The 53,933-nt window shown below is 62.7% G+C and carries 61 protein-coding genes, 1 other RNA gene and 3 pseudogenes (1 of these 65 running past the window's edge); 27 read left to right on the forward strand and 38 right to left on the reverse strand.

The genetic code is table 11. The features are described from left to right. From tolB to ybgC, 5 genes are all read right to left on the reverse strand, one after another. On the reverse strand, nucleotides 1-1,041 hold a 1,041-nt coding region (gene tolB, locus NKI61_RS12400; RefSeq protein ID WP_352839653.1), incomplete at its 3' end, for a Tol-Pal system beta propeller repeat protein TolB. Between the two features lie 40 nt (nucleotides 1,042-1,081). Then, nucleotides 1,082-2,239 (reverse strand): cell envelope integrity protein TolA, encoded by a 1,158-nt coding sequence (gene tolA, locus NKI61_RS12405; protein ID WP_352839655.1) that lies wholly within the window; start codon nucleotides 2,237-2,239, stop codon nucleotides 1,082-1,084. Nucleotides 2,240-2,246: 7 nt separating this feature from the next. Continuing rightward, entirely contained in the window at nucleotides 2,247-2,699 is a 453-nt protein-coding gene (gene tolR, locus NKI61_RS12410; RefSeq protein WP_352747444.1) for a protein TolR, read from the reverse strand. A 9-nt stretch (nucleotides 2,700-2,708) separates the two neighbouring features. Then, on the reverse strand, nucleotides 2,709-3,419 hold the full coding sequence (gene tolQ / locus NKI61_RS12415) for a protein TolQ (protein WP_023673844.1): 711 nt from the start codon (nucleotides 3,417-3,419) through the stop codon (nucleotides 2,709-2,711). Nucleotides 3,420-3,731: 312 nt separating this feature from the next. Next, nucleotides 3,732-4,202: a tol-pal system-associated acyl-CoA thioesterase gene (gene ybgC / locus NKI61_RS12420; protein ID WP_023673845.1), complete on the reverse strand. Its 471-nt coding sequence runs from the start codon at nucleotides 4,200-4,202 to the stop codon at nucleotides 3,732-3,734. A gap of 65 nt (nucleotides 4,203-4,267) precedes the next feature. Between ybgC and NKI61_RS12425 the strand changes: the two genes are divergently transcribed. Continuing rightward, nucleotides 4,268-5,518 carry a glycoside hydrolase family 5 protein gene (locus NKI61_RS12425; protein WP_352747441.1) on the forward strand — a complete coding sequence of 417 codons (1,251 nt, stop codon included), beginning with the start codon at nucleotides 4,268-4,270 and terminating at the stop codon, nucleotides 5,516-5,518. A 143-nt stretch (nucleotides 5,519-5,661) separates the two neighbouring features. Here NKI61_RS12425 and NKI61_RS12430 read toward each other — a convergent pair whose 3' ends face one another. The 8 genes and pseudogenes from NKI61_RS12430 to NKI61_RS12465 form a co-directional block, all read right to left on the reverse strand. After that, on the reverse strand, nucleotides 5,662-6,564 hold the full coding sequence (locus NKI61_RS12430; protein ID WP_352747439.1) for a metallophosphoesterase: 903 nt from the start codon (nucleotides 6,562-6,564) through the stop codon (nucleotides 5,662-5,664). Nucleotides 6,565-6,698: 134 nt separating this feature from the next. Next, nucleotides 6,699-7,736 carry a Holliday junction branch migration DNA helicase RuvB gene (gene ruvB / locus NKI61_RS12435; RefSeq protein WP_023700287.1) on the reverse strand — a complete coding sequence of 346 codons (1,038 nt, stop codon included), beginning with the start codon at nucleotides 7,734-7,736 and terminating at the stop codon, nucleotides 6,699-6,701. A gap of 43 nt (nucleotides 7,737-7,779) precedes the next feature. Beyond that, a complete protein-coding gene (gene ruvA / locus NKI61_RS12440; protein ID WP_023737864.1) occupies nucleotides 7,780-8,400 on the reverse strand; it encodes a Holliday junction branch migration protein RuvA in 621 nt (206 codons plus the stop codon). Between the two features lie 28 nt (nucleotides 8,401-8,428). Further along, entirely contained in the window at nucleotides 8,429-8,848 is a 420-nt protein-coding gene (locus NKI61_RS12445) for a type II toxin-antitoxin system VapC family toxin (RefSeq protein ID WP_023827013.1), read from the reverse strand. Next, nucleotides 8,826-9,095, reverse strand: coding sequence for an AbrB/MazE/SpoVT family DNA-binding domain-containing protein (locus NKI61_RS12450; RefSeq protein WP_023737866.1), 270 nt, complete (start codon nucleotides 9,093-9,095; stop codon nucleotides 8,826-8,828). Before NKI61_RS12450 ends, NKI61_RS12445 begins: the two co-directional genes overlap by 23 nt. Before the next feature lie 56 nt (nucleotides 9,096-9,151). Continuing rightward, nucleotides 9,152-9,661, reverse strand: coding sequence for a crossover junction endodeoxyribonuclease RuvC (gene ruvC / locus NKI61_RS12455; protein ID WP_023834639.1), 510 nt, complete (start codon nucleotides 9,659-9,661; stop codon nucleotides 9,152-9,154). A gap of 67 nt (nucleotides 9,662-9,728) precedes the next feature. Beyond that, nucleotides 9,729-10,259 (reverse strand): protease adaptor protein RcdA, encoded by a 531-nt coding sequence (gene rcdA, locus NKI61_RS12460; RefSeq protein ID WP_023827015.1) that lies wholly within the window; start codon nucleotides 10,257-10,259, stop codon nucleotides 9,729-9,731. A gap of 386 nt (nucleotides 10,260-10,645) precedes the next feature. Continuing rightward, nucleotides 10,646-11,027 (reverse strand): annotated as a pseudogene (locus tag NKI61_RS12465) (hypothetical protein). A gap of 301 nt (nucleotides 11,028-11,328) precedes the next feature. On the opposite strand from NKI61_RS12465, the gene NKI61_RS12470 reads away from it, so the two are divergent. Continuing rightward, entirely contained in the window at nucleotides 11,329-11,880 is a 552-nt protein-coding gene (locus tag NKI61_RS12470; RefSeq protein ID WP_023827016.1) for a DUF2269 family protein, read from the forward strand. A gap of 7 nt (nucleotides 11,881-11,887) precedes the next feature. Here NKI61_RS12470 and NKI61_RS12475 read toward each other — a convergent pair whose 3' ends face one another. Next, nucleotides 11,888-12,658 carry a sulfite exporter TauE/SafE family protein gene (locus tag NKI61_RS12475; RefSeq protein WP_352839658.1) on the reverse strand — a complete coding sequence of 257 codons (771 nt, stop codon included), beginning with the start codon at nucleotides 12,656-12,658 and terminating at the stop codon, nucleotides 11,888-11,890. 205 nt (nucleotides 12,659-12,863) lie between these two features. On the opposite strand from NKI61_RS12475, the gene NKI61_RS12480 reads away from it, so the two are divergent. Continuing rightward, nucleotides 12,864-13,361 carry a GNAT family N-acetyltransferase gene (locus NKI61_RS12480; protein WP_023827019.1) on the forward strand — a complete coding sequence of 166 codons (498 nt, stop codon included), beginning with the start codon at nucleotides 12,864-12,866 and terminating at the stop codon, nucleotides 13,359-13,361. Here NKI61_RS12480 and NKI61_RS12485 read toward each other — a convergent pair. Further along, a complete protein-coding gene (locus NKI61_RS12485) occupies nucleotides 13,318-13,755 on the reverse strand; it encodes an Lrp/AsnC family transcriptional regulator (protein ID WP_023704892.1) in 438 nt (145 codons plus the stop codon). The two genes, NKI61_RS12480 and NKI61_RS12485, sit on opposite strands and share 44 nt — an antisense overlap. Nucleotides 13,756-13,884: 129 nt before the next feature. On the opposite strand from NKI61_RS12485, the gene NKI61_RS12490 reads away from it, so the two are divergent. The 3 genes from NKI61_RS12490 (at nucleotide 13,885) to NKI61_RS12500 (ending at nucleotide 16,704) form a co-directional block, all read left to right on the forward strand. Beyond that, complete coding sequence (locus tag NKI61_RS12490) at nucleotides 13,885-14,802, forward strand: DMT family transporter (protein ID WP_023827020.1); 918 nt, start codon at nucleotides 13,885-13,887, stop codon at nucleotides 14,800-14,802. Nucleotides 14,803-14,945: 143 nt separating this feature from the next. Further along, complete coding sequence (locus NKI61_RS12495; protein ID WP_023716070.1) at nucleotides 14,946-15,593, forward strand: thiamine phosphate synthase; 648 nt, start codon at nucleotides 14,946-14,948, stop codon at nucleotides 15,591-15,593. A 46-nt stretch (nucleotides 15,594-15,639) separates the two neighbouring features. After that, the gene (locus NKI61_RS12500; RefSeq protein WP_352839660.1) at nucleotides 15,640-16,704 is read left to right on the forward strand and encodes a tetratricopeptide repeat protein; all 1,065 of its coding nucleotides are present in this window, start codon (nucleotides 15,640-15,642) and stop codon (nucleotides 16,702-16,704) included. 9 nt (nucleotides 16,705-16,713) lie between these two features. On the opposite strand, the gene NKI61_RS12505 is transcribed toward NKI61_RS12500, so the two are convergent. Next, nucleotides 16,714-17,730 (reverse strand): zinc-dependent alcohol dehydrogenase family protein, encoded by a 1,017-nt coding sequence (locus tag NKI61_RS12505; RefSeq protein ID WP_352839661.1) that lies wholly within the window; start codon nucleotides 17,728-17,730, stop codon nucleotides 16,714-16,716. An 80-nt stretch (nucleotides 17,731-17,810) separates the two neighbouring features. Between NKI61_RS12505 and NKI61_RS12510 the strand changes: the two genes are divergently transcribed. From NKI61_RS12510 to NKI61_RS12540, 7 genes are all read left to right on the forward strand, one after another. Further along, entirely contained in the window at nucleotides 17,811-18,695 is an 885-nt protein-coding gene (locus tag NKI61_RS12510) for a LysR family transcriptional regulator (protein WP_352839663.1), read from the forward strand. Between the two features lie 141 nt (nucleotides 18,696-18,836). Then, on the forward strand, nucleotides 18,837-19,403 hold the full coding sequence (gene efp, locus NKI61_RS12515) for an elongation factor P (protein ID WP_023668757.1): 567 nt from the start codon (nucleotides 18,837-18,839) through the stop codon (nucleotides 19,401-19,403). A 22-nt stretch (nucleotides 19,404-19,425) separates the two neighbouring features. Beyond that, entirely contained in the window at nucleotides 19,426-20,226 is an 801-nt protein-coding gene (locus NKI61_RS12520; RefSeq protein ID WP_023684166.1) for an inositol monophosphatase family protein, read from the forward strand. A gap of 110 nt (nucleotides 20,227-20,336) precedes the next feature. Continuing rightward, the gene (gene trhA, locus NKI61_RS12525) at nucleotides 20,337-21,053 is read left to right on the forward strand and encodes a PAQR family membrane homeostasis protein TrhA (RefSeq protein ID WP_023688947.1); all 717 of its coding nucleotides are present in this window, start codon (nucleotides 20,337-20,339) and stop codon (nucleotides 21,051-21,053) included. A gap of 179 nt (nucleotides 21,054-21,232) precedes the next feature. Next, entirely contained in the window at nucleotides 21,233-22,258 is a 1,026-nt protein-coding gene (locus tag NKI61_RS12530; protein WP_352839665.1) for a MotA/TolQ/ExbB proton channel family protein, read from the forward strand. Nucleotide 22,259: 1 nt separating this feature from the next. Beyond that, nucleotides 22,260-23,291 carry a peptidoglycan -binding protein gene (locus tag NKI61_RS12535; RefSeq protein ID WP_023684164.1) on the forward strand — a complete coding sequence of 344 codons (1,032 nt, stop codon included), beginning with the start codon at nucleotides 22,260-22,262 and terminating at the stop codon, nucleotides 23,289-23,291. Between the two features lie 239 nt (nucleotides 23,292-23,530). Then, entirely contained in the window at nucleotides 23,531-23,956 is a 426-nt protein-coding gene (locus NKI61_RS12540) for a hypothetical protein (RefSeq protein WP_023737876.1), read from the forward strand. 78 nt (nucleotides 23,957-24,034) lie between these two features. Here the strand turns inward: NKI61_RS12540 and NKI61_RS12545 are convergent, their stop codons facing one another. Further along, entirely contained in the window at nucleotides 24,035-24,388 is a 354-nt protein-coding gene (locus NKI61_RS12545) for a DUF1304 domain-containing protein (protein WP_023668751.1), read from the reverse strand. A gap of 146 nt (nucleotides 24,389-24,534) precedes the next feature. Here NKI61_RS12545 and NKI61_RS12550 point away from each other — a divergent pair, with 146 nt between their 5' ends. Beyond that, complete coding sequence (locus NKI61_RS12550) at nucleotides 24,535-26,022, forward strand: carboxypeptidase M32 (protein ID WP_352839667.1); 1,488 nt, start codon at nucleotides 24,535-24,537, stop codon at nucleotides 26,020-26,022. 10 nt (nucleotides 26,023-26,032) lie between these two features. On the opposite strand, the gene NKI61_RS12555 is transcribed toward NKI61_RS12550, so the two are convergent. Next, entirely contained in the window at nucleotides 26,033-27,835 is a 1,803-nt protein-coding gene (locus tag NKI61_RS12555; protein ID WP_023668749.1) for an ABC transporter transmembrane domain-containing protein, read from the reverse strand. 204 nt (nucleotides 27,836-28,039) lie between these two features. Between NKI61_RS12555 and rpmE the strand changes: the two genes are divergently transcribed. Further along, on the forward strand, nucleotides 28,040-28,261 hold the full coding sequence (gene rpmE, locus NKI61_RS12560; RefSeq protein WP_023668748.1) for a 50S ribosomal protein L31: 222 nt from the start codon (nucleotides 28,040-28,042) through the stop codon (nucleotides 28,259-28,261). A 184-nt stretch (nucleotides 28,262-28,445) separates the two neighbouring features. On the opposite strand, the gene NKI61_RS12565 is transcribed toward rpmE, so the two are convergent. Beyond that, a complete protein-coding gene (locus NKI61_RS12565) occupies nucleotides 28,446-29,087 on the reverse strand; it encodes a TetR/AcrR family transcriptional regulator (RefSeq protein ID WP_023700270.1) in 642 nt (213 codons plus the stop codon). 118 nt (nucleotides 29,088-29,205) lie between these two features. On the opposite strand from NKI61_RS12565, the gene NKI61_RS12570 reads away from it, so the two are divergent. Together NKI61_RS12570 and NKI61_RS12575 are read left to right on the forward strand one after the other, a co-directional pair. Further along, entirely contained in the window at nucleotides 29,206-30,033 is an 828-nt protein-coding gene (locus NKI61_RS12570) for an NAD(P)H-binding protein (protein WP_023806576.1), read from the forward strand. 1 nt (nucleotide 30,034) lies between these two features. Further along, on the forward strand, nucleotides 30,035-30,511 hold the full coding sequence (locus NKI61_RS12575; RefSeq protein ID WP_352543841.1) for an anthrone oxygenase family protein: 477 nt from the start codon (nucleotides 30,035-30,037) through the stop codon (nucleotides 30,509-30,511). A gap of 158 nt (nucleotides 30,512-30,669) precedes the next feature. Here NKI61_RS12575 and NKI61_RS12580 read toward each other — a convergent pair whose 3' ends face one another. From NKI61_RS12580 to NKI61_RS12595, 4 genes are all read right to left on the reverse strand, one after another. Beyond that, the gene (locus NKI61_RS12580; RefSeq protein ID WP_352543842.1) at nucleotides 30,670-30,960 is read right to left on the reverse strand and encodes an Rdx family protein; all 291 of its coding nucleotides are present in this window, start codon (nucleotides 30,958-30,960) and stop codon (nucleotides 30,670-30,672) included. Continuing rightward, nucleotides 30,957-31,745: an RDD family protein gene (locus NKI61_RS12585; RefSeq protein ID WP_352839669.1), complete on the reverse strand. Its 789-nt coding sequence runs from the start codon at nucleotides 31,743-31,745 to the stop codon at nucleotides 30,957-30,959. The genes NKI61_RS12580 and NKI61_RS12585 overlap by 4 nt, the downstream gene beginning before the upstream one ends. 81 nt (nucleotides 31,746-31,826) lie before the next feature. After that, the gene (locus NKI61_RS12590; protein ID WP_023668740.1) at nucleotides 31,827-32,576 is read right to left on the reverse strand and encodes a YebC/PmpR family DNA-binding transcriptional regulator; all 750 of its coding nucleotides are present in this window, start codon (nucleotides 32,574-32,576) and stop codon (nucleotides 31,827-31,829) included. Nucleotides 32,577-32,756: 180 nt separating this feature from the next. Then, nucleotides 32,757-33,080 (reverse strand): ArsR/SmtB family transcription factor, encoded by a 324-nt coding sequence (locus NKI61_RS12595; RefSeq protein ID WP_352839671.1) that lies wholly within the window; start codon nucleotides 33,078-33,080, stop codon nucleotides 32,757-32,759. 51 nt (nucleotides 33,081-33,131) lie between these two features. Here NKI61_RS12595 and NKI61_RS12600 point away from each other — a divergent pair, with 51 nt between their 5' ends. The 3 genes and pseudogenes from NKI61_RS12600 to NKI61_RS12610 all read left to right on the forward strand — a co-directional run bounded on the left by NKI61_RS12600 (nucleotide 33,132) and on the right by NKI61_RS12610 (nucleotide 34,507). Continuing rightward, entirely contained in the window at nucleotides 33,132-33,614 is a 483-nt protein-coding gene (locus tag NKI61_RS12600) for an SRPBCC domain-containing protein (RefSeq protein WP_023684154.1), read from the forward strand. 20 nt (nucleotides 33,615-33,634) lie between these two features. Further along, nucleotides 33,635-33,996, forward strand: a pseudogene (locus NKI61_RS12605) (VOC family protein). A gap of 28 nt (nucleotides 33,997-34,024) precedes the next feature. Then, nucleotides 34,025-34,507, forward strand: a complete 483-nt coding sequence (locus NKI61_RS12610; RefSeq protein WP_352839673.1) for an SRPBCC family protein — start codon at nucleotides 34,025-34,027, stop codon at nucleotides 34,505-34,507. A 22-nt stretch (nucleotides 34,508-34,529) separates the two neighbouring features. Here NKI61_RS12610 and NKI61_RS12615 read toward each other — a convergent pair whose 3' ends face one another. The 5 genes from NKI61_RS12615 to ssrS all read right to left on the reverse strand — a co-directional run bounded on the left by NKI61_RS12615 (nucleotide 34,530) and on the right by ssrS (nucleotide 37,688). Then, the gene (locus NKI61_RS12615) at nucleotides 34,530-35,291 is read right to left on the reverse strand and encodes a TerC family protein (RefSeq protein WP_031205303.1); all 762 of its coding nucleotides are present in this window, start codon (nucleotides 35,289-35,291) and stop codon (nucleotides 34,530-34,532) included. A 73-nt stretch (nucleotides 35,292-35,364) separates the two neighbouring features. After that, nucleotides 35,365-36,189 carry a TIGR00282 family metallophosphoesterase gene (locus NKI61_RS12620; protein ID WP_023668734.1) on the reverse strand — a complete coding sequence of 275 codons (825 nt, stop codon included), beginning with the start codon at nucleotides 36,187-36,189 and terminating at the stop codon, nucleotides 35,365-35,367. A 56-nt stretch (nucleotides 36,190-36,245) separates the two neighbouring features. Next, nucleotides 36,246-36,773: a DUF3592 domain-containing protein gene (locus NKI61_RS12625; RefSeq protein WP_196813862.1), complete on the reverse strand. Its 528-nt coding sequence runs from the start codon at nucleotides 36,771-36,773 to the stop codon at nucleotides 36,246-36,248. Between the two features lie 82 nt (nucleotides 36,774-36,855). Next, the gene (locus NKI61_RS12630; RefSeq protein WP_023698428.1) at nucleotides 36,856-37,440 is read right to left on the reverse strand and encodes a 5-formyltetrahydrofolate cyclo-ligase; all 585 of its coding nucleotides are present in this window, start codon (nucleotides 37,438-37,440) and stop codon (nucleotides 36,856-36,858) included. A gap of 92 nt (nucleotides 37,441-37,532) precedes the next feature. After that, a non-coding RNA gene (ssrS, locus tag NKI61_RS12635) (6S RNA) lies at nucleotides 37,533-37,688 on the reverse strand. Nucleotides 37,689-37,837: 149 nt separating this feature from the next. Here ssrS and NKI61_RS12640 point away from each other — a divergent pair. After that, nucleotides 37,838-38,677, forward strand: a complete 840-nt coding sequence (locus NKI61_RS12640; protein WP_023694573.1) for an AAA family ATPase — start codon at nucleotides 37,838-37,840, stop codon at nucleotides 38,675-38,677. A 41-nt stretch (nucleotides 38,678-38,718) separates the two neighbouring features. Here NKI61_RS12640 and NKI61_RS12645 read toward each other — a convergent pair whose 3' ends face one another. Next, the gene (locus tag NKI61_RS12645; protein WP_352839675.1) at nucleotides 38,719-40,257 is read right to left on the reverse strand and encodes an MFS transporter; all 1,539 of its coding nucleotides are present in this window, start codon (nucleotides 40,255-40,257) and stop codon (nucleotides 38,719-38,721) included. 141 nt (nucleotides 40,258-40,398) lie between these two features. Here NKI61_RS12645 and NKI61_RS12650 point away from each other — a divergent pair, with 141 nt between their 5' ends. The 6 genes from NKI61_RS12650 (at nucleotide 40,399) to msrB (ending at nucleotide 44,582) form a co-directional block, all read left to right on the forward strand. Next, on the forward strand, nucleotides 40,399-41,262 hold the full coding sequence (locus NKI61_RS12650) for a LysR family transcriptional regulator (protein ID WP_023698426.1): 864 nt from the start codon (nucleotides 40,399-40,401) through the stop codon (nucleotides 41,260-41,262). Between the two features lie 58 nt (nucleotides 41,263-41,320). Further along, a complete protein-coding gene (locus NKI61_RS12655) occupies nucleotides 41,321-41,767 on the forward strand; it encodes a GNAT family N-acetyltransferase (RefSeq protein WP_023668728.1) in 447 nt (148 codons plus the stop codon). 35 nt (nucleotides 41,768-41,802) lie between these two features. Further along, nucleotides 41,803-42,063, forward strand: a complete 261-nt coding sequence (locus NKI61_RS12660) for a type II toxin-antitoxin system HicB family antitoxin (protein ID WP_023698425.1) — start codon at nucleotides 41,803-41,805, stop codon at nucleotides 42,061-42,063. Between the two features lie 9 nt (nucleotides 42,064-42,072). After that, nucleotides 42,073-43,263, forward strand: coding sequence for a vWA domain-containing protein (locus tag NKI61_RS12665; protein ID WP_352839677.1), 1,191 nt, complete (start codon nucleotides 42,073-42,075; stop codon nucleotides 43,261-43,263). A gap of 16 nt (nucleotides 43,264-43,279) precedes the next feature. After that, on the forward strand, nucleotides 43,280-44,077 hold the full coding sequence (locus NKI61_RS12670; protein ID WP_352839679.1) for an MBL fold metallo-hydrolase: 798 nt from the start codon (nucleotides 43,280-43,282) through the stop codon (nucleotides 44,075-44,077). Between the two features lie 100 nt (nucleotides 44,078-44,177). Continuing rightward, on the forward strand, nucleotides 44,178-44,582 hold the full coding sequence (msrB, locus tag NKI61_RS12675; RefSeq protein WP_013529102.1) for a peptide-methionine (R)-S-oxide reductase MsrB: 405 nt from the start codon (nucleotides 44,178-44,180) through the stop codon (nucleotides 44,580-44,582). 61 nt (nucleotides 44,583-44,643) lie between these two features. Here msrB and NKI61_RS12680 read toward each other — a convergent pair whose 3' ends face one another. The 9 genes and pseudogenes from NKI61_RS12680 to livM all read right to left on the reverse strand — a co-directional run. After that, the gene (locus NKI61_RS12680) at nucleotides 44,644-44,955 is read right to left on the reverse strand and encodes a hypothetical protein (protein WP_031196451.1); all 312 of its coding nucleotides are present in this window, start codon (nucleotides 44,953-44,955) and stop codon (nucleotides 44,644-44,646) included. A gap of 7 nt (nucleotides 44,956-44,962) precedes the next feature. Beyond that, the gene (locus NKI61_RS12685) at nucleotides 44,963-45,403 is read right to left on the reverse strand and encodes a hypothetical protein (protein ID WP_352741522.1); all 441 of its coding nucleotides are present in this window, start codon (nucleotides 45,401-45,403) and stop codon (nucleotides 44,963-44,965) included. Between the two features lie 93 nt (nucleotides 45,404-45,496). Beyond that, nucleotides 45,497-45,757 carry a DUF2312 domain-containing protein gene (locus tag NKI61_RS12690; protein ID WP_023668722.1) on the reverse strand — a complete coding sequence of 87 codons (261 nt, stop codon included), beginning with the start codon at nucleotides 45,755-45,757 and terminating at the stop codon, nucleotides 45,497-45,499. Between the two features lie 150 nt (nucleotides 45,758-45,907). After that, nucleotides 45,908-49,366, reverse strand: a complete 3,459-nt coding sequence (gene pyc / locus NKI61_RS12695) for a pyruvate carboxylase (protein WP_352839681.1) — start codon at nucleotides 49,364-49,366, stop codon at nucleotides 45,908-45,910. Between the two features lie 279 nt (nucleotides 49,367-49,645). Then, nucleotides 49,646-50,767, reverse strand: coding sequence for a branched-chain amino acid ABC transporter substrate-binding protein (locus NKI61_RS12700; RefSeq protein ID WP_023668720.1), 1,122 nt, complete (start codon nucleotides 50,765-50,767; stop codon nucleotides 49,646-49,648). Between the two features lie 137 nt (nucleotides 50,768-50,904). Further along, on the reverse strand, nucleotides 50,905-51,252 hold the full coding sequence (locus NKI61_RS12705) for a DUF6867 family protein (protein ID WP_023668719.1): 348 nt from the start codon (nucleotides 51,250-51,252) through the stop codon (nucleotides 50,905-50,907). Nucleotides 51,253-51,364: 112 nt separating this feature from the next. After that, nucleotides 51,365-52,093, reverse strand: a complete 729-nt coding sequence (locus NKI61_RS12710) for an ABC transporter ATP-binding protein (RefSeq protein ID WP_023668718.1) — start codon at nucleotides 52,091-52,093, stop codon at nucleotides 51,365-51,367. A 20-nt stretch (nucleotides 52,094-52,113) separates the two neighbouring features. Then, nucleotides 52,114-53,220: pseudogene (locus NKI61_RS12715) on the reverse strand (ABC transporter ATP-binding protein); the annotation flags it as partial. After that, on the reverse strand, nucleotides 53,220-53,933 hold the 3' portion of the coding sequence (livM, locus tag NKI61_RS12720; RefSeq protein WP_023668716.1) for a high-affinity branched-chain amino acid ABC transporter permease LivM. Its footprint extends 882 nt past the window's final position; only the last 714 of its 1,596 coding nucleotides appear in the window; its start codon lies beyond the right edge, outside the window — the gene reads right to left on this strand; its stop codon occupies nucleotides 53,220-53,222. The gene livM and the pseudogene NKI61_RS12715, both read right to left, overlap by 1 nt.

Below are 53,933 nucleotides of genomic sequence, written 5' to 3' on the forward strand. Positions count from 1 at the left end.
GCCGCGCGGCGACCACACCGGCGTCGAATAGACGCCGTCGCCGAACGAAATGCGGGTCTGGCCCGAGCCGTCGGCGCCCATCACATAAATCTGCGCACGGCCGCCACGATCGGAAGTGAATACCACCTTGCTGCCGTCGGGCGAATAAGAGGGCGAGGTGTCGATGGCGGTCGAGTTGGTCAGCCGGGTGGTCGAGCGGCTTCGCAGATCCATGGCGAAGATGTTGGAATTGCCGTCATCGCGCAGCAGGCTCATGATCACCTTCTGGCCGTCGGGCGAGAAGCGCGGCGCAAAGGTCATGCCGGGAAAGTTGCCGACCAGTTCGCGCTGTCCGGTCTCGATCTGCAGCAGATAGACCCGCGGCTGGCCGCTTTCGTACGACATGTAAGTGATTTCCTGCCGGTTCGGCGAGAAACGCGGTGTCAGCACGATCGAGCGGCCGTCCGAGAGATAGCGCACATTGGCGCCGTCCTGGTCCATGATGGCGAGCCGCTTCTTGCGCGCATTCTTGGCGCCGGATTCGTCGATGAAGACGACGCGGGTGTCGAAATAGCCCTTCTCGCCGGTGAGCCTCTCGTAGATCGCATCGGCGATGATGTGGGCGACGCGGCGCTGATTGGCATCATTGGCGAAGAACTGTTCGCCCGACATCTGTTGGCCGGCAAAAGTATCCCACAGTCTGTATTGGGCGCGGATACGGCCGTCCGCCTCCTTTGCGACACTGCCGGTAACCAGCGCCTGCGCATTGATCACCTTCCAGTCGTCGAAGCGCGGCTGCGCATCCGGATTGGCGATCTTCTCGATGAAGGCGTTCTTGTCTATCGGTGCGAACAGGCCTGAGCGTTTCAGGTCGGCGCTGACGATATCGGAAATCTGGGCGCCAAGCTCACCTTGAAAATCGGTGATTGCGATCGGCAACGGTTCGACATTGCCCTTGTTGACGTTGATCTCGACGAGTGCTCGCGCCGGCAAGGTGGCAACGGCAGTCATGCCCAGCGCCATGGCTGCAATCGTCAGGAGCGGCTTGAGGATGGATTTCATGTCTTCTCGCTTCTCGTAACTGATTTTGTGGATACCAGGCCTAGAGCCCCAGCATCTCCCTGGGGTCGAAAGTGACTCGAACCTGGGCCCAGATATCATGCTTGCCGGCAGGAACTTGCAGGCCAGCCATGTTTGCCTTCTGGACGGCACGTACCGCACTCTCGTCGAATTGGCGGTTTCCGCTCGATTTTTCGACGGTCGGACGGCCTTCGAGCTTGCCGGAGGCATCGAGATTGAACACGATCACGGCGACGAAGTTTTCCGAGCCCTCAACCCCCACCGGAAGGGTCCAGCTATTGCCCAGCTGATCCGACAAAGTGCCCATTTCGGCCTGCGACAGTTTCTGGCCCTGGGTCTTGTCGGCGCCGAGCGACGCCTGCTGCGTCGAGCGCTTGGCGCCGCCGCCAGAAGGCTTCTGCTTGTCGAGCAGAGCAGTGATCTCACCTTCATTGAACTGCTTTTCCTCGGACTTCGGCTTCGACGAGGCTTCCTTGACCGGCTTGTCGGCGTCCTTGCGGTCCGGAGCCTTCGCGCTTTCAGCCTGCGCCGGTTGCGGCTTCGGCCGTGCTTCCGGAGCAGGAGCGGAAGTCGGAAGCTGCGCTTCTTCCAGAGGCTGCTGATCCGATATGGCTTCGGCGACCGCGTCGGGCTTCACGCGTGGCTTCGGCTCTATGGCGGCGGTCGTGTCCGGCTGCGGTGTTGGTGCAGGCTCCTTCACCGGGGTCGGCTTCGGTTCAACCTGCTTCACCGGCTCGGGCTTGACCTCTTCCTTCGGCTGCGGCTCCGGCGCCACCTCCGTCGCAGGTGTCGGCTTCGGCGCTTCCTTTGGCTTCGGCGTGTCCTCGGTCTTCGGCTTTTCGGTCGGGGTCGGCGCCGGAGCAGCCGTCGCTGTTTTCTCCACCAGCTTCGGCTTGGGCTCGTCCGTCACCGGCTTGTCGGTATCAACGCTGTTCTCGCCGATTTTCTGTGCATCTGGCACGATGTCGGGACGCTTGGTCGGCATCGGCGCCGGCTTTTCGTGCATCACCGCCTTCTTGTCGCCCTGCAGCGTCTGCGCAATGGCTTCCATGGGAACGATGTCGACCGCTATCGACTCGACATCCGTGGACGGCAGCGCGGCCGGCGCCGACAGGGTGAACAGGCCGAAAGCCAGTGCCACCGTATGCAGTATCACCGATGTGGTGAGGCCGGTCTTCATCGTGCGTCTACTGATCCTGTTGCTGCAGTGAAATCAGGCCGATATTCTTGTAGCCGGCGGCCTGGATGAGGGCCATCACCTCCATCGCGGCGCCATAGTTGGTCGCCTTGTCGCCGCGGATGAAGATGCGCTCTTCGTAGCCGGTCTTGGAAATCGCCTGCAGTTTGGCGACCAGCTCTTCCCTTGGGATTTCGGTCTCCTGCAGGAAAATCTTGCCGGCCGCGTCGATCGAAACGGTGATCGGCTGGGTGTCGGCGTTCAGAGCCTTGGCCTTAGTCTCCGGCAGGTCGACCGGCACGCCGACCGTCAACATAGGTGCGGCGACCATGAAGATGATCAAGAGCACCAGCATCACGTCGACCATCGGCGTGACGTTGATTTCCGACATCAATGCATGGTGGCGGCCGCGCCGCCTGTGCCCGCGTCCGCCGCGTCCTGCCATGCCAACCGACATACCCATCTTCTTACCTCAGCCCTTAGGCGCTACTTTTTCATCGATTTGGCGCGAGAGTATGGCGGAGAACTCATCCGAGAACCCTTCCATCCGCACCGCGATCTTGTTCGCGTCGGATGACAGCTTGTTGTAGGCGATAACCGCCGGTATGGCGGCGAGAAGACCGATGGCCGTCGCCAGCAGCGCTTCGGCAATGCCGGGTGCAACAACCGCGAGACTGGTGTTTTTCGAACCGGCAATCGCCTGGAACGAGGTCATGATGCCGATGACGGTGCCGAACAGGCCGATGAAGGGTGCAGCCGAACCGGTGGTGGCGAGAAAGCCGAGACGGCCCTCCAGCTTCTCCATCTCGCGCGTCAACGCCAGGTCCATCGCCTTGTCGATGCGGGTCTGCAGGCCGAGCGGCGATTTGGCCCCCTTCTCGAAGCTCTTCTTCCATTCGCGCATGGCGGCGACGAAGATCGCACCCATGCCCGTGGTCTTCCGGTCGGCAAGCGTGCGATAGAGCTCTTCCAGCGACTGCCCCGACCAGAACACCTGTTCGAAGCGATTGAGCGACAGACGCATGCGGGCATAGCTGACCAGCTTGTCGACGATAATCGCCCAGGTCCAGACCGAGGCGCAGAGCAGACCTATCATGACCAGCTTGACCACCCAGCTGGCCTGTGTGAACAGCGCCCAAATCGACAATTGCGCTGCCGGATCGGCGAGTGCGGTAGTTTCCATGCTTCAGTCCTTAAGATTTTCCGGGCATGGCTGGCGGCTGGCCCATGGGCATCCCTTGTGGTCCGTTCGCGCTTGGCTTCCGGATTAACCCCAAAATGCACCGTTGGCGGCCTTTTCAGGGCAAATATTGGTGAAAGGAAGGCGCGCGGATTCTTCCAATCTTCACCAATCTCTTCATGAACCGTTATGGTTAAGGATGGGTTAGGAAATATGGCGCGGCGCATTGCCGCGCCAAGGCACGACGCGGGCCATCCATCCACAATCGAATGCGCTGCCGATTGGCCGCTCGTTGCCGGCCGGCAGGCCTGGATATCAGCTTGCTCCTGGTAGAAAGGCCGCGATCCATTCTTTCGGAAAGCGCTTCGGCCGGCCGTTCTCGCCGATGATCGCCGCCTCGACCTTTGCTTCGACCAGTACCTCTGTCCCGCGTTTCAATTGCTGCGCCATGACGATGCGAGCGCCGGAAATATCCTGCGTTGATGTGTCGATGGTCAGGATGTCGTCCATGCGGGCAGGCGAGCGGAAATCTATCTCCATCCGCCGTACCACCCAGACGATCCGTTCGCCGTGCTTGCCTTCGTGAAGTTCTGTGTGGTGGACGCCCGCCAGCCTGAGATAGTCCGAGCGGCCGCGCTCGAAGAATTCGAGATAGCGCGCGTGGTAGACGACGCCGGAAAAATCGGTGTCGGCATAATAGACTCGCGCCATCAGCCGATGGCCGAATTCCGTCAAGGCTCCGGAAAGCCCGCCGGCAAGCGCCGCCGATTCACCATGATCGTCCATCGCGCTTTCCTTTTTGCCCCCGGCGGGGCACCTGTCTTGCCAAAATCACCAGCGCAGCAAACCGGATGGCACTGTTGACGGCGATGATCAAGACCGTGATAGCAGCGCTGCTGGTGCTGGCGGCGTCTGCGCTTCCCGGTCAGGCCGCTAGCTTTTCGATGAAGCGCGGCCTCAACCTCGACCAGTGGACGACCTGGGTCGGGGAAGACAAATGGAACGACCGACAAGCCATCCTGCCCTATCCGGAATGGCGCAAGTTCCTCAACGAGAATGACCTCAAGGCGCTGAAGGCCGCCGGTTTCGACTTTCTGCGCATGCCGGTCGATCCCTCGCCGTTTATGTCGGACCAGACACTGGCGCTGCGTGACGACCTTTATGCCAGCGTGCGGGACTCGGCGCGCATGATCAACCGGGCCGGTCTGAAAGTGATCGTCGACATGCATCTGATTCCCGCCGGCGGCGGCCGCGAGATCGGCATGGGCCAGGTGATGGACGATCCCGCAACCTTCGACGCCTATGTCGAGGTCGTCCGCAAAATGGCGCGCACGCTGGCCTCCGAGGACCCGGCGCAGGTCGCCTTCGAGCCGATGAACGAGCCGATCGTCGACTGCGACAGCGATGGCGCCAGCCTGTGGCCGGAGCGTCAGCAAAAGCTGTTGGCGGCCGCGCGCGCCTCGGCCACCAGGCTGACGCTGATCCTGACCGGCGCCTGCTATTCCAATGCGGCTTCGCTGGTCAGGATCGATCCAAAGTCGGTCCCCGACGACAACCTCATCTGGACCTTCCACTCCTACGACCCGTTCCTGCTGACGCATCAGGGCGCGACCTGGGCCGGCGATTTCATTCTTTATGTTACCGGCCTGCCCTATCCGCTGACCGCGGTGCCGCGCGCCGAGCTCGATGCGACGCTGGATGCGATCCGCGCCAAGATAAAAGCCGAGGCGCCACGGACCAGACGGAACGGCCTGCTCGCCTATCTCGATGAACAAGTCGCCAGCATGGACACGGACGAAAAGCTGCTCGGCGTCATGGATGCGCCGTTCGAAAAGGTCGAGGCCTGGGCGAAGGCCAACGCCATCAAGCCGGAAAACATCACGCTGGGCGAGTTCGGCATGATCCGCCAGGAATATGGCAATCCCTATGTGATGCCGCCCAAATACCGCGCGGCCTATGTCAAGGACATGATCGCGCGCGCCGAGGCGCATGGCTTCTCATGGTCGGTGTGGAGTTTTGGCGGCGCCTTCGGCATCGTCGATGCCTTCAACGGCGAAAAGGCCGAACCCGCCGTGATGGATGCAATCCGCTCGCTCCATTAGCCCTAGGCATGTCGAGATCCAGATCAGGCCGAGTCGGAAATGAGGGGTCCGAGAACCGGAACGGAGCGGACTTTGGTCCGTGACTACCGGAAGCGCAGGAACACCTCATTTGCAGGCCGGCATCACCTGAATACCGGCATGCTCTAACCGAGGTCGATCTGTAGGATCTCCGGCCGCATGCCAAAGCGCACCGGCGCGATGCTGAAGCCGAGCCCGCCTGACACGATCAAATTGCGGTCATTCTCGACGACATGGCCATAGGCAAAGCGGTTGCCGAAGCGGGACGGCACCACCGGTGAATAGCCGAACAGCCTGACCTGCCCGCCATGTGTGTGGCCCGACAGCGTCAGCGAAACCCGCCACGGCACTTTCGGGAAAATGTCAGGCTCATGCGCAAGCAGGATGATCGGTGCCTGGTCGGTGATCTTGGCCAGCGTGCCGTCGAGATCGTCGAGGCCTTCAAATTTGTCGCGGCCTGCGGCCTTGTTCGGCAACAGGGCCAGCTGGTCGGCGAGTCCGGCGATCCAGAAGCCGTATCCATTCTTTTCCAGACGCACAGCGTCGTTCTCCAGAACCGAGATGCCGGCTTCCTCCAATGCCTTGCGCGCCACAGTCGGCCCCGCTCCGGCCTGCTGCGCGAAAGGATCGTGCCACCAGTCGTGATTGCCGAGGATCGACAGGACACCAAGCGGCGCCTTCAGTCCTGACAAGGCCGGCGCCCATTCATGGGCCTCCACCCGGTTCGTCACCAGGGACATGCCTGAGATATAGTCGCCGAGCAGTACGATCAGATCGGGCTGCAGCACGTTCGCACCCTCGACGAGCGAAGCGATCCGCTCAGGCGTCATCCAGGGGCGGCAGGCGTGAATATCGGCAAGTGCTACAACGCGCAGCTTCAAGCCCGCCGGCCAATGCGGCGGGGTCAGCCGGTAGCGCTTCAAATGGGTCAACAGCATCGGCTCGATGCCGACCGCATAGGCACTGAGCGACGCCAGCGAGAGGAATGAACCCCCGACGAATTTCAGGAACCCGCGTCTGGTGATCACTTTTCTGGCTCCGACCTTGATCGGAGCAGTTCGCGCCGACACTACGACGCCCGATAGCATCCAAGAATGCGCCTTCACGCTGGCAAGCTTGAGGAAATTCTGCACAGAAATCCGTTCCGAAGAACAAATCTCCGTTACTCTTCCTGGAACAGGTTGATCTGCTGCTGCGCCAGATCCTTCGGCGCGTCGAGGCCGAGATGGCGCCAGGCATTGGCGGTCAGCACGCGGCCGCGTGGCGTGCGCTGGATGAAACCCTGCTGGATCAAATAGGGTTCGATAATGTCCTCGATGGCGTCGCGCGGCTCGGACAGGCCGGCGGCGATCGTTTCGATGCCGACCGGCCCACCACCGAAATTGCGCGCGATCATCGAGAGATAGCGGCGGTCGAGCGCGTCGAGGCCGAGCGCGTCGACCTCGAGCCGGGTGAGAGCTTCGTCGGCAATCTGCTTGTCGACGTGACCGTCGCCGGCAACGGAGGCGAAATCGCGCACCCGGCGCAGCAGCCGGCCGGCAATGCGCGGCGTACCGCGGGCGCGGCGCGCAATCTCCAGCGCGCCGTCGTCGCCGAGCGGCATTTGCAGGATGCGGGCACCGCGCCGCACGATCTGCTCCAGTTCCTCGACCGAATAGAAATTGAGCCGCACCGGAATGCCGAAACGGTCGCGCAGCGGGTTGGTCAAAAGGCCGAGCCTGGTGGTGGCGGCGACCAGGGTGAAGCGGGCAAGATCGATCTTGACCGAGCGTGCTGCCGGACCTTCGCCGATGATCAGGTCGAGCTGGAAATCCTCCATTGCCGGGTAAAGGATTTCCTCGACCGCCGGATTGAGCCGGTGGATCTCGTCGATGAACAGCACATCGCGGTCTTCGAGATTGGTGAGAAGTGCGGCGAGATCGCCGGCCTTGGCGATCACCGGGCCGGAGGTCGAGCGGAAATTGACGCCGAGCTCGCGCGCCATGATCTGCGCCAGCGTTGTCTTGCCAAGCCCCGGCGGCCCGACGAACAGCACATGGTCAAGCGCCTCGCTGCGGCCCTTGGCGGCCTCGATGAAGACCTTGAGATTGGCCCGCACCGCGGCCTGGCCGACGAAATCGGCGAGCGTCTGCGGCCGCAAGGTCTGCTCAGCATCCTCGCCGCGCTTTTCCGGGGCAATGAGGCGGGGTGAAAGGCTCATGCGGCCTTCCTTGCACAGGGCAAAGGACCGGACAAGCAATCACTCACCGCGCCAGTTCCTTCAGCCCGAAACGAATGAGCTTCGAGGCATCGGCGTCCTCGCCGGCCGTCTTCAGCGCCGCCGCGACAGCATTGGCTGCTGTGTCGCGCGAATAGCCGAGATTGACCAGCGCCGAGACGGCGTCGGTAATCGGCGCCGGCGCCACGCCTTCGCCGAGCTCCTGCTTAAGGCCGATGGTGCCGGAGGCGGTTCCGGCATAGGCCGGCGCCTTGTTCTTCAACTCGGTGACGATGCGCTCGGCCACCTTCTTGCCGACGCCGGGCGCGCGGCTGACCATGGCGATGTCGCGCAGCGCGATCGCATTGGCGAGGTCTGCCGGCGCCAGCGTCGACAGGATGGCCAGCGCCACCTTGGCGCCGACGCCTTGCACATTGCTCATCAACAGCCGGAACCACTCGCGCTCAAGCACCGACTGGAAACCGTAAAGCCGGATCATGTCCTCGCGCACATAGGTCTCGATGAACAGCACCACCGCCTCGCCGGGCGAAGGCAGCGCGGCCAGCGTGCGCGCCGAGCAATAGGCGACATAACCGACGCCGTGCACATCGACGAGGCAGAAATCCTCGTCGATCTCGTCCAGCGTGCCTTTCAATTTGCCGATCATGCCAGATCTTTCATGGAAGAAGGGGCTTTCATGGGTGTGTTTCCGGAGAGATGATGTCGAGCTCCGGGAAATAGCTGCGGTAGCGAGCAGCGTCGCGGGTCAAGAGGCGGTGCCCGGCAACGGTCGCATGGGCGCCAATGAAGAAATCGGGCAAGGTACGCTCCCGCACGCCGCCCGCCCGGCGGTAGCGCGAATGCGTAACACCGGCAAGAAAAGCCGCGTCCCAAGGCAGAGGCTCGCGACCGATCTCGAGCGTTTCGACTGCCTTTCGAAGCGCCGTCTCCGTCGCGATCAGCGGTGCCAGTTCGGACCAGACAATCGTGTTGACCACCAATGCGCCGTCGCGGCGGCAGGAAACAATCGCCGACGCCGACCATTTTGTATTGGGTCCGGCCGGGCCCCAGACGTCGATGAGGACATTGGTGTCAATCAACGTCGAGATCTTCACGCGGCCCCCTCAACCATTCCATATATTCGTCGGCAGTCATGCCACCCAGATCCAGGGATCCCTCCATCCGGTCAAGCACCTCGCTGAACCTGCGGGCTGCCTCCTCTTCAGACAGATTTTCGGTGACGGCCACAAGACGGGCGCCATCGTCGGTGGCGACAAATTCCACCTCGGAACCAGGCCCGATGCCCAGATGGTCCCTTATCTGCTTGGGTATCGTGACCTGCCCTTTGGTGGTGACACGCATGGTAATACCTCTCAGGTATTACTTACTGCCTTACCGTGAACAAGTCAAGAACACGCCTAACCGGCCAGCGCCATCCTGTAGGCGACGCTTTGCCGGTGATGCGCGTGGCAGATGGCAATAGCCAACGCGTCTGCGGCATGTTCGGTGTCGAAAACGGCTTTCGGCAACAGCACCTTTACCATCATGTGGATCTGCTTCTTGTCGCCATGGCCAACGCCGATCACCGCCTTCTTGACGGCATTGGGGGCATATTCGGCGACGACAAGGCCGGCGCGCGCCGGCACCAGCATGGCTATGCCGCGCGCCTGGCCGAGCTTCAGTGTCGCCACCGCATCCTTGTTGACGAAGGTTTGCTCGACGGCCGCCTCCTGCGGCATGGCCGCGTGCAGGATCTCGGCCAGCCCGTCATGCAATTGGCAGAGCCGTGTCGCCAGCGCCGCCTTGTCGTCGGAGCGTACAGTGCCGGAGCTGATAAAGCGCAGCGAGTTGCCGAGGCTCTCGACGATGCCCCATCCGGTGCGCCTCAGCCCCGGATCGATACCGATGATGCGAATCGCTTCCCTCATGCGCGAAGTCTACCTCCGGCGCACAGCGATGTCAGGGAAATGTGAACAAACCGGAAACGGGAAGCGTTTAACCTCGAGCGAAAGCCGTATTCAGCAGCGTGATCTGGTCGGAAACCGGATTGGCGCGGCGGCTTGTTACCGGCGTCTCGGCAAACGCGCCGCCATAGATCTCTTCGTCCATGCGGCGCACCAGCGCCTGCAGGCGCAGCGAGCGGGTGACGAGGTCGAGGAAATCCTTCGGCAGTTCGCCCCAGCCGACCGCTTCGTCATGCGCCGAGGCGGTGTCGAGACGCACCTTGGATTTTTCCGAAGCGACCTGGTCGCGGGTCATCTCGCCGGAGTTTGCCGCCCGCTGCAAAAGCAGCCAGGAGGCGACCTGCATCAGCCTTGTGGTCAGCCGCATCGATTCGGCCGCATAGAGCGTCGCCGCCAGTCTGGACAGCTTCTTGGCCTCGGCCCGGCCCTTGCCGTCGAGATATTCCGCTGCTTGCTCAACCAGGCCCATTCCTTCCTGGTAGAGCGGTTTGAAGGATTGGGAGAAAACCCGGCGTTCCGCCAGCTTGATGGTTTTCGCGCTGCCCTTCGAAGGCTCGTTCATCGATACGCCCCTGCACTGCCCCGTCGGCTGATTCGGCTTCATCGCCGTAACGCCGGCACCCTAGATGACTGAAGCTTGAAAATGCGCTTCGCCGCCGGTGAAGGCAAGCACATGTTTAACAAACGGTTAACGCCTGCGCAGGGGCGCCAAGCGGACCAGAAGCAGACAAAAAAAGAGCCGCGGATAAGGCGGCTCTCAGGAGTTTAACAGGGAGGCGTCAAACGAAGTGGCTCCAACCACTCGGTAAGAATCCAGATCACTGGATGGACATAGTAAACACCTGTAAAGCTTAATGAACCCTTAACGGCGCGGACATTTCTTGATCGACCGCTGCCCTTCTGTGCCGTATCAGCACAACGGCCCCCTAAGCCTGATCGTCGGCTTGTTCATGCCTTCTTCCACACAGCCGGCAAGGAAATGAAGGCGAACAGCAGCATTGCCGCATAAAAGCCCATCGAGGAGGAAGCCAGCACCGGCTCGATCTCCGGATGGCCGGCAAGTTCAAGGTAAAGCCCGATCATCAGTGCGATGCCGCAGATTGCCGTCAGCCAGAAATGCACGACCGCAATCGTCTTTTGCCCGACCGCTGGAAACAGGTGGTAGAAGAAAGCAAACACCGCCGACATCAGCCAGCCCGCCACCATGGTGTGCGCGTGGGTCGGCATCTGCCCATGGTCTTTGGAGATCGCCATATGCAGGCCGAGCGCCATGCCGCACAGGGAATAGATGACGGCCAGGGGTGAAGAAATTTCGTGCTACGCCTTGCATGGGATACCCTCGTTGGTTGCTGCAGACTTGGTCCGACCGCGCGCGGCCAAAATGGAGCGTCGGTCTTAGTCCCCGCAGGTTTCAGGATCATGCCGCGAACCAGCCAATGCCGACACGGCGTCTATCCGGCAAATGCCGGGTATTGTGCGGGCTGGCGGTAAAATCCGGCGACGGCGCCACCGCAACAAGCCGGCACCCACGCGGCATCTTCTGGATACATGTACGGAGATAATCCGCCCTCCTTCGGAAGCAGACGCGCGAAAGCAGCGTTTACCCCCGGAACGATGCACAAGGAGCGGCAATGGACTGGTATTCTCTCTTCAAATTCCTGCATGTCATGGCAGCGATCCTCTGGCTCGGCGGCGGTTTCGCCATGCTGCTGGTTTCGATACTCGCCGATCGCGCCGGCGACGACGAGACGCTGATGGTCATGCTGAGAACGACGGACAAACTCGGCTTGCGTCTGTTCGTGCCGGCGTCTATCGCGACCCTGGCTTCTGGTCTGGTGCTGACTTCGCTATGGACCGGCTTCTCCGACCTTTGGGTCGTCATCGGCCTTTGCGGCTACGCCGCCGCGTTTCTGACCGGTATCCTCGTGCTGAAGCCTTCGTTCGAAAAGCTTGCCACAATGCTTGCCGCGGACGGCATGACCCCGGCTGCCATATCGTTTGGGCGCCGCATGATACGGATCGTCAAGTTCGATTTCGTCATCATGATCGTCGTCGTCGCCGACATGGTGCTGAAGCCGACCGCGCACGACATCGCCACTCTCGGCGCAATGGCGGTCGTGGTCATGGGTGGTGCATCGCTGACCTTTGCGAGCGCCCCGCGAACCAAACCGGCAGCGGCCTGAGCGGGATTTAGAGCAGGCCGGCGATCCCGTCCCAAAGCAGCTTGACCGCGACCACGGCCACGGTCGCGTAGGTGAAGGGATAAAAAATCTCCGGCCGCATGCGCCGCACCAGCCAGGCGCCGGCGATGGTGGCCAGCGGCGCCAGCGGCATCAGCACGGCCGACGCCGTCAGGTTGGCGGTGTCGAACTGGCCAAGCGCGAAGTAGGGGATCAGCTTCAGCGCGTTGGTGGCGGCAAAGAAGATCGCCGATGTCCCCGACAGCACCTTCGGATCGAGCCGGATCGGCAGCGCATAGACCTGGAAGGGGGGCCCGCCGACATGGGCGACGAAGCTGGTGAAGCCGGCGACGGTGCCCCAAAAGGCGGCGGCGATGCGGTTGGCCGCCGCCGCATGGTCGGAACCGTGGCGGAACTGGAGATAGAGCCAGCGCAGCACGAAGATCAGCGCGACAGCGCCGACGATCAGCCGCACCATCTCTTCGGTTACGAGCGCTGCCGTCAGCCAGCCGAGCCCAATGCCGATCACCGCGCCCGGCATCATGTCGACCAGCATCTTTCTGTCATACACACCCCACCACGTCCACACCGAAACGATGTCCATCAGGCACAGGATCGGCAGCAGGATAGCCGCCGCCTGCACCGGCGGCATGGCCACCGCCATCAAAGGCACGCCAACGAAGCCGACAGCGCCGCCGAAGCCGCCTTTCGACAGCCCGACAAGTATCACCGCCGGAATGGCGGCGGCATAAAACCACGGATCGGCGAGCAGACCTGACATGAGCTGGAAATGCTGGAGGGAAGACGGTGCCCTGCAATAGCCCAGAAACCCTTGCGCCGCGACCGGGAAAATGCCGGCCGTGTCGATCAACTGTGCGTAAAGCGACGGTTCCGGATTTGCGGCAAGATCATCGCCGATGCATAAGGGCGCCGTCCCCGCTGCATCAGGTTTTGGCCCCAGGTTTTTGACCCCCAGGTTTTTGACAATGAGCGAACCCCACATCCGCCGCGCCGAAGCGGCCGACCTGTCTGCCATCGTAGTCATGCTCGCCGACGATCCGCTTGGCCGCAGCCGCGAGGATGCGACCGAACCACTCGCCAAGGCCTATCGCGACGCCTTTGCCGCCATCGACGCCGACCCCAACCAGTTTCTTGCCGTGATGACGGATAGCGGCCGCGTCATCGGCACGTTGCAGATCAGCTATCTCGCCGGGCTGTCGCTGCAGGGCGCCTTGCGCGGCCAGATCGAGGCTGTGCGCGTCGCCGCGGACCGGCGCGGCGAAAGGCTGGGGCAGCGTTTGCTGGAATGGGCGGTCGAACAGTGCCGCGAACGCGGCTGCAAGATTGTCCAGCTGACCACCAACAAGAGCCGCCAGGACGCGCATCGCTTCTATGACCGGCTCGGCTTCAAGGCCAGCCACATCGGCTACAAGCTGGAGCTTAATTCAGTGGCGGCGGACGGCGCCGGATCGGCTGCGCCTTGATGATGGCGGTGCTGGTCTCCGCCTTGTCGGCGATGCGGTCGAGAAGCTTGTCGAGCTCGCCGATGGAGCGTACGTAGAGCCGGGCCACGAAACAGTCGTCGCCGGTGACCTTGTCGCATTCGCCGAATTCCGGGATCTCCTCGATCAGCTTCTGGACAATATGCAGCTTGCCCGGCAGTGGCCGCACCCGCACGATCGCCTGCAGCGGAAACCCCAGCGCCTCCGGGTCGATCTCGATGGTGAAGGCGCGGATGACGCCGCGTTCCTCGAGCCGCCGCAGCCGTTCCGAGACGCTCGGCGACGACAGCCCGACCTGCTGCGCCAGATCCTTCAACGAAGTCCGCGAATCCAGGATCAGGATGTCGAGAAGCTTTCTGTCCAACTCGTCCAGCATTTTCATCTCCTCGCAAAAGGGCAGCGCGCGCCTTATTAAATAAGGTGTTGTACCCTTATCACCTTTCATAGGGCATATAAACCCTCAAGGCGGCATGAGATTATGGCCTCAACAGATAGAGGTATTGTCATGGACAACACGGTACGCGGCACGATCGAGATGACGGCGGCGATGACGATCGTCGGCACGATCGGCTGGTTTGTCGTCATGTCGGGCCAGCCCGTCATGGACGTGGTGTTCTGGCGCTGCGCCTTCGGCGCGGTGGCGCTGCTGATCACCTGCGCGGCACTCGGGCTGCTGCGCGGCAGGCTGACGCTGCGCATTGTTGCCATCGCCGCTCTTGGCGGCGCGGCCATTGTCATCAACTGGCTGTTGCTGTTCAGCGCCTTCTCCCGCGCCTCGATCTCGATTGCCACGGCGGTCTACAACACGCAGCCCTTCATGCTGGTCGGCTTCGGCGCGCTGTTCTTCGGCGAGCGGCTGACCCTGGCCAAGCTGACCTGGCTCGGCATCGCCTTCGCCGGCATGCTGCTGATCGTGCAGACAGGGCCCGATGCGGGTGTCGGTTCCGGCATAACCGGCACAGATTATGTCGTCGGCATCGTCATGGCGCTCGGAGCGGCCTTCTTCTGGGCTGTCGCGGCAATCGTCGCCAAGAAGCTCAAGGGCACCCCGCCGCATCTGATCGCGCTGATCCAGGTCTGCGTCGGCGTCGTCATGCTGGCGCCCTTCGCCAACCTCTCGCATTTGCCCCCCGATGCCTGGAGCTGGGCCATGCTGGCCACGCTTGGCGTCGTTCACACCGGCCTGGTGTACATATTGATGTACGCCGCCATCCAAAAACTGCCGACGCATCTGCAGGGGTCGCTGTCCTTCATCTATCCTGTCGTTGCGATCCTGGTCGATGTCATGGCCTTCGGCCACCGGCTGCATCCGGCCCAGCTCGTCGGCGCAGCCGCCATCCTGATCGCCGCCGCCGGCATGAATCTCGGCTGGACTTTGTGGAGGGCCAAATCGCCGGCCGAAAGCCCGCAAGCCGTCAAATGAGCCGCAGAGCGTCGGCTCGCCGGCGATCGTAAACCAAAGCCAGCGCATCGATCCCCGCCCGCCTGTTCAAGGCGGGCGCTTTGTTCTATGCCGCAATGCAACCATCTTCGCCCGGCATAGGCGAAACCCGGGATCGAAAGCCAATGAACGACGCAACACCCCCCAACCGCTGCCGCATCGTGCTGATCGCACCCAAGGACGCTCCGGCGCAGCGCATTGCGGCTGCCTTCGACGGCGGTGATATCGCTTCGCTGATCCTGCCTGAGAACGGCATGGACGAGGCTGCCTTCCAGGCCTTTGCAGAACAGATCGTACCGGCGGCGCAAGCGGCCGGCATCGCCGTCATCATCGCCGGCGATACCCGCATTGCCGGCCGTGTCCAGGCCGACGGCATTCATGTCGAGGTTTCCAAGGACGCGCTCGCCGAGACCATCGAACACTTCCAGGGCAAGATGATGGTCGGCGCCGGTGGCGCCAAGACGCGCGACGACGCGCTGGAACTCGGCGAAACCAGGCCCGACTACATCTTCTTCGGCCGCTTCGGCTACGACAACAAGCCGGAACCGCATCCGCGCAACCTGTCGCTTGGGCAATGGTGGGCGGACGTGATTGAGATCCCTTGCGTGGTCATGGCCGGTTCCGCCATCGCCTCGGTAGAAGCGGTGGCCGCCACTGGCGCCGAGTTCGTGGCCGTCTCAAGCGCTGTCTTCGCCGAAGGCGCCGATCCGAAGGCGGCGATTGCTGCCGCCAATGCGCTGCTCGACCAAACCGCGCCGCGCTTCGAGGGCTGACGTGCGCCGACCTGGACTTCCTCTCGCGATTCTCGTCGCAGCCTTGATGAGCGGGGCAGCGATCGCGGCGGAGACCGTTCCGCTGCCGCAGCCGAGGCCGGACACCAGCGCGCCCGCCCTCAGCGTGCCGGATGCGATCGCTCCCGATGCGGGTGCCCCAAAAGCCGGTGCCACGGATTCCGGCGTCCATATCGACAAGCCGATCGACACCCCGCTGCCGCAGCCGGCGACAACCGCGCCGCTGCCGTCGGCCGACGCGATCAACCCCGAACGTTTCGGCGCCAAGCCGGCGGACCCCGCCTATGGCGCTTTCCAGCGCGGCCTTTACAAGACGGCCTACAATCTGGCGTTGGTGCGGGCTCAGAATGGCGACCCGGCGGCGCAAACGCTGGTGGCCGAGATCCTGTCGCGCGGGTTGGGCGTGCCGCTCAACCCAGCGGAAGCCGCCAAATGGTATGCGCAGGCCGCCGAGCAAGGGATTCCTGAATCGCAGTTCCAGTATGCGCTGATGCTGCTCGACGGCCGCTACGTCAAGAAGGACGAGAAGGGAGCTTATGCGCTGATGCAGGCCGCCGCCGAGGCCGGCAACCGGCTGGCGCAGTTCAACTTCGCGCAATTGCTCGTGCAGCAGGATCCGGGCGATGCCGGCATCACCAGGGCTGTGCCTTATTATGAGCGTGCCGCGGCGACAGGGCTTGCCGACGCCCAGTATGCGATGGCGCAGGTCTATGCCAATGGCGTCGGCGGCAAGACCCGCGACGATGCAAAGGCCCGCAGCTTGCTGGCACAGGCTGCCAGGCAGAACTACGACACCGCGCAGATCGATCTTGCCGCCTGGATGATCGAGGGCCGGGGCGGTGTTCGCGACCTGAAATCCGGCTTCAACTGGATGAAGCAGGCAGCTGAAGGCGGCAATGTCGCTGCCCAGAACCGGTTGGCAAAGCTCTATATGGGCGGCATCGGCACCGACCCCGACCTGATCCTGGCTGGGGCCTGGTATGTGGTCGCCCGCCGCGCCGGCCTTATCGATCCGGAGATGGACGATTTCCTGCAAGGGCTGACCGACGACCAGACAAAGCAAGCCTTGCAGAAGGCCAACCGCCTGCCCTGACACGCAACGTCACTGTGTATGATCCAGCACGACCTTGCCGAAGGGAGAGCCGTGTTCGAGATGGCGAAAGGCCTGCGCTGCCTCTGCCCATGGGAAGACCCGGTCGATCACCGGCCGCAGCCGATTGACGGCGAGCGCCCGGTTCATCGCTTCGAAGGACTCGCGCGAGCCGACCGGTATGCCGCGTGCTTTCACCTGGCGGCGGAAGATGTCGAGCGGATTGATCGCCCCTTCGCTGCCGCCGAGATAGCCGATGACGTTGATCTGGGCGCCGCGCGCCGACGCCTTGAGCGACTGCGCGAAACTTTGGGGACCACCGACTTCGATGATGTGGTCGGCGCCGCGGCCATCGGTCAGCGCCAGCACGGCCGACGACCAGTACGGATTGTCGCGGTAGTTGACGCCATCATGCGCGCCAAGCCCCTTCGCCCGGGCAAGCTTCTCATCGCTGCTCGACGTAACAATGACGCGCGCTCCGGCCGCCCTTGCCAACTGCACGGCAAACAGCGACACGCCGCCGGTGCCGAGGCTGAGCACGGTTTCGCCTGGCTTGAGCTTGCCCTCGGTGAACAACGCATGCCAGGCAGTGACGGCGGCGCAAGGCAACGTCGCCGCCTCGACATCGCTGAGATGCGCCGGCGCGATGACAGCCGCCTGTTCGTCCAGCCGGGCGAATTCGCTCAGCAAACCGTCGATGGGGCCACCGCGCTGGTATGAGGGTTCGGCCATGGCGAAGCTGCCGCCGACCCATCGCTGCCAGAACGTGCCGCAGACCCGGTCGCCGACCTTGAAGCGGCTGACCTCGGAGCCAACCGCAACGACCTCGCCGAGGCCGTCGGAAAGCGGCACCAGCGGCAAGGGGAATGTCGTGTGATAGCTGCCGCGCGCGATCTCGACATCGCGGTAGTTGAGCGCCGTCGCCTTGACGCGGACGATCATCTCCTGACGGCCGGGCTCCGGCGTTGGTCGTTCGACCATCTTGAGATTGTCGATGCCGCCCGGCTTCTGCAGTTCGATTGCCTTCATTGGCATTGTCCTTCCGTTTGAATGGAAAATCGCTTGCCAGGCGGTGGATTTCAAATTTATAATGTTCAGAATGATTATGCTTGCAAAACATCGTTCTGGCTATGCTTGAGGAATTGCGCACGCTCGCCCTGTTTGCCGAGGAGGGCTCGATCCAGAAGGTCGCCCGGCGCCTGCCGCTGACGCAGCCGGCTGTGACCCGGCAAATCCAGCGGCTGGAGGACATGCTTGGCACGACGCTGCTCGACCGCCGGCAAAAGCCGCCGCGACTGACGCCGACGGGGCTGGAAGTGCTGGCGCGCGGACGCGATATCATCGCTTCCGTAGAAGCGCTGAAATCCTTCGCCGGAAAGACCGAGCCGGAAGGACTGTTCCGCCTGGGTCTCGCCCATGGCCTCTCGGACCGCGACATCGCCGGGGCCATCGGCAACGCCGCGGCGGCGTTCCCGAAAGTGTCGCTACGGCTCAAGACCGGCTGGAGCGCCGAACTGATCGATCAATTCGAACGCGGCGAGCTCGATGTGACGATTGTTCTGCGATCGTCGGATAAGCCAGGCCCGGAAGCGCTTGGCACTGAACGTCTTGGCGTCATAGCTGCGTCCACCGTCCCCGATCCGGAAGACGGTGGCCGGACACCCATGCCGTGGGTGCTTAGTCCGGCCCCTTGCGACGCGCGCCAGAAACTCATGTCGGTTCTGGTCGGCGGAAGGCGTTGTTTCGAGATCGCGGCGGAGATACAGGATCCGGCCTTGCAGATGGAATGGGTCCGTCGGGGGCACGGCCTTGGGCTAGTGCCGTTGCGTCTTGCAAGGCGCGGACTTCCCGACGGCCTCATGCTGGTCAACACGGAAGATGTCGACCTTTCCTTGCAGGTCGCCGCACTTCGTTCGCCTCATCTCAACCGGCTGACTGAGGCTGCGGATGCCATAGTCGAGGCCGTCGGCAAAGTCATTGCAGCCCAGGTTTGAGGCTACCGGCCCTTGTCGGGCGATCTGGCATCCCTTGCCTCTCCTGCCGATTTGTGGTCTTGGGGGCCTGAAATCGCTTGTCCAGCGACCATCCCCATACCAACGGCCAAGCCGTTGGTAGCATCCCGGATCAATCTCATCATGGCCAAGATCAATGGCAACGAAATCCGTCCCGGCTATGTCATCGAGCACGATGGCGGCCTTTGGGTGGCGGTCAGGACCAACACCGTCAAGCCCGGCAAGGGCGGTGCCTACAACCAGGTCGAACTGAAGAACCTGATCAACGGCACCAAGCTCAACGAGCGCTTCCGCTCGGCCGAGACCGTCGAGCAGATCCGGCTCGACCTGAAGGATTTTTCCTTCCTCTACGCCCAGGACGACGCACTGGTGTTCATGGACACGCAGAGCTACGAGCAGCTCGAGCTGGCGAAGGATTTCGTCGGCGACCGCGCCGCCTTCCTGCAGGACGGCATGATGGTGACGGTCCAGCTCTATGAGGACAGGCCGATCGGCATTTCGCTGCCCGACCAGGTGACGCTGACCATCACCGAGGCCGACCCGGTGGTGAAGGGCCAGACGGCCGCGTCCTCGTACAAGCCGGCGGTCCTGGAAAACGGCATCCGCGTGCTGGTGCCGCCATTCATCGGCGCCGGCGAACGCATCGTCGTCGACACCAACGAACTCACCTACATGCGCCGCGCAGACTGACACGTAGGCAGGAACAGATACGATGGCACGCTCCGCACTTCTCAATGTCATGGTCCAGGCCGCCATGAAGGCCGGCCGCTCGCTGTCGCGCGACTTCGGCGAGGTGCAGAACCTGCAGGTGTCGATGAAGGGACCGGGCGACTATGTCAGCCAAGCCGACCGCAAGGCCGAGGACATCCTGTTTGCCGAACTGTCGAAGGCACGGCCGGGCTATGCCTTCCTGATGGAAGAGCGCGGCATGATCGCAGGGGACGACGACCAGCACCGTTGGATCGTCGACCCGCTCGACGGCACCACCAATTTCCTGCACGGCATTCCGATCTTTTCCATCTCGATCGCGCTGGAGCGACAGGGCCAGTTGGTCGCCGCTGTCATCTACAATCCGGCAATGGATGAGCTCTACACCGCCGAGCGCGGCGGCGGCGCCTTCATGAACGATCGCCGGCTGCGCGTTGCCGGCCGCAGCAAGCTCACCGACTGCGTCATCGGCTGCGGCGTGCCGCATCTCGGCCGCGGCCAGCACGGCAATTTCCTCGTCGAGTTGCGCAATGTGATGGCCGAGGTCTCGGGCGTGCGCCGCCTGGGTTCCGCCGCGCTCGATCTCGCTTATGTCGCCGCCGGCCGCATGGACGGCTTTTGGGAAACCGGCCTTTCGGCCTGGGACATTGCCGCCGGCCTGCTGCTGATCCGCGAGGCCGGTGGCTTCGTCTCCGACATGGATGGAGGCCAGGATATGCTCGAGGCGGGTTCGCTCGTCGCCGGCAACGAGGTCATCCAGCGCGCGCTGCTCAAGGCGGTGAAGAAGCCGCTTTCGGCGCGCTGATCACTTGGCATGCCGGCGCGGCGTGCTGAAGCGCCGCAGTCGCAAAACCGCAATCAAAGCTTGAAATACTGCCCGGCGGCCGCCCAGATAAGGGTGACGCAGGATTTTTTATGACGAGCATACCTTCACTATCCTCGCGAGAAGCGCAGCCAGACCAGCCAGTTGAAATCCCTTATGTCGGGCGTTGGCACTACTCGCGTGCGGAGATGATCGCCGATGGCATCGTCCATGCGGTCGGCATCGTGCTGGCGATAGCCGCCGGCTCGGCGTTGCTGGCGCTGGCCGCCTTCCATGCCGGTCCCGGCGAATACATCGCCGCCGCCTTCTTCGTGGTGTCGCTGCTGACTGTGCTGTCGATTTCGCTGACCTACAATCTGTGGCCGGTGACGTCGCCGGCGAAGTGGATCTTGCGGCGCTTCGATCATGCGGCGATCTATCTCCTGATCGCCGCGACCTACACGCCCTTTCTGGCCCAGCTCGACGGCTCGCCGCTGGCGCTGCCGATGATTGTCCTTGTCTGGACCGCTGCTTTGACCGGCATTGCCATGAAAGTGTTCCTGCCCGGCCGCTTCGATCGTCTGGCCATTGTCTTCTATCTCGCCATCGGCTGGAGCGGCGTCGTCCTGGTCAAGCCGCTGGTGGCGACGTTGCCGACGACCTCGATCGCGCTGATTGTCGCCGGCGGCATCGTGTACTCCTGCGGCGTCATCTTCTTCGCCTGGAAACGCCTGCGCTTTCACAATGCCCTCTGGCACGGCTTTGTCGTCACCGGCGCCGGGCTGCATCTTGCCGCCATGGTCGACTGCCTGGTCGTCAACCGCCTCTGAACGGCGTGGTGCGGCCCGACAGTCGGGCAATATTGCCAAGCGCCATTCAATTTGGTCACAATTCCGTTTAGAGTCGCGAATTACGTGATCGGCGGCACTGGAGCGGTTCCAGGGAAGTATGAGCGGCTTCCCGTTCGGAATTGCGTCAAGGCAAATAGAGCATCGGAAACGGGGCACGGATGGCTTTTCTCAGATTCTTCGGCGTGGGCAGGCGTTCTGATGTCCTGATGTACGATCCGCACAAACTGTCGAGCCCGCAGGTCTTCCTCCTGACCATGGTCATCTTCCTGGTCATCGTCGCCTTCATCGCCGCCATCCTCACCCGCCAGATCTCGACCGCTTTCGGGAGCAATCCCGGCCTCAACGGCCTGATCGTCGGCGTCCTTGTGGTCGGCATCCTGCTTGCCTTCGCCCAGGTCGGACGACTGTTTCGCGAAGTGCGCTGGGTCAATTCCTTCCGCGCCGGTTCCGAAACCACCGAGCCGGTGCTGCTGGCGCCGATGAAGGCGATGATCGGCCGCTCCTCGACGGTCGCCTTCTCGACGTCTTCGATGCGCACCATGCTGGATTCGATCGCCACCCGCCTCGACGAAAGCCGCGACACCTCGCGCTATCTCGTCGGGTTGCTGGTGTTCCTCGGTCTGCTCGGCACCTTCTGGGGCCTGCTCAACACCATCGGCTCGATCCGCGAAACCATCGAATCGCTCGATCCCGGCACCGGCGACGCCGCCGCCGTGCTCGATTCGCTGAAGCAGGGGCTGTCGGCGCCGCTGGCCGGCATGGGTACGGCCTTTTCGTCCTCGCTGTTCGGCCTTTCCGGGTCGCTGGTGCTAGGCTTCCTCGACCTGCAGGCCGGCCGCGCGCAGACCCGCTTCTATACCGAGCTTGAAAACTGGCTGTCCTCGGTCACCGATCTCTCCTCCGACATCGCCGTCGCCGACCCGGCCAAGACTGAATCCTCCGACGAGATCCGGGTCCTGTCGGAACGGCTGCGCAGCATGCAGGAAAGCGGCGGCGGCTCCAATCCGCGCGTCGCCACCGCCATGGCCAATCTCGCCGACGGCATTTCCGGCCTGGTCAAGAACATGCGCTCCGAGCAGCAGATCATGCGCGACTGGGTCGAGGCCCAGTCGGACGAGCAGAAGGCGATGCGCAACACGCTGGAAAAGATCGCCGACGCGCTGAAGAAACCCGGGGTCCACTAGCATGGCTCTCGCCAGGGGCCGGCGCACCGATCGCCGGATCGACTATTGGCCGGGCTTCGTCGACGCGCTGTCGACGCTGCTGCTCGCCATCATGTTCCTGCTCACCGTTTTCGTGCTGGCGCAGTTCCTGCTCGGACGCGAACTCTCCGGCAAGGATACGGCGCTCACGCGCCTCAACTCGCAGATCAACGAACTGACGCAGTTGCTGGCGCTGGAGCGCTCGAGCGCGCAGGACAAGGACGATTCGCTGGCCAATCTGCAGGCGTCGCTGTCGGCCGCCGAAGCTGAGAAGAGCCGGCTCGAGCAGCTGCTGGCGCAAGGTGCCGGCGCCGGCGACGCCGCCACCCAGCGCGCCGCGGAACTCGGCGGCGAACTCGACAGCCAGCGCCAGATCAGCCAGCAGGCGCTGAGCCAGGTCGAGATCCTGAACCAGCAGATCGCAGCACTGCGCAAGCAGATCGGCGCGCTCGAGGACGCCCTCAATGTGTCCGAAACGCGCGACCGCGATTCCAACACCAAGATCGCCGATCTCGGCCGTCGGCTCAACGTCGCGCTGGCGCAGCGCGTGCAGGAGCTGAACCGCTATCGCTCCGACTTCTTCGGCCGCCTGCGCGAAATCCTCGCCGACCGCGAGAACATCCGCATCGTCGGCGACCGCTTCGTCTTCCAGTCGGAAGTTCTGTTCCCGACCGGGTCGGAAGTGATCAACGATGCCGGCAAGGTCGAGATGAAGAAGCTCGCCGATGCCATCATCGAGTTGCAAAAGGAAATCCCGCCCGAGATCAACTGGGTGCTGCGCGTCGACGGCCACACCGACAACAAGCCGCTGTCCGGCGCCGGCCGCTATCGCGACAATTGGGAATTGTCGACGGCGCGTTCGACCTCGGTGGTCAAGTTCCTGATCGAGAACGGCGTGCCCGCCAACCGGCTGGTTGCGGCCGGCTTCGGCGAATTCCAGCCGCTCGACCCCGCTGACACCGAAGACGCCCGCAACAAGAACCGACGCATTGAACTGAAGCTCACCGAACGGTGATTTTCAGTCACGCGAAATTGTTTGCCGGCTCAACTCTAGGGCGCAACGCCAGGTCGGCAAGGCCTGAAAACATTATCTTTCTTTAATTACACTTCGCGTTTCCGGGCTCCTACTTTGACGCGCAGGGCCGAGAACCGCCGGCGATGCCTCCCATCGCGACGCGACGGAACCGGACGGCCCGCTTCCGGAAGGCGGAGCGAAAGCGCTTGCCCCTTCCATAGCAGGAGGAGACGCACATCATGCGCTCTTTGAAGACTCTCAGGACCGCAACCCTCACGACACTTCTGATCACTGTTCCACTCGCCGGCGCCTATGCCGCCGGACATCACAAGGGCGCCCTCGACGCCAGCGACCCGACCGACATGACCGGTCCGCGTGTGACCGGCCTGATCGAGCAGGTGCGGGGCGTCGAACAGGGCATCGCGGATGCGCGCGAAACCAAGGGCATCTCGACCTCGGAAGCGCAGTGGCTGCATCTGCGTGCGGCGCATATCGGCCAGGCCGCCGAACGGGTCGCCGCTTCGGACCATGGCCGGATCCCGGCCGCGCAATATCACGATCTGCTGCGCCGCCTCGACAATGTCGATCAGAGGCTGATGTCCGACACCGGCAGCGGCTTCATGATCGGTGATGGCTCCGACGGCGGGAATTATCCGAACGGCTGAGATCCGCTCTGATATCTCCAGGAATGAGGAAGGGACTGTCTGACGCCCCCGGATCTGGCTCCGAGGGCGTCTTTTTTGTCACCAGCCCAGCCACAGCGCAGCGAGGGCCAGCACCGCCGGCACGGTCTGAATATAGAGGATCTTCCGGCTGGCAGTCGCCGCGCCATAGAGGCCGGCGACGGCGATGCAAAGCAGGAAGAACACCTTGATCTGGAATCCCGCCGCGCCGAGATAGAGGCCCCAGATCAGCCCGGCGGCAAGGAAGCCGTTGTAGAGCCCCTGATTGGCGGCGAGCACCTTCGATGCGCTGGCGAAGTCCGGCTTGAGGTTGAACGCCCTGTGCCCGCGCGGTGTGTCCCACGCCACCATCTCCAGATAGACGATAAAGAGGTGGATCAGGGCCACCAGCCCGACCAGGATATTGCCGATCATCTTAGTCTCCCCTCCATGGCGGTGTTCCACCGTCAGCCAGCATTCCACGCACCAGCTCACCGGCGCAAGCTGCATAGCCACCTTTGAGGGTTGCCAATCCTGGCGCGTTGGTATCTTTTCCCGCGGTCCAAAACGCGGAACCTGTCATGTCTTTTCAGAAGCTCGATGATCTCGGCCACAAGCTCGAAGCGCTGGAACATGCGCTCGCTATCCTCGGCGCCGACGAGGCGACCCACATGGCCGTCGGCGGCGGCGAGAAGCGCGCCGAAGCCATGTCGTCCCTGGCCGGGATGCTGCATATCAGGGCAACGGCGCCGGAGATCGCCGACTGGCTCGCCGCCGCCGAACAGGAGGCGCTGAACGAGGAGCAGCAGGCGGCGGTCCGCGAACTGCGTCGCCAATACACCAACCTGACCTGCCTGCCGGTCGAATTCGTCGAGCGCCAGACGGTGGCGCGTATGCGCTCCGAGCAGCTCTGGCGCGACCTGCGCGGCAAGAATGACTGGGCCGGATTCCTGCCGGCGCTCGAAGGTGTCATCGCGCTGGTGCGCGAGGAAGCCGCCCTGCGCGCCGACGCGCTCGGCCTCGATCCCTACGACGCACTGATGGAGCAATACGATCCTGGCAACCGCGCCGCCGACATCACGCCGGTCTTCACCGAGCTGAAGACATTCCTGAAGGGCTTCGTGCCGGAAGCGCTGGCCGTACAGGAAGCGCGACTGGCCAAGCGCCCGCTGAAGCCGCTCTCCGGCAGCTATGCGATCGACAAACAGCGCGAGCTTGGTCTCGCCATGATGGCTTCGGTCGGCTTCGACCTCACCCATGGTTCTCTGTCAGTATCGCACCATCCCTTCTGCGGCGGCGTGCCGAGCGACGTGCGCATCACCACCCGCTACAAAACGTCCGATTTCCTGTCGGCTTTGATGGGCGTGCTGCACGAGACCGGCCACGCGCTCTACGAGCAGAACCTGCCGAAGGCCTGGGCGCACTGGCCGCTGGGCAAGGCGCGCGGCATGGCGGTGCATGAAAGCCAGAGCCTGTTCGTCGAGAAGCAGATCGGCCGCAACCCCGAATTCTGGCGCTGGGCGCTGCCGGTGGTGGAAAAGCATCTCGGCGAGGCCTGGTCGCTCGACGACATCCTGCCGCATGTGCACCGGGTCGAGCGCGGCCTGATCCGCGTCGACGCCGACGAGGTCACCTACCCGCTGCATGTCATCCTGCGCTACGAGTTGGAGCAGGAGCTGGTCTCGGGGCGGCTGCAGGCGGCCGACCTGCCCGAAGCGTGGGACGCCAAGATGCGGGAGTATCTTGGCCTTTCGACCATCGACAACCCAGCCGACGGACCGATGCAGGACGTGCATTGGCCAGGCGCCGCCTTCGGCTATTTCCCGTCCTATACGCTGGGCGCCATGATGGCGGCGCAGCAATGGGCTGCGCTGACGCGCGACCATCCTTCAGCCGACAGCGATCTCGCCAGGGGCAATTTCGCCGCCATCAATGACTGGCGCCGCGACAATATCTGGTCGCAGGGATCGCGCTGGTCGACGCCCGAACTGCTTGAGCGCGCCACGGGCGAGAAACTGAATGCCGCGCATTTCACCGAGCATCTCCGCAAGCGGTATGGTCCCGCCTGATTGCGGGTTGCTACTCCGCGGCACCCCTGAAGGCGCTTGCTCCGGTTTCGAACTGCAGCTTGGCCAGCCTTGCATAGATTCCGCCCTTGGCGACCAGGCTCTGGTGCGTGCCTTCCTCGACGATGCGGCCGCCATCCATGACCAGGATGCGGTCGGCCTTCAGCACGGTCGCCAGCCGGTGGGCGATGACGATGGTGGTGCGGCCCTGCATCAGCCGTTCCAGCGCCGTCTGCACCAGCGTTTCGCTTTCGGCGTCGAGCGCCGACGTGGCCTCGTCGAGCAGCAGGATCGGCGCGTCGCGCAGGATGGCGCGGGCGATCGCCACGCGCTGGCGCTGGCCGCCGGACAAGGTCACACCGCGCTCGCCGACCTGGCTGTCGTAGCCCTTGTCGAGCCTGAGGATGAACTCGTCGGCCAGCGCGTCCCTGGCGGCGGCCTCGATCTCGGCATTCGTCGCGCCCGGCCGGCCAAAGCCGATATTGTCGCGCGCGCTTGCCGCAAAGATGGTGACATCCTGCGGCACGATCGCAATGCGCTCCCGCACTTCAGCCGGATCGGCTTCGCGCACGTCGACGCCGTCAATGGCGATGCGGCCGGTTTCTGGATCGTAGAAGCGCAGGATCAGCGAAAAGACGGTGCTCTTTCCGGCGCCCGACGGGCCGACGATCGCCACCGTCTCGCCGGGCTTGACCTGAAAACTCAAGCCGTGGACGGCGGCACGGTCCGGCCTTGCCGGGTAGGAGAAGGAGACGTCGTCGAAACTGATCGCGCCTGTCGCCTTGGCGGGCAGCGGCAGCGGATTGGCCGGCGGTTGAATCGCCGGCGTCTCGTCGAGTATCTCGGTCAGCCTTTCGGCCGCACCCGCCGCCTGGGCAAGCTCGCCCCAGACTTCCGACAGTGCGCCCAGCGCGCCTGCGGCAAACACGGAGTAAAGCAGGAACTGGCCGAGCGTACCGGGCGACATCGTGCCGGCAAGCACGTCACGCGAGCCGAACCACAACACCGCCACGACCGAGGAAAAGATCATGAAGATGGCAAAGAAGGTGAGCAGCGATCGGGAGAAGATCGACGAGCGCGCCGCTTGGAAGGCGGCTTCCACCGCGGCCGAGAACCGCCCGGTGACCAGCGTCTCGTTGGTGAACGCCTGCAGCGTGCGCACCGCGCCGATCTGCTCGCTGGCATAGGCGGTCGCTTGCGCCAGCGTATCCTGCGCCTGCCGTGACCGGCGCCTCACCGAACGGCCGAACGCGACCAGCGGCAGCACGATGAGCGGAATGGCCGCGATCACCAGGCCCGACAGTTTCGGGCTGGTGACGACCATCATCGCCACCGCGCCAAGGCCGAGGATGACGTTGCGCAACGCCACGGAGGCGGTGGCGCCGACCGCGGATTTCACCTGCGTGGTGTCGGCGGCAAGCCGCGAGACGATCTCGCCCGATTGCGCGGTGTCGAAGAAGGACGGCGAAAGCGTCGTGACATGCGAAAACACGTCGCTGCGGATGTCGGCAACGACCCGCTCGCCGAGCGTGATGACGAAGTAGTAGCGTCCGGCCGACGCTGCCGCCAGAATGGCTGCCATCGCCACCAAAGCGGCGAAATACTCGGCGATGAAGACGGTGCCGGAAGCACTGAAACCGTGATCGATCATGCGCCGCACGGCCAGCGGCAGCGCCAGCGTCGTCGCCGCGGCGATGGCGAGCGAAATGAGGGCGCCTATGACCAGTTTGCGGTAGCGGAATATGTAGGGATATAGGCGCCTGAGCGGCCCGAGCGAGCGCCTGCGCCCGTCTTGCTCGCCGCTGATGTCCGCCATGACCGTTTCCTCTGGCCGCTCCAGGTGGGCGCGTTCAATATGCGCCTGCCGTGGCCTTGTGATTCAATTCCGGCTGATGTATAGGCTCGCCGACCGTTTTAGAAGCCGTGGCTTTTCAATAGCTGCGGCTTCGAGTTTTAAAAAGGGGCGCATCGACGCAGGCCGCGGGCCCGTCTGTAGCGCCGCAAGCCAGGAAGCACGACAATGAAGGCCGATATCCATCCCGACTACCACACCATCAAGGTCGTCATGACCGATGGCACCGAATACTCGACCCGTTCGACCTGGGGCAAGGAAGGCGATACGATGAACCTCGATATCGACCCGACCACGCACCCGGCCTGGACCGGCGGCCAGCAGACCCTGCTCGACCGCGGCGGCCGCCTGTCGAAGTTCAAGAAGCGCTTCGAAGGCTTCGGCCTCTAAAGTTTACCTGTATCGCTGAATCAAGAACCCGCCTTTGTGGCGGGTTTTTTGTTGCCGCCAAAGTCAGTCGCTTCAAGCTAACGCGCCGATACCTCCCGCTTGTGGGGAGGTCGGCCCAAGGGTCGGGTGGTCCGACGCCTCCACCCTGCTGCTTCGAAGCGACCCTTCCCAGGGTGGTGCGAGCCTACCCGTCCACCAATTCCCGCAGCGCCATGCGCTTGTAGGCGGCGACCAGCCTGTCGCCCTCCTGCCGGTCGACCGAGATCGCCAGCCGCACGGCAGCCTCGCCCATCTGCCAGACGAGGAAGGCCGTCGTCTCCAGCGCCACCGGATCGGCGCCGGGATGCAGCCGCTTCAGCACCGTGGTCAGGAATTCGGCATTCGCCCGGCTGTCGGCAAGTTCGAGCTGGCGCAGCGCCTTGTCGGCCTGCGTGCCCGACCAGATGTCGCGCATCACCGGCTCGGCCAGGAACAGCTGGTAGTAGATATCGACCAGCTCCGAAAACGCCTGCCGCAGGCCCTCGGCGTCGACGACATCCTTGAGCGCCGAGGAGATGCAGGCCTGGCTTTCGGCGGTATAGCGCTCGGCCAGCGCCCAGACGATCGCCCGCTTGTCGGGAAAGAACTGGTAGAGCGAGCCGATCGACACCGCGGCCCGCTCCGCCACCTCGCCCATGCGCATGGCGTCGCTGCCTTGCTCGGCAATCAGCGCCGAGGCTGCGGCCAGCATGCGCTCGACCCGCTCGCGGCTGCGCTGCTGGGTGGGCGCCCGTCGCGGCGATGCGACCTGCTCCTGGGCAGATGCGGGCGTTGCTGTGTCTTCCATGACGGCCTCCGGTCTCGACAAAATCTGCCAACAAACGGCTTGACTCCCAAAATACGAGGGTTTATCACGTTTTGCAAATGTGAGGATTACTCACATTTGCAAACAAAGGAAAACCCCAATGACTAACACCAAACCAGTCCTGATCCTCGGTGGCACTGGCAAGACCGGCCGTCGCCTCGCCGAGCGGCTGACCTCACAGGGCATTCCCGTGCGCATCGGCTCGCGTTCCGGCAGCCCCCGCTTCGACTGGGAGGTTCCGGCGACCTGGGAGCCTGCGATGCAGGGCGTGGGCGCCGTCTACATCAGTTACTATCCCGACATCGCCGTGCCGGGCGCCGCCGAGACCGTCGGCGCCTTCGCCAGGCTTGCGGTAGCAAATGGCGTCACCCGCATGGTGCTGCTCTCCGGCCGCGGCGAGACCGAAGCCCAGCGCGCCGAAGAGATGGTCAAAGCCTCGGGCGCTGACTGGACGATCCTGCGTTGCGCTTGGTTTTCGCAGAATTTCAGCGAAGGTTTTCTCGTCGAGTCCTTGCGGCAAGGCGAAGTGGCTTTGCCTGTCGGCCCTGTTGGCGAGCCCTTCGTCGATGTCGACGACATCGCCGATGCTGCCTTCGTTGCGCTGACCGAACCGGGTCATGTCGGCCAGCTCTATGAGTTGACCGGGCCGCGGCTGCTAAGCTTCGCCGACGCGGTTGCTGAGATCGCCAAGGCGACCGGCCGCGACATCCGCTATATCAAGATCTCGCATGACGAATTCACCGCCGCGACGGCGGCATACGAACTGCCGCCCGAAATCGCCTGGCTGCTCAACGAGCTGTTCACCGAAGTGCTTGACGGCCGCAACGAGACGCTGACCGACGGCGTCCAGCGTGTGCTCGGCCGCGCGCCGAAAGACTTTTCCGCCTACGCAAATGAAACCGCTGCAACCGGCATCTGGAGCAACTGAGATGATCAAGCTTCTTCCCACCCTCACCATCATCGCCGCCATCGGCTCGGGCGTCGTCGGCGGCGTGTTCTTCGCCTTTTCCAACTTTATCATGTCGGCGCTTGCCCGGCTGCCGGTCCCCCAAGGCATCGCAGCGATGAATTCGATCAACATCACGGTGATCACGCCCACCTTCATGACGGCGCTGTTCGGCACCGGCCTGCTCTGTCTGGTGCTTATCGCCGCCGTTCTCATGGGGTGGAGCCAGTCCGGCTTATACTGGCTGCTTGCCGGCGCCGTGATCTATTTGATCGGCAACCCGATCGTGACCATGGTCTTCAATGTGCCGCTCAACGATGCGCTCGCCGCCGTCGACCCGGCCAGCGCCAATGGCGCAGCCGTGTGGGCTAACCATCTGAATCAATGGGTGATGTGGAACCACGTCCGCACCATCACCGCCATCGTGTCGATGGCCTGCTTCATCTTCGCATTGCTCTGAAAGTCGTCAAGCAAGGTAAGCTGTGTTGAGATTCAGGTCAGGTCGAGTCGAAAATGGTGGCTTCCGAGAACCGGAGCGGAGCGTACTCAAGTACGTGTGCACCGGAAGCGCAGGAAGCCGTCATTTGCAGGCCGGCCTCACCTGAATCTCGACGCAGATTAGGTCTTGCGGTCGGAATGGCCTAGATCGCGGTCTGGATCGATGACGTCGCGCACCAGCTGCTTGAGCTTGGCTGCATCTGGAAAGCCGCCGTCGCGCTTGCGGTCCCAGACCAGCACATCGTTGCAGGAAACGGTGAAGATGCCGCCTGTGCCCGGCACCAGCGTCACTTCACCAAGATCCGTGCCGAAGGTGGAGAGCAGTTCCTGCGCCATCCAGCCGGCCCGCAACAGCCACTGGCACTGCGTGCAATAGATGATGACCACGCGTGGCCTCTCCGGCACACTCATGTCTGGGTCTCCTGTATACGCACCGTGGTCTTTGCAAATCGATCGTGTATCGGGTCGTCGCCCAGAGCTATGGATATCGCGATCCAGACCGGCCAGATCAGCACCAAAACGAGAGCGGCGGATGCAACCACTATTTCCAGGCTGGAGTAATCCTGCACGCCACCGGGAGCGGTGCCCCAAGCCTGAAAAGCATACCAGCTTCCCGTCAGGACGATCGGTAATGCGCCGAGAAACTTGAAAAGTTGCCGCCGAACAGCCTTTCTCGCCGGCAGGCCGACCCTATGTCTGTCGTCCTCATCATGCACAATGAGCTCCGTGAGCCGCTTGCCGATTGATTGGCCGGACTTCAACTCCATAATGAGGAGATAAGACGCCAGAGCGATCAGCTCGAGGAAACCCAGGTCCAATGCTGCAGGCCTGAAATTTCCTTGCGAATCCAGATCGATCGAGATTGAGGAGGTTTCTCCAGGCTTTGAGCCCGGCGCCGTACCCACGCTCCATATGGCGACCGGCAAACCGAGTACTGATGTTCTACACACCTGCCAGTCATAACGGGCAAGTGTCGGGGCACCGTGAACCGTACCCTCCTGGCATAGTTTCCAGTTCAGCCAAAAGCTGCCTTTTACGCCACCGTTGGTCAGCAGAAATAGAGCCCCTACGAGCAAATAGAGGGCGATCAGGATTACAAGGTAGTCGATGAGTGCAGCGAGAAACCGTCGCCATATGCCGGGCCGGCGAGGCCAGGCCACCGCATCGGCAAAACTTGCCTCTTTATAGTCGGTCATCGGCCCCCCCTGATAACTGACTAATCTATAGGCAGGCCGCCGTCATACAGCAATATTCGCATCCGACTGTATTGCACGGACCTACGCCGCGCTGAGCTTGGCCATGGTCTCGTCGTCGACCTCGAAATTGGCGTAGACGCTCTGCACGTCGTCATCGTCCTCGAGCGTTGCCACCAGTTTCATCAGCGATTGCGCCCGCTCTTCGTCGACCGGGACATTGTTCTGCGGCTGCCAGATCGGCTTCACCGATTCGGCCTCGCCAAGCGAGGCTTCCAGCGCCTTAGACACTTCGCCCATACTCTCGAACGCACAGTAGATGGTGTGGCCTTCCTCGTCGGACTCGACGTCATCGGCGCCGGCCTCGATCGCCGCGTCCATCACCTTGTCGGCGCTGCCGGCGGAGGCCGGATAGTAAATCTCGCCGGCGCGGTTCCACATGAACGACACCGAGCCGGTTTCACCAAGCGCACCCCCGGCTTTGGTGAAGGCGGCGCGCACGTTCGAGGCCGAGCGGTTGCGGTTGTCGGTCAGCGCCTCGACGATCAGCGCCACGCCGCCTGGCCCATAGCCTTCATAGCGCACCGCTTCGTAATTCTCGGCATCGCCCATCGATGCCTTGTTGATGGCGCGCTGGATGTTGTCCTTCGGCATCGACACCGCCTTGGCGTTCTGAATGGCCAGGCGCAAACGCGGGTTCATCGACGGGTCGGGCGTCCCGCTCTTGGCGGCGACGGTGATTTCGCGCGCCAGCTTGGAAAACATTTTCGACCGCACCGCGTCCTGCCGGCCCTTGCGGTGCATGATGTTCTTGAACTGTGAATGGCCGGCCATGGCACCCCTGTCGTCTTCGGCTAGAGCATCCCGAAGCGAGGTGGTCTCACCTCGTCCTCCCGGGTACTCGAATTCAAATTTTCAGAGCCGTCCAAGGTGCAACGCGATGGATGCACGGCGTTCTCTGTCGGAATGGCCGGCTTATAGATAAATCGGCTCAATTCGTCCAGCCGCGCCGGTTCAGCCCTCCAGATCGGACTTCAGCCGGTCGATAATGCTGAGCGCATGGCCGGCATACTGGCTGATCCAGCGGTCGTGGATGTGCTTGATCGGCAGCGCGTTGAGATGGTTCCAGCGCTCTCGCCCTTGGCGCTTTGCCACCACCAGTTCGGCTTCTTCCAGCACCTTGAGATGCAGCATGACGGTGCAGCGATCGATGTCGGGAAACGCCTCGCACAACATGCCGGTCGTCTGCGGCGCATCCTTCAGCTGATCCAGCAATTCGCGACGGCGCGGATGCGCCAACGCCTTGAAAACGTGATCGTCTGGGGTTTGGCTTGACATGTTATGTTTCTATAACATATCGTCGAGCCAATCAAGGAAGGAGCTGTGGATATGTCTCTTGGATTCAGAGTTTCCGGGCGCATCGGCAAACCGGTCGCAGAAGTCTTCGACGCAGTCGTCAATCCGGAGAAGCTCAGCGGCTATTTCACCACCATTGGCGGCGCCAGCGCCCCGCTGGAAGCCGGCATCGGTGTCGTCTGGTGGGGAAAAGTGCCGGTCGAGGTCGATGAAGTGGTCAAGGACAGCCGCATCGTGTTGCGCTGGGATGCCACAGATGCCGACGACAGGCCGGCCTACAAGACACGCATCGAGATGAACTTCGAGCCGCTGGACGATGGCGGCACCCTTGTGACCATTGCTGAATCCGGCTGGCCGGAAGGCGTGGTCGGCCTGCAGAAATCCTACCTCAATTGCGAGGGCTGGTCGCAGATGCTGGCTTGCATGAAGGCCTATGTCGAATACGGCATCAACCTGCGCGACGGCTACTACCGCGGCGAGATGAGGGGCGAGCCGGCCAACGAGACAAACAGATGAACCGCGCAACGGAGCCCGCAATGACCGCGAAGATCACCGGTGGCATCAACATCGCCATGAAAGTGCCCCCGCATCAATCGAGGCGACGATCGCCTTCTATCGTGATGTCGTCGGCTTGAAGCCATTCACCGCCAAGACGCCGGCCATCGGCTTCGAGCTTGGCCCAAACCGTCTGTGGATCGACGAGGCGCCGATGCTGAGCCAGGCCGAAGTCTGGCTTGAGCTTTTCACCGACAATTCTGCAGCCATTGCGGATCATCTCGCCAAGGCCGGCGTCGTCCATTGCGACGCGGTCGAGCCCCTGGGCAAAGGCTTTCGCGGCTTCTGGATCGCCAACCCGGCCAGCATCGTTCACATGGTGCGCGAGCCTGACGCCTGGTGAGCGCAAACCGGACAAAGAAGGAGCATCGATGGAAATTCACAAAACGCCGACTGCCGAAGCCGGCATGCTGATCAGGCGGCCGGTCGCCGAGGTCTTCGAGGCGATCGTCAACCCGGCCATCACCACGAAATTCTGGTTTACCCACAGCAGCGGCCGGCTGGATGGCGGCAAAGAGGTTCGCTGGGAGTGGCGCATGTACGGCGCCTCGGCGATGGTCAATGTCAGCGAGATCGTCGAGAACAAGAAGATCGTCATGCAATGGAGCGATCCGCCGACCACTGTGGTCTGGACATTCACGGAGATGCCCGGCGCCGAAACGCCTGACGGTGCGACCTTTCTTGAGGTCAGCAATTTCGGCTTCGCCGGCACCGCCTACGAGCAGGTCAAGCAAGCGATCGGCTCGACCGACGGCTTCGCACTAGTTCTTGCCGGCGCAAAGGCATGGCTGGAACAGGGCCTGTCGCTTGGCCTGATCGGCGACCGCTACCCAAACGGCGTGCCGGGGCGCTAGGGCCGCCCCTGCGGCGCCAGCCTCAATGCCCGCCGCCGGATTTCTTGCGCCGCCGCGCCAGCATGTTCAGGCCCTCGACCAGGGCGGAAAAACCCATGGCGGCGTAGATGTAGCCCTTCGGCACATGATAGCCCATTCCGTCGGCGATCAGCGTCATGCCGATCATCAGCAGGAAGCCCAGCGCCAGCATGACGATGCTCGGGTTCTTGGCGATGAAATTGGCCAGCGGCCCGGCCGCCAGCATCATCACGCTCACCGCCACGATCACGGCGATGTACATTATGGCAATCTCGTCGGTCATGCCGACGGCGGTGATGATCGAATCGATCGAAAAGACGAGATCGAGCAGCAGGATCTGGAAGATGGCGCCGGCAAGCGAGATCTGCAGCGTCTCGCCCATCATCGTATCCTTGTGGTCGTCGGGATCGACGGTGTGGTGGATTTCCTTGGTCGCCTTCCAGACCAGGAACAGGCCGCCGGCAATCAGGATCAGGTCGCGCCAGGAAAAGCCATGGCCGAACGCTGTGAACACCGGCGTCGTCAGCTGCACGATGATGGAGATGGTTGCGAGCAGCACCAGCCGCATGATCAGCGCCGCCGAGATGCCGAGACGGCGGGCGCGGGCGCGCTGCGCCTCAGGCAATTTGTTGGTCAGGATCGAGATGAAGATCAGATTGTCGATGCCGAGCACGACCTCGAGGACGATCAGCGTCAGCAACGCGACCCACGCGGTTGGATCGGAAACAAATTGAAAATGCGGCGCAAAGAACTCGATCAGCTGCATGGAGGTCGTCCCCTCTTTAACGATCTAGAGCAGTTTCGTCGCCAGTTAGGTACTTTACTCGACTATATCAATGTCAAGACCAGAAGGATGGCGCGGTTTCTTCGAGCCGCGGCCCGCGACGAAAAGGCGCGATCTTCTCGGTCAGGCCGGTGCGGTCGGAAATAGTGACGCCGACGCCGCACAATGTCGCCGGTCCGGTCGCCGCCTCGAAGCGGCCTTTCGGCACTTTCGACAGGAACCGGTTGAGCGGCTCTTCCTTGTCCATGCCGAGCGAGGAATCATAGTCGCCGCACATGCCGGCATCGGACATGTAGCCGGTGCCGCCATTGAGGATCTGGTGGTCGGCCGTCGGCTGGTGCGTATGGGTGCCGATGACGAGGCTGGCGCGGCCGTCGACGAAATGCGCGAAGCACATTTTCTCCGAGGTCGCTTCGGCATGGAAGTCGATGACCACGGCATCGGCCTGCTCGCCCAGCGGACAGGCGGCCAGCTCGCGCTCGCCGGCCTGGAACGGATCGTCGAGCTCGGGATGCATGAACACCCGGCCCATGATGTTGGCGACCAGCACGCGCGCGCCGTTTTTGGCGATATAGACGCCGGAACCGCGCCCCGGCGTGCCCTTGGGGAAGTTGGACGGGCGCAAGAAGCGCTCCTCGCGCGGCGCGAAGACCAGTGCGTCGCGCTGATCCCAGACATGGTTGCCGGTGGTGACGACATCCGCACCGGCGGCGATGGTGTCGCGAAAAATGTCTTCGGTGATGCCGAAGCCGCCGGCGGCGTTCTCGCCATTGACGATGACGAAGTCGAGTTTGAAATCCGAGATCAGGCCGGGCAGTTGTTCCCACACCGCCGTACGTCCCGATTTGCCCACCATGTCGCCGAGGAAGAGAAGTCTCATGCCCACTTCTATCCAGAGGCACGGACGCTAGGCAAGCGCTACCCGGGCGATTGGCGCTAACGCCGGCCGAAAGTACCACGCTGCTGTTGAGGCGGCTTGGCGCTCGCGCCCGCAACGCGAACTGCCGAAGGCATCATCGGTGACGCCGGCGGTGCGGTGCGTCCGCGCAGCCAGAAGAACCACACGTAAAAAACAGTGAACCCACCAGTAGCGGCCAGGAGCAACAGCCCGCCGCGCCAGCCCTTCATCGCCGCGGTATCGAGGATCGATGGATTGGCAGGGTTGTAATACAACTTCACCGCGTCGCCTTTGGACGCCGTGTAGAGGCCGATGTCCTTTCCCTTGCCGGACCACGTCATCGGTGCATCGTTCGCGACATAGGTGACAGCGACGTTGATGCCTTTCGCGGTGAGGCCATTACCCTGGGCTTCGCTGTAGGAACTGACATCCGTCACTGTGGCAACCGTCTGATGCCAGGCGAACTGGTGGTGCAGGGCCGTTCCGGAAATGTGCAATGCCATCGCGAACAGCGTTACCGCGATGAGGACGAACGGCATCAGCAGGAAGCGTGCGAAGACAAACATGATGGCCGCCATCGGCTCGGACTGTGTTGCCGGAATACTATCCGGCACGTCTTGGAAACGCGTTAAGCGGGATCGCGGTCTTTTAAGCGATGTCGAAGCGGCGCAAACCGCTCTCGGTCAGTATTTCCGGGATGATGACGTCGTGCGCCTCATCCGGCACCAGACCCACCTCCTGGCAATCGAAAGCGATGCCGATCAGTCGTGGCGGCTGGCCCTTGTCGATCAGCCTGGCGATGGCGCGATCGTAATAGCCGGCGCCATACCCGATGCGATGACCGCGGCTGTCGAAGGCCGCGAGCGGCACCAGCATCACCGCGGGATCGAGAACCTCGGCCTCCGCATGCGGACCGACCGTGCCAAAACCCATCTCGACCATCGGCGCGCCGCGCACCAGTTCGCGAAAGACGATGGTGGTCTTGTCGAGGATGGCCGGCAGGCAAAGCCTGGCCCCGTTCTCGCGCAAGGCGAACATCAGCGGCCTGACGTCGACTTCCGATCGCATCGGCCAGAAAGCTGAAACGATCTGACCCGGCTCGATGGCGAGGTGGTCGCGCGCCGTCTCGGCCATTTCAAGCGCGATCTCCACCCGCCACAGCGGATCGAGCGCATCGCGACGGCCGAGTGCCTCGAGGCGCAACTGCTTTTTCAGGTCTTTGGGAGATGTCATGCGCGGACGATAGAAAAGGTCGGATCTGGGTGACGTTTCATGAGCGACGTTTTCTACCACATCATCCGCCAAACTGGGCGGATAGAGGTAAGTGACGATCCACACAACCGGTGGAGAGAGCGATCCCGGGAACCTACAAAGTAGGTGGGCGCCGTATGAGAAAACCCACGGGTCTTCCCAGGGACAGCTCCCTAAGGATCGTTAAGGCCCCGGGGAAAATGTTCTCCTGCCGGGAAGCGCAGACCGCCAAGCCCAATATAGGCGGCTGGTCGGTCAAGCGCTAGTGACATGAGCCGATGTTTCCATTTCGATCTCACACGCTTTGGTTGCAGCCGGCTCGCCCTTGCACAGGTCAAGCAGCGTCCTTACGCTCGCGCTGACCAACCGAGGAGCAAGTATGCGTTTCGAAGGCACGGCGGCCTATGTCGCCGACAAGGATCTGATGGTGGCGGTGAACGCCGCGATCGCGCTGGAGCGGCCGTTGCTGGTCAAGGGCGAGCCGGGCACCGGCAAGACCGAGCTTGCCCGCCAGGTGGCATCGGCGCTCGGCCTCGACCTGATCGAATGGCACGTCAAGTCGACCACCCGTGCGCAGCAGGGACTGTATGAATATGATGCTGTCTCGCGGCTGCGCGACAGCCAGCTCGGCGATGCCAGGTTCAACGACATCAAAAACTACATCAAGCGCGGCAAGCTCTGGCACGCCTTCGCGGCCGGTAAGAAGGTCGTGCTGTTGATCGACGAGATCGACAAGGCCGATATCGAATTCCCCAACGACCTGCTGCAGGAACTCGACCGGATGGAGTTCTTCGTCTACGAAACCGGCGAAACGATCCGCGCCGCTGTGCGCCCCATCGTCATCATCACTTCCAACAATGAGAAGGAACTGCCCGACGCCTTCCTGCGCCGGTGCTTCTTCCACTACATCCGCTTTCCCGATGTCGACACGCTGCACAAAATCGTCGACGTGCACTATCCCGGCATAAAGCAGAATTTGGTGCGTGCTGCCCTGACCCAGTTCTACGAGATCCGCGATGTGCAGGGGTTGAAGAAGAAGCCGTCGACCTCCGAGGCGCTCGACTGGATCCGCCTGCTGGTCGCCGACGACATCGCACCCGAGGATCTGCGCGCCGACCCCAGGAACGCGCTGCCGAAGCTGCACGGCGCACTGCTCAAGAACGAACAGGACGTGCATCTGTTTGAACGCCTGGCCTTCATGGCCAGACGGCAGGGGTGAGGATCGAGGGTTGGCTGACAGCTACGGGCGGCTTTGGCCGCTTACTCCGCGGGAGCAAACCCTCTCTCCTGCGGCGCGACGCGCTTCGGCCCGAAGATGACGAAGCCGATGACCGACAGGGCGAGAACGCCGATCCCGCAATAGAGCATGACCCAGCCGAAACCATTGACCAGCGCGGCATGCACGATGGCGCCGGATGGGTCGAGGGCTGCGAGCTTCGGCGTCCCCTGCGCAAGGCCCTCCAGATTGCCGGTGGCGACCCTTTCCGCCAGTGCCCGCAACTCATCCGGCTCCAAAGCCGCGCCGAGTGTGGCCCGCAGGTGGGAAACGATACCTTGCGTCAGCAGCAGGCCGAGCACCGCGATGTTGATAGCGAGCGTGATCAGGCGTGCGCTGATGTCGATGCCGGACGCCATGCCGGCACGATCCGGCGATACCGCGCCGGTCGTGGTATTGGTGGTCGGCGAATTGGTGAGACCGATGCCGATGCCGGCAATCAGCGTGCCGGGCAGCATGGTCAGCCAGGTGGCGCCCTCGAGCCTGGAGCCGATCCACATGGCGATGAAACCGATCCCTAGCGTCAGCAGACCGAGCGGGATGGCAATTCGTGCCTGATAGCGCGCGCGAATGCGCTCGGCGATCGGCGGCATCACCATGAACGGCAGCGTGTAGACGAGCAATAGCAGGCCGGTCGTCGTGCTGTCGTAGCCGAGAACGCCGGAATAATAGATCGGCAGATAGATGATGAAAGGCCAGTAGCTGAAATTCATGCCGATGGCGCCCATGATCGCGCCGGAAAACTGGCGGATGCGGAACACGGCGAAATCGAACATCGGATAGGGATTGACCCTCTCGGCGACAAGGAAAGCGATGAACGCAGCCACGGAGGCTGATATCACGCCGATGCGGGCGCTGGTCCCGAGATCCGCACCCTGCGTGATCAGATAGGAGAAGCCGAACACAGAAGCCGACAGCGTCAGCATGCCGGCCCAGTCGAGCTTCTGGGCATTGTGATCGCGCGATTGCGTGACACCGGCGCCGATAAAGGCGAGCGCCAGGAGCGCCAGCGGCACGTGGATGAGGAACACCCACTGCCAGTTCGACAGCGCCACGATCAGGCCGCCAATGGCGGGACCGAAACCAAGCCCGATGCCTGAGACGACGCTCCAGGCAACAAAAGCCTTGCCGCGTTCGCGGCCATCCTGGAACTGATGCGACAGCACGGCGACGCTGCAGGTCAGCATCGCGCCGCCGGCGAGACCTTGCAGGAAGCGGGCGGCGATCAGCAGCGCCGCACTCGGCGCCAGGCTGCACAGCAGCGAGGCGAGGCCGAAGGCGACGGTGGTGATCACCATCACGCTCTTGCGGCCGAAACGGTCGGCCAATGTCCCCGTCGCCATAAGCACTGTCGTGCAGGCGATGGTGTAGGCATTCATGATCCACTGCAAATCCCTGAAATTGGCGGCGAGCACGCTTTCCAGTTTCGGCAGGATCACCGGCACGCTGGAGATTTCGAGCCCGAACAAGAGCGACGCCAGGCACACGCCGGTGAGCGCTATGGTGTTTCGTTGAATTGGCATATCGATCTCTTTCCATCCGAGCATGAGGCGCTCTTCAAACCGCGACCAGTTTGAGATAGAGGAGACTTGATCATGAAAAAAGGCTATGCTTGGCTATATCAGAAATGACAAAACAGAATGATTGACCCATGAGTGCTTGCGATGACCAGTCTTGATGTGGACGCCGTACGAACCTTTGTGATGGTGGCCGATCTGCAGAGCTTCACCCAGGCGGCATCGGCGCTGGGCAGCACGCAGGCGACGATCAGCGTCAAGCTGCGCCGCCTCGAGGAGAAGCTCGGCGCGCGATTGATCGAAAGAACGCCGCGCCGCGTCAGCCTGTCGGCACGAGGCGCCGTCTTCCTCCCCGCCGCGCGCGACTTCCTTGCCGCGCACGAGCGCGCCATGGCGGAGTTTGCGTCAGCACCGTGCCGGCTTGCGCTCGGCTTTGTCGATCATGCCGCCGGTCCGGCGCTGTCCATTCTGATTGCCCAGCTCCATGCGCACGATCCATCGCTGACGCTCAGTTTGAGGATCGATACCAGCACGGTGCTCAAGGAAGCTTTCGATCACGGCGAGCTCGACGCGGTTATCGTGCACCGCGAAGGCGACAGCCGTCCTGGCCGGACCTTGTCGCGCAACCACTATGGCTGGTTCGCCGCACCTTCCTTCGAGTGGCAGCGCGGAACGCCGTTGCGCCTCGCGCTCTTAAGCACCGTGTGCAACTGTCCGGATCGTGTGCGGGCGGTCGAGGCGCTGGACAAAGCAGGCATCGCCTGGGAGGAGGCCTTCGTCGGCGGCGGCGGCGCGGCCGTCAACATTGCGATATCGGCGGGCTTTGCCGTTTCGGCGCTGGCTCACTGCGTCGCTCCGCCCGGCCTGATCGAGGTTGGCCGCAAACTTGGTCTTCCATCGCTTGACCCTTCCGAAGTGGTGCTGCATTCGCACAATCTGGCGCCGCGCGCGCGTGACGCGCTGCAGATGCTGGCAACCGCATTTCGCGAGTACAATTCGCCGGTGGATTAGGCGATGGTGTTTCCGATCTGATTCCGCCGGAATCCGATAAGGCTTTGGAGGAACCGAAATGACCGAGATCACCGTCCGCCCGCTGGCGCTGGCCGACCATGCCGACTGGCGGCGGCTGTGGACTGCCTACCTCACCTTCTACGAGACCAAGCTGCCGGACGAGGTCTACGACATCACCTGGAAACGACTGTTCACGGAAGGTGAATTCGAACCGAAGGGGTTTATCGCCACGCTCGACGGCAAGGCGGTCGGCCTGACCCATTATCTCTATCACCGCTCCGGCTGGTCGGAGAAAAACAACTGCTACCTGCAGGACCTGTTCGCCGACCCTGATGTGCGCGGCAAGGGCATCGGTGCGGCCCTCATTGAAGCGGTCAAGCAGGAAGCCGGCAAGATCGGCGTCAAGAACGTCTATTGGATGACCCACGAAACCAACGCCACAGCGCGCAAGCTCTACGACCATGTCGCGCGGCGGACAGGTTTTATCGAGTATGATCTGCTATGATGCGAGCGCGATCGAAATAACGCGGAAGGAGCCGAATGATCCGCTATGTCGGAATCCTGGATGGCAGTGACGGCGTTTGGGGAGTGCGGATGCCCGATCTCGCCGGCTGCCACGGGGCCGGCGCAAACCCGGCTGAAGCGATAGCCGATGCCGTGTCGGCTATGCGCGAATGGGCGGAAGCCCGCATCGCAAAGCACTTGCCCATGCCCAACCCACGTACTGTGGCAAATCTTCTGCAATCCGGCGAAATCGACAGTGCCCGTGGCGACTCCGCCGTGACCGTTCGGCATAGATAACGGCCAACCATGTTCCTCCCCTTCTTTCTCGAACTAAAGGCCGCTCGGGTTCCCGTTTCGCTCAGGGAATATCTGTCGCTGCTGGAAGGGCTGGAGGCCGGGCTGGTCGACTATGACGTCCAGGGTTTTTACTACCTCGCCCGCGCCGCGCTTGTGAAGGACGAACGCCATATCGACCGCTTCGACCAGGTGTTTGCGCATGTCTTCAAGGGGATCGAGGCGCTCACCGGCCCCGATGCCGTCGGTGTCGCCAACATTCCTGAGGAATGGCTGCGCCGGCTCGCCGAAAAGCACCTGACCGAGGAAGAGAAGAAACTGATCGAGGCGCTCGGCGGTTTCGACAAGCTGATGGAGACACTGAAGCAGCGGCTGGAGGAGCAGAAAGGCCGCCACCAGGGCGGCTCGAAATGGATCGGCACCGGCGGCACTTCGCCTTTCGGCGCCTATGGCTACAATCCCGAAGGCGTGCGCATCGGCCAGCATGAAAGCCGCAATCGCCGTGCGGTGAAAGTCTGGGACAAGCGCGAGTTCAAAAATTTCGACGACGCCGTCGAGCTCGGCACCCGCAACATCAAGGTGGCGCTGAAGCGCCTGCGTCGCTGGGTGCGCGAGGGTGCGGAGGAAGAGTTCGACCTGCCCGGCACCATCCATGCCACCGCCGAGCACGGCTATCTCGATGTGCAGACGCGCTCCGAACGGCGCAACGCCGTGAAGCTCTTGATGTTCTTCGATGTCGGCGGCTCGATGGACGACCACATCAAAAGCGTCGAGGAGCTGTTTTCGGCCGCCCGCGCCGAATTCCGCCAGCTCGAATATTTTTACTTCCACAACTGCCTTTACGAGGGCGTCTGGAAGGACAATCGGCGCAGGCATGCCGAGACCATCCCGACCTTCGATCTGCTTCACAAATACGGCCCCGACTACAAGGTGATCGTCGTCGGCGATGCCTCGATGAGCCCTTACGAGATCGCGCATCCCGGCGGTTCGGTCGAGCATTGGAACCCGGAAGCCGGCAGTGTCTGGCTTGGCCGCCTCATCCAGCAATGGCCGAATGCGGTCTGGCTGAACCCCGAAAATCAGAAAAACTGGGGCTTCATCCATTCGATCGCGATGATCCGCGATCTCTTCGGCGGCCGCATGTTCCCACTGACGCTGGCCGGGTTGGAAGCCGCGACGAAGCAGCTCTCACGCAAGCATTGATATGAGAGGAAAACCGATGACCTGCTTTCTTTGCCCGCAATGCGGCGTCCAGTTCGCGGCAACGCAGACCCCTCCAGAAAATTGCCCGATCTGCGAGGACGAGCGACAATATGTGCGCTGGGAAGGCCAGGCCTGGATCACTGGGGAAGAACTCTCTGCCGGGCATAGGCTTGTGATGAAGGACCATGCCGGCGTTCTCGCTTTCGGCATCGAGCCGCGCTTTGCTATCGGCCAGCGGGCGCTGCTGGCGCAGACGCCGCACGGCAATGTGCTGTGGGATTGCATCTCGATGGTGAGCGACGAGGCGGTAGCCGAAATCAACCGTCGCGGCGGCCTGGCCGCGATCGCTATTTCGCACTGCCACTATTATTCGGTGATGGTCGAGTGGAGCGAGGCGTTTGGCGGCGTGCCGATCTATCTCCATGCCGACGACCGCCAGTGGATCATGCGGCCGCACAACGCCATCGTCAGCTGGGCGGGCGAGACGCTGGCCATAAACCCGTCGCTGACACTCGTGCGTTGCGGTGGCCATTTTGCCGGCGGCCAGGTGCTGCATTGGAAACGCGATGACGGTAACGCCCTGCTGTCCGGCGACATATTGCAGGTGACGCCGACGCGTCGCCATGTCAGCTTCATGTACAGCTATCCGAACTACATTCCGCTCAATGCGCCGGCCGTGCGACGCATCGCGGCGGCACTTGAGCCTTTCGAATTCGACGACATCTACGGCGCGTGGTGGCAGCAGAACATCATCGGCGGCGCAAGAACGGCATTTCATGCGTCGATCGCCCGCTATCTTCAGGCGATTGGGTAGGAGCTCGGCTGAAAATGCGAGCAAAACACGTAACAAACGCCTATCTCTAAGCGAATATAGCTTGCAACCAACAACAAGCCGCCAAGGCTGAGGAGATCAAATGGACACCCACACCTACCCTGTCACCCGCACCGACGCTGAATGGCGCGCCCGCCTGACGCCCGAGCAATATGCGGTCATGCGCGGCCATGGCACCGAACGGCCCGGAAGCTGCGCCCTGCTCTACGAAAAGCGCGCCGGCACCTTTTCCTGCGTCGGCTGCGACCAGCCGCTGTTCGAATCCAAGCTCAAGTTCGAGAGCGGCACCGGCTGGCCGAGCTTCAATGATCCGGTGCCCGGTTCGGTCGAAAACACCGTCGACCGCAGCTACGGCATGGTCCGCACCGAATGCCACTGCGCCCGCTGCGGCAGCCATCTCGGCCATGTCTTCGAGGACGGCCCGCCGCCGACCGGCCTGCGCTATTGCATCAACGGCGTGGCGCTGAAATTCGAGCCGGCGGCTTAAGCCGCGGCTTGACCCCCATCTTCAAAGGGCGGCTTCGGCCGCCCTTTTCGTGTCAATCTTCTCAGACAACCACCACCAGGATCAGCCAAAGCGTAGCCCCGAGCGTCATCAACGAAGCCTTGGCGCCACTGGATTTTTCCGTGGTTCGCCAGACGGCAAAGGTCAAAAAGATGTTGTAGGGCACGGGCGCGAAATGCACCGCCAGGACGACGGCGAGCGGCAGCTTCAAGCCGAGCAGAATGAGCGCGGCCACCGACGAGGTGATGTTGATCGCCGTGCCGACAAGGACCAGATCGCGCCAGAACAACCGCTCGACCGGAACCGCGCCTTGCCAGCGCGAGCCGAAGAAGGATCCGATGCTTTGCACCAACACCTGATAGCTATCCCTCTCTCAGCACGTCGGTGACGGCGCGCTCGAAGCGCGAGCATTCCGTCACCAGCCAGTCGGCCATGGCCGGCCAGTTGTCCTCGGCATAGCAGTTCACCCGCCACATCGAATTGATGCCGAGGCCCTCGCAGCTCTGCTCCGGCCTGAGCTTCAGCCTGTCTTCGATTGCCGGTTGGAACGGCTTCAGCCGCGACCAGACCCCGGTCGCGCCGAACTTCTCGTTACGGCCGAAAAAGACGCCAACTTGGCTTTGCGCCGGCGCGACATACATGGACAGGACCAGAGCGAAGTCGGGCAGCCCGCGCTGCCAGAACCAGGGTCCGCGCCGCGCCATGGAAGCGCGTTCCTCCGGATGCCGTTCGGCGAACAGCGCCCAGAAGCTGCGTTGGCGGAATTCAGAGGCGCGGCGGGCGCCGAAGTCGAATTCGCTCATGGTTCGATGCCCGTTCCAGCATCATTCCTTGGCCCGAGACTGTTTCGAAATTCGCTCTGGCGATATCAGCCGGAGTAGAATTTCCAGACAGCCTTACACCATGCCGAGCGCGGCCTTGTAGAGATCGAGGATGGTTTCCTCTTCCTGGCGCTCGGCCTGGTCCTTCTTGCGCAGCCGGATGATCGACCGCATCGCCTTGGTGTCGAAGCCGGTGCCCTTGGCCTCGGCGAACACTTCCTTGATGTCGTCGGCGATGGTCTTCTTTTCTTCCTCGAGCCGCTCGATGCGCTCGATGAAGGCGCGCAACTGGCCGGCGGCAACAGTCTGGCTGGTATCTGTGATGTCGTCGGCCATGTTTTTTCTCCGCTACTTTTTAAGCACCGCGATTCTGGCGCGGTAAATTGGGAGCGGGTTCGATGCCCGAGCAGGCGCGGCGGGTCAAGCCATTATCGATGCTCCATCAACGGCTGCTGCCAGCCGTCCCCAGTGTGATGGATCCGCGCGTCAGCCAAACGCGATCAACAGATCCTTCGCATCGATCTGATCGCCGGCCTTGACCAGCACTTCGGCCACTGTGCCGTCGCGCTCGGCATGCAGGGCCGTCTCCATCTTCATGGCTTCGATCGACAACAGCACGTCGCCGGCCTTGACCGCTTGGCCGGCGGCAACCGAAAGGGCGGAGACCACGCCCGGCATCGGCGCGCCGACATGCGCCTCGTTGCCGGGCTCGGCCTTGCGCCGAGCCTTGGCCGCCGAGGCGCCATGCGCCCTGTCCGGCACCCGGACACGGCGCGGCTGGCCGTTGAGCTCGAAGAACACGGTGACCATGCCCTTCTCATCGACGTCGCCGATCGCAAGGCAGCGCACCACAAGCGTCTTGCCTTTTTCGATGTCCAGGAAGATCTCGTCTTCGGACTTCATGCCGTAGAAATAGGTCGGCGTCGGCAGCACACTGACCGGCCCGTAGGTTTCCTGCGCGGCGGCGAAGTCGGTGAACACCTTCGGATACATCAGCCAGGAGGCGAATTCGTACTCCGAGAGCTTGCGCTCCAGCTTCTGCTCGATCTCCTTGCGGCTGGCCTTGAGGTCGGCTGGCTTGATCAGCGAGCCCGGCCGCACGGAGATCGGCTTGCTTTCCTTCAGTGCCTTCTTCTGCAGCTTCGCAGGCCAGCCGCCGGGCGACTGGCCGAGATCGCCGCGCAGCATCGAGACGACCGAGTCCGGGAAGGCGATGTCCTTGGCCGGGTTTTCAACGTCGGCAACGGTCAGATCCTGGCTCACCATCATCAGCGCCATGTCGCCGACCACCTTGGACGACGGCGTCACCTTGACGATGTCACCGAACATCAAATTGACGTCGTGATAGGCTTGTGCCACCTCGTGCCAACGCGTTTCCAACCCGAGCGAACGCGCCTGTTCCTTGAGGTTGGTGAACTGACCGCCCGGCATCTCGTGCAGGTAGACTTCCGAGGCTGGCCCCTTGAGATCGCTTTCGAAGGCCGCATACTGGTTGCGCACCGCTTCCCAGTAGAAGGAGATGTTGCGGATCCATTGCGGATCGAGGCCGGGATCGCGCTCGGTTCCCTTCAGCGCCTCGACGATCGAGCCCAGGCAAGGCTGCGAGGTGTTGCCGGAGAAGGAATCCATCGCCGCGTCGATGGCGTCGACGCCACTTTCCACGCCCGCCAGCACCGTCGCCGCCGACAGGCCTGACGTGTCGTGGGTGTGGAAATGGATCGGCAGGTCGGTGGCTTCGCGCAGCGCCTTGAACAGCACGCGGGCGGCGGCAGGCTTCAAAAGCCCGGCCATGTCCTTGACGGCGATGATATGGGCGCCGGCTGCCTGCAATTCCTTCGCCAACCCGACATAGTATTTAAGGTCGTGTTTGGCGCGCGTCGGATCGAGGATGTCGCCGGTGTAGCAGATCGCTGCTTCGACCAGCTTGCCCTCGGCGCCCACCGCGTCCATGGCGACGCGCATGTTCTCGACCCAGTTCAGGCAGTCGAAGACGCGGAACAGGTCGACGCCGCCAGCAGCGGCCTGGCTGACGAAATGTTGCACGACATTGTCGGGATAGTTGGTGTAGCCGACGCCGTTAGCGCCGCGTAGAAGCATCTGCAGCAAAAGGTTGGGGGCTGCTTCGCGCACTTTGCTCAGCCGCTCCCACGGATCCTCGGTGAGGAAGCGCATGGCGACGTCGAAAGTGGCGCCGCCCCAGCATTCCAGCGACAGCAGCCGCGGCAGCGCCCGCGCGTAGGTGCCGGCAATGCCGGCAATGTCATGCGTGCGCATGCGGGTGGCGAGCAGCGACTGGTGACCGTCGCGCATCGTCGTGTCGGTGACAAGCACCTCTTTTTGCTCACGCATCCAGGCAGCGAATTTCTCCGGCCCCAACGCGTCGAGCTTCTGCTTGCTGCCATCAGGCACATTGCCGTTGAGATAGGGCACGACAGGCGCTGCCGCATCGGCCTTCGGCATCGGTCGGCCGCGGGTTTCGGGATGGCCGTTGACGCTGACGTCGGCCAGATAGTTGAGCAGCTTGGTGGCGCGGTCCTGCCGCTTCACCTGCGCGAACAGCTCCGGCGTCGTGTCGATGAACCTGGTCGTGTAGGAATTGTCGGCGAAGCGCGGGTGGTTGATGATTGCCTCGAGGAAGGTGAGGTTGGTGGCCACGCCGCGGATGCGGAACTCGCGCAGGGCCCGATTCATGCGGGCGATCGCCTCGGCCGGTGTCGGGGCCCAGGCAGTCACCTTCTCCAGCAGCGGATCGTAGAAGCGGGTGATGACCGCGCCCGAATAGGCGGTGCCGCCGTCGAGGCGGATGCCGAAACCGGCGGCTTCGCGATAAGCGGTGATGCGGCCGTAGTCCGGAATGAAACTGTGCTCCGGATCCTCGGTGGTGATGCGGCACTGCAGCGCGTGACCGTTCAGCCTGATGTCGGCCTGCGCCGGCACGCCCGACTCTTTCGTGCCGATGGCAAAGCCATCCAGTATGTGGATCTGCGCCTTGACGATGTCGATGCCGGTCACCTGCTCGGTGACGGTGTGCTCGACCTGGATGCGCGGATTGACCTCGATGAAGTAGAATTTGCCGGTGTCGGCGTCCTGCAGAAATTCCACCGTACCGGCGCCGATATAGCTGGTCTCGCGCGCGATCTTGAGCGCATAGCCGCAAAGCTCCTGGCGCAATGCCTCGCTGAGATAGGGCGCCGGCGCCCGTTCGACGACCTTCTGGTTGCGGCGCTGGATCGAGCAGTCGCGCTCGAACAGATGTACAGCGTTGCCATGCGTGTCGCCGAGCACCTGGACCTCGACATGGCGAGCGCGCTCGATCAGCTTTTCGAGATAGACCTCGTCCTTGCCGAAGGCGGCCTTGGCCTCGCGCTTGCCTTCCATCACCTCGCGGGCGAGGTCGGCTTCCGCGCGGATGGCGCGCATGCCGCGCCCGCCGCCGCCCCATGATGCCTTGAGCATCACCGGATAGCCGACTGTCTTGGCGAGCTGCTTGACTGCTTCCATGTCGTCCGGCAGCGGTTCGGTTGCCGGCACCACCGGCACGCCGACCTCAATGGCCAGATTGCGCGCGGCGACCTTGTTGCCGAGCCGGCGCATCGTGTCGGGCTTCGGCCCTATGAAAGTGATGCCGGCCTCGGCGCAGGCATCTGCGAATTCAGGGCTTTCCGACAGGAGGCCATAGCCCGGGTGGATGGCGTCGGCGCCGGACAGTCTGGCGACCCGGATCACTTCCTCGATCGACAGATAGCTTTCGATCGGTCCCATGTCCCTGGCCAGATGCGGCCCGCGCCCGACCTGGTAGCTTTCATCGGCCTTGAACCGATGAAGCGAATATTTGTCCTCCTCGGCCCAGATCGCCACGGTTTTGAGGCCGAGCTCGTTGGCCGCGCGAAAGACGCGGATGGCAATTTCGGACCGGTTGGCGACGAGGATCTTCGTGATGGCCAAGGAAGCAGGCTCCGGACAGGAGGGTGGGGCAGAGGCATGATTAACGCGAAAATGCTGCAGTGCAACCAAAATCGGGGAGAGGTTAAACCGATTTAAATGCGATTCTAGCACCACCGATCGAAAAGATGCGTGCGATTGGCGTCGCGAGGTGACGCTAATTGTCGTGCCCGCACAAATTCGACCCGGCTAGCGGCTTGTCCAGCCACCCTCGCTGCGCCCTGTCACCAAAGAAAAATGCCCGGCGCGAGCGCCGGGCATTCCATAGAGCTGTGTCCCGAATTACGACTTCGGGAACCAGGAGATCTTGCCGTCCGGACCCTTCTTCCATTCGTACATGATGTAGCCCGGGAGCTTCGGATCGCCCTTCGCGTCATAGGCGAGATCGCCCAGAACGGTCTTGAACGGACCCTTCTCGTGCAGCGCCTTGGCCACTTCCACGGGGTCGTTCGACTTGGCCACGGCAGCGGCCTCGGCGATCACCTGCATGGCGGCGTAGGAGTAGAGAGTGTAGGCTTCCGGCTCGAAGCCCTGGGCGCGGAACTTCTCGACCAGTGCCTTGTTCTCGGGGATCAGACGCGGATCTGGACCGAAGGTGTTGAGCGTACCGATAACCGCATCGCCGGCGATCGCAGCCAGCTCGTCGGTCACGATGCCGTCGCCCGACATCAAGGTAGCCTTGAGGCCCTGGTCCGCCGACTGGCGGATGATCAGGCCGGCTTCGGTATGCAGGCCGCCCCAATAGATCAGGGTGACGCCGGCGTCCTTCATCTTGGCGATCAGCGCCGAGAAGTCCTTGTCGCCGACATTGACGCCTTCATACATGACTTCGGTCAGACCGGCTGCGTTCATCGCCTTCTTGGTCTCGTCGGCAAGGCCCTGACCATAGGGGGTCTTGTCGTGGATGACGGCAACCTTGGCGTCCTTGAAGTTGGTCGCGATATAGCCGCCGGCGATGCCGCCCTGCTGGTCATCGCGTCCGCAGGTGCGGAACACGTTCCACAGGCCGCGCTCGGTGAATTTCGGGTTGGTCGCCGCAGGCGTCACTTCGACGATGTTGTTGTCGACGTAGACTTCCTGCGAAACCGGGATCGAGACGCCCGAGTTGAAGTGGCCGATCACGAATTTCACGCCGTCGCCGACGAACTTGTTGCCGACCGAAATGCCCTGCTTCGGATCCGAGACGTCGTCGCCGACTTCGAGCTTGATCTGCTCGCCGTTCATGCCGCCTGCTGCGTTGATGTCGGCAACGGCCGCTTCCGCACCCTTCTGCAGCTGCGCACCGAAGGCCGCATTCGGACCGGTGATCGGACCTGCGACGCCGACGATAACGTCAGCCCATGCATTGCCACCGAACGCGACAAGCGCGGTCAGGGCAACGGCGGACAAAAGTGATTTCTTCATTTAAACGCTCCCATTTACGAGGTGGGCGTGGATGAAACTTTCATGCGATGCCCACCCTTATCGCAGAAAGCGTACTTTGCCGATTTTCAGGCCCTTGTCACGCCGATTCATCCCCGGAACGGCGTTAATGATGAACGTCAACCTTTCGGTTTCCAGCTTAAGATCGAAGCCCGTTCGTAAAGCCAATTATACTGCGTCACCATCTGGTTCGTACGCGTGTATTGATAGCCGACAAATCCCAATATCATGAGCACGATTGTGTCCACGACATAATATTGCAGCGAAAACATCGTGCCGCCGAACAAGGCATGATGGATGAACCTGATGCCTATGCCGAGACCCAGCAGATAGGCGAACAGCGCCGGCAGGCTGCGCCATGTCTGGGCGCTGGCCTTGCCGGTCATCCATGCCGCCCAGCCGCCGAGCAGACAGGTGACGAAGAAGAACTGCCAGATGGAAGGTTCCTCGTGAAGAATGCCTTGCATGATGAAGACTCCCTAGCATGATCCCGAAAAGTTGCAGACTTTTCGGACAAAGGTCATGCGACAAACAAACAAGTTGGAGCGGAATACCGTATGCATACATTCCGCTCCAAAATCAGTGATGGCCGCCTTCGAGATAGGCCGCCCGCACTTCCGGATTGGCGAGCAATTCCTTGCCTGTGCCGCTCATGGTCACGTTGCCGTTGACCATGACATAGCCGCGCGTGGCGAGTTTGAGCGCGCCGAAGGCGTTCTGCTCGACCAGGAACACGGTCAGCCCTTGCGTGCGGTTCAGCTCGCGGATGGCATCGAAGATCTGCTTGACGATCAGCGGCGCCAGACCCAGCGACGGCTCGTCGAGCAACAGCAGCTTAGGCCGCGCCATCAGCGCACGTCCGATCGACAGCATCTGCTGCTCACCGCCCGACAGCGTGCCGCCGCGCTGGGCAATGCGCTCCTTGAGGCGCGGGAACAGCGCGAACACCTTCTCAGCATCTTCGTCATAGTGCTTGAGATTGTCGAGACCGGCGCCCATCTGCAGGTTTTCCATCACCGTCATGCGCGGGAAAATGCGCCTGCCTTCCGGCGACTGCGCAATGCGCATGCGGGCGATCTCGTGCGTCGGCATCTGGGTGATGTCGGTGCCGGCGAAAGTGATTGAGCCGGCACGAGCGCGCGGCGCACCGAAGATGGTCATCATCAGCGTCGACTTGCCGGCACCGTTCGCACCGATCAGCGCGACGATCTCGCCCTGGTTGACGTGGACATCGACGCCGTTCAGCGCCTTGATGTTGCCGTAGTAGGTCTCGACGCCCTTGATGTCGAGCAGCGTTGTCTCGGCCATCACTTACGCCCTCCGCGCGGCTTGCCTGTCGGGGATTTGGTGGCCGCCGGCTTGGACTTGGCCGTTAGACGCTCGGACGGTGCTCTTGGCGCGGAGTTGGCTCTTGTATCGTATTGGGTGGCCTTTGAAGCTCCCTTCGACACTGTGACCCGCTCGCCCTGGCTGTGGCCGATCGTGTCGCTTACCGGGCCGGCGAGATAGGAAGACGATGTGCCTGGTCCGTGAGCCGAATCCGGCCCGATGTCCAGCTGCTCGATGACGTCTTCATCGCCGACCTCGGTCAGCACCGTCTCGACCTCCTCGTCGTCGACGCCGAGATAGGCGGCGATGACGCGCGGGTCGGTACGCACCGATTGCGGGCTGCCGTCGGAAATCTTGCGGCCATATTCAAGCACCACGACATGGTCGGAAATCTGCATGACCACCGACATGTCATGTTCGATCAGCAGGATCGAGGTACTGCTCTTGATGTCCATCAGCAGCGAATTCAGCGCAGCCGACTCCTTCGGATTGAGACCGGCCGCAGGCTCGTCGAGGCACAGAAGTTCGGGCCCTGTGCACATGGCGCGCGCAATCTCGAGGCGCCGCTGCGCGCCATAGGGCAGGTCGCCGGCCGGATCGTCGGCGCGATCGACAAGGTCGGCCTTCTCCAGCCAGTGCTTGGCAAGCTCCACCGATTCAGCCGAGGCCCTGCGGTAGCCGCCGATCCCGAACAGGCCCAGGATCGTATAGCCGGATGCCTTCATCAGCTTGTTGTGCTGGGCAACCAGCAGATTCTCCAGCAGCGTCATGCCCGAGAACAGGCGGATGTTCTGGAAGGTGCGCGCCACCTTGGCGCGCGCCGGGATCTCATGATTGGGCAGCCGTTCGAGCAGGAAGCTCGAGCCGTCGGCCCGGTTGAGCGTAATCATGCCTTCCGACGGCTTGTAGAAGCCGGTGATGCAATTGAAGACGGTGGTCTTGCCGGCGCCATTGGGTCCGATCAGAGCGGTAATCTCGCCGCGCTTGGCCTGGAACGACAGGTCGCCGATGGCGATCAGGCCGCCGAACTTCATCGAAAGATGCTCGACCTGGAGGATGGCGTCTTTCATACCCGGATTGGTCTTCTGAATGGAGGTCGCGCTCATCAGCCGTGCCCTTCCTTGGTGAAGGAGGAGGAGACCGCTTTTCGTTCACTGAGGAAGGCCGTCGGTTCACGGCTGCCGACAAAGCCGCGCGGCTTCCACAGCATGACGATGACCATCGCCATGCCGAACAAAAGCATGCGGTAAAGCTCCGGCGTGAAATCTTTTCCGAAGACACTTTTCAGGAAATCGAGTTCGCGCAGTGCCTCGGTGCCGCCGATCATCACCAGCGCGGCGACCGCGATGCCGACCAGCGAGCCCATGCCGCCGAGCACCACGATGGCCAGGATGATCGCCGATTCCAGGAAGACGAAGGATTCAGGGCTGACGAAGCCTTGCCGTGCGGCGAAGAAGGCGCCGGCAAAACCGCCGAACATGGCGCCGGTGGCAAAGGCGGTGAGCTTGGTGGTGGTGGTGTTGATGCCAAGCGAGCGGCAGGCAATCTCGTCCTCGCGCAGCGCCTCCCAGGCGCGGCCGACAGGCATGCGCCTGAGCCTGATGGTGACGAAGGCGGTCAGCAGCGCCAGCCCGAGAATCAGATAGTAGAGGAAGATCTTGTAGTAGGCGCTCGACTGGGCAATGTGCAGCACCTTGCCGATGTAGTTCGGGTCGGTCGAATTAAACGTCATCAGGCCGAAGAAGGTGACCTTCGGGATGCCGGAGATGCCGGCCGAGCCGTTGGTGACTTCACGCCAGTTGATCAGCACCAGGCGGAT

Origin of the sequence: Mesorhizobium sp. M0514 (assembly GCF_040321145.1) — a bacterium.
Classification (GTDB): domain Bacteria; phylum Pseudomonadota; class Alphaproteobacteria; order Rhizobiales; family Rhizobiaceae; genus Mesorhizobium.

Coding starts and splice junctions, on each gene's coding strand:
- NKI61_RS12450 (WP_023737866.1), bottom strand. CDS start 9,095: ATGCGTGTCACCACCAAAGGGCAGGTCACGATACCCAAGCAGATAAGG.
- tolA (WP_352839655.1), bottom strand. CDS start 2,239: ATGAAGACCGGCCTCACCACATCGGTGATACTGCATACGGTGGCACTG.
- NKI61_RS12710 (WP_023668718.1), bottom strand. CDS start 52,093: ATGGCCGAGACAACGCTGCTCGACATCAAGGGCGTCGAGACCTACTAC.
- NKI61_RS12555 (WP_023668749.1), bottom strand. CDS start 27,835: ATGGCGGACATCAGCGGCGAGCAAGACGGGCGCAGGCGCTCGCTCGGG.
- NKI61_RS12425 (WP_352747441.1), top strand. CDS start 4,268: ATGGCACTGTTGACGGCGATGATCAAGACCGTGATAGCAGCGCTGCTG.
- NKI61_RS12495 (WP_023716070.1), top strand. CDS start 14,946: ATGAACGACGCAACACCCCCCAACCGCTGCCGCATCGTGCTGATCGCA.
- NKI61_RS12480 (WP_023827019.1), top strand. CDS start 12,864: ATGAGCGAACCCCACATCCGCCGCGCCGAAGCGGCCGACCTGTCTGCC.
- NKI61_RS12640 (WP_023694573.1), top strand. CDS start 37,838: ATGCGTTTCGAAGGCACGGCGGCCTATGTCGCCGACAAGGATCTGATG.
- NKI61_RS12655 (WP_023668728.1), top strand. CDS start 41,321: ATGACCGAGATCACCGTCCGCCCGCTGGCGCTGGCCGACCATGCCGAC.
- NKI61_RS12550 (WP_352839667.1), top strand. CDS start 24,535: ATGTCTTTTCAGAAGCTCGATGATCTCGGCCACAAGCTCGAAGCGCTG.
- NKI61_RS12660 (WP_023698425.1), top strand. CDS start 41,803: ATGATCCGCTATGTCGGAATCCTGGATGGCAGTGACGGCGTTTGGGGA.
- NKI61_RS12490 (WP_023827020.1), top strand. CDS start 13,885: ATGGACAACACGGTACGCGGCACGATCGAGATGACGGCGGCGATGACG.
- NKI61_RS12580 (WP_352543842.1), bottom strand. CDS start 30,960: ATGAGTGTGCCGGAGAGGCCACGCGTGGTCATCATCTATTGCACGCAG.
- NKI61_RS12670 (WP_352839679.1), top strand. CDS start 43,280: ATGACCTGCTTTCTTTGCCCGCAATGCGGCGTCCAGTTCGCGGCAACG.
- NKI61_RS12590 (WP_023668740.1), bottom strand. CDS start 32,576: ATGGCCGGCCATTCACAGTTCAAGAACATCATGCACCGCAAGGGCCGG.
- NKI61_RS12615 (WP_031205303.1), bottom strand. CDS start 35,291: ATGCAGCTGATCGAGTTCTTTGCGCCGCATTTTCAATTTGTTTCCGAT.
- NKI61_RS12645 (WP_352839675.1), bottom strand. CDS start 40,257: ATGCCAATTCAACGAAACACCATAGCGCTCACCGGCGTGTGCCTGGCG.
- NKI61_RS12700 (WP_023668720.1), bottom strand. CDS start 50,767: ATGAAGAAATCACTTTTGTCCGCCGTTGCCCTGACCGCGCTTGTCGCG.
- ruvC (WP_023834639.1), bottom strand. CDS start 9,661: ATGAGGGAAGCGATTCGCATCATCGGTATCGATCCGGGGCTGAGGCGC.
- NKI61_RS12535 (WP_023684164.1), top strand. CDS start 22,260: ATGGCTCTCGCCAGGGGCCGGCGCACCGATCGCCGGATCGACTATTGG.
- NKI61_RS12600 (WP_023684154.1), top strand. CDS start 33,132: ATGTCTCTTGGATTCAGAGTTTCCGGGCGCATCGGCAAACCGGTCGCA.
- NKI61_RS12470 (WP_023827016.1), top strand. CDS start 11,329: ATGGACTGGTATTCTCTCTTCAAATTCCTGCATGTCATGGCAGCGATC.
- trhA (WP_023688947.1), top strand. CDS start 20,337: ATGACGAGCATACCTTCACTATCCTCGCGAGAAGCGCAGCCAGACCAG.
- NKI61_RS12565 (WP_023700270.1), bottom strand. CDS start 29,087: ATGGAAGACACAGCAACGCCCGCATCTGCCCAGGAGCAGGTCGCATCG.
- NKI61_RS12570 (WP_023806576.1), top strand. CDS start 29,206: ATGACTAACACCAAACCAGTCCTGATCCTCGGTGGCACTGGCAAGACC.
- NKI61_RS12705 (WP_023668719.1), bottom strand. CDS start 51,252: ATGCAAGGCATTCTTCACGAGGAACCTTCCATCTGGCAGTTCTTCTTC.
- NKI61_RS12620 (WP_023668734.1), bottom strand. CDS start 36,189: ATGAGACTTCTCTTCCTCGGCGACATGGTGGGCAAATCGGGACGTACG.
- NKI61_RS12520 (WP_023684166.1), top strand. CDS start 19,426: ATGGCACGCTCCGCACTTCTCAATGTCATGGTCCAGGCCGCCATGAAG.
- NKI61_RS12665 (WP_352839677.1), top strand. CDS start 42,073: ATGTTCCTCCCCTTCTTTCTCGAACTAAAGGCCGCTCGGGTTCCCGTT.
- ruvA (WP_023737864.1), bottom strand. CDS start 8,400: ATGATCGGCAAATTGAAAGGCACGCTGGACGAGATCGACGAGGATTTC.
- NKI61_RS12625 (WP_196813862.1), bottom strand. CDS start 36,773: ATGTTTGTCTTCGCACGCTTCCTGCTGATGCCGTTCGTCCTCATCGCG.
- NKI61_RS12630 (WP_023698428.1), bottom strand. CDS start 37,440: ATGACATCTCCCAAAGACCTGAAAAAGCAGTTGCGCCTCGAGGCACTC.
- NKI61_RS12585 (WP_352839669.1), bottom strand. CDS start 31,745: ATGACCGACTATAAAGAGGCAAGTTTTGCCGATGCGGTGGCCTGGCCT.
- NKI61_RS12690 (WP_023668722.1), bottom strand. CDS start 45,757: ATGGCCGACGACATCACAGATACCAGCCAGACTGTTGCCGCCGGCCAG.
- msrB (WP_013529102.1), top strand. CDS start 44,178: ATGGACACCCACACCTACCCTGTCACCCGCACCGACGCTGAATGGCGC.
- NKI61_RS12575 (WP_352543841.1), top strand. CDS start 30,035: ATGATCAAGCTTCTTCCCACCCTCACCATCATCGCCGCCATCGGCTCG.
- ruvB (WP_023700287.1), bottom strand. CDS start 7,736: ATGAGCCTTTCACCCCGCCTCATTGCCCCGGAAAAGCGCGGCGAGGAT.
- NKI61_RS12595 (WP_352839671.1), bottom strand. CDS start 33,080: ATGTCAAGCCAAACCCCAGACGATCACGTTTTCAAGGCGTTGGCGCAT.
- ybgC (WP_023673845.1), bottom strand. CDS start 4,202: ATGGACGATCATGGTGAATCGGCGGCGCTTGCCGGCGGGCTTTCCGGA.
- NKI61_RS12610 (WP_352839673.1), top strand. CDS start 34,025: ATGGAAATTCACAAAACGCCGACTGCCGAAGCCGGCATGCTGATCAGG.
- NKI61_RS12475 (WP_352839658.1), bottom strand. CDS start 12,658: ATGTCAGGTCTGCTCGCCGATCCGTGGTTTTATGCCGCCGCCATTCCG.
- NKI61_RS12530 (WP_352839665.1), top strand. CDS start 21,233: ATGGCTTTTCTCAGATTCTTCGGCGTGGGCAGGCGTTCTGATGTCCTG.
- NKI61_RS12650 (WP_023698426.1), top strand. CDS start 40,399: ATGACCAGTCTTGATGTGGACGCCGTACGAACCTTTGTGATGGTGGCC.
- NKI61_RS12500 (WP_352839660.1), top strand. CDS start 15,640: ATGAGCGGGGCAGCGATCGCGGCGGAGACCGTTCCGCTGCCGCAGCCG.
- tolR (WP_352747444.1), bottom strand. CDS start 2,699: ATGGGTATGTCGGTTGGCATGGCAGGACGCGGCGGACGCGGGCACAGG.
- NKI61_RS12505 (WP_352839661.1), bottom strand. CDS start 17,730: ATGAAGGCAATCGAACTGCAGAAGCCGGGCGGCATCGACAATCTCAAG.
- efp (WP_023668757.1), top strand. CDS start 18,837: ATGGCCAAGATCAATGGCAACGAAATCCGTCCCGGCTATGTCATCGAG.
- NKI61_RS12545 (WP_023668751.1), bottom strand. CDS start 24,388: ATGATCGGCAATATCCTGGTCGGGCTGGTGGCCCTGATCCACCTCTTT.
- tolQ (WP_023673844.1), bottom strand. CDS start 3,419: ATGGAAACTACCGCACTCGCCGATCCGGCAGCGCAATTGTCGATTTGG.
- NKI61_RS12685 (WP_352741522.1), bottom strand. CDS start 45,403: ATGAGCGAATTCGACTTCGGCGCCCGCCGCGCCTCTGAATTCCGCCAA.
- NKI61_RS12540 (WP_023737876.1), top strand. CDS start 23,531: ATGCGCTCTTTGAAGACTCTCAGGACCGCAACCCTCACGACACTTCTG.
- rcdA (WP_023827015.1), bottom strand. CDS start 10,259: ATGAACGAGCCTTCGAAGGGCAGCGCGAAAACCATCAAGCTGGCGGAA.
- NKI61_RS12485 (WP_023704892.1), bottom strand. CDS start 13,755: ATGCTGGACGAGTTGGACAGAAAGCTTCTCGACATCCTGATCCTGGAT.
- rpmE (WP_023668748.1), top strand. CDS start 28,040: ATGAAGGCCGATATCCATCCCGACTACCACACCATCAAGGTCGTCATG.